This is a genomic window from Citroniella saccharovorans (assembly GCF_035481615.1).
Classification (GTDB): Bacteria; Bacillota; Clostridia; order Tissierellales; family Peptoniphilaceae; genus Citroniella; species Citroniella saccharovorans.
In genome coordinates, this window is the sequence record NZ_JAYKOT010000003.1 from 1,266,982 (window position 1) to 1,324,447 (window position 57,466).

Consider the following 57,466-nt stretch of genomic DNA (forward strand, 5'->3'; position numbering starts at 1 on the left):
GTAGATATTATAGCAATACCAAGTCCACCAAGCACCTTAGGAACTTCATCTTTTCTAACATAAACTCTAAGACCTGGCTTAGAAATTCTTTTTATTCCAGAGATAACCTTCTCTTCATTTGGTCCATACTTTAAATCAACTGTTATAGTTCCTTGAACATCTCCTTCAGTCACATTATATCCATTTATATAACCTTCATCTAGAAGAATTTGTGCAAGAGATTTTTTAACATTTGAAGCAGGAATTTCTACAGATGAATGCTTAGCATTATTAGCATTTCTAATTCTTGTAAGCATATCTGCGATAGGATCTGTAAACATATTTTTCCTCCTCTTGATATTACCAGCTGGCTTTTTTAACTCCAGGGATTTCGCCTTTGTAGGCAAGTTCTCTAAAACAAATACGGCAGATGCCATATTTTCTTAAATAAGCATGAGGTCTACCACAAATTTTACATCTAGAGTAAGCTCTAGTTGAATACTTTGGTTTTCTACCTTGCTTAGCTATAATTGATTTTTTTGCCACTTAAGTCCTCCTTATTTTTTAAAAGGCATACCCATAAGTTCTAAGAAAGCTTTTGCTTCCTCATCACTTTTAGCTGTTGTAACAATAACTACGTCCATACCTCTAATTTCATCAACTTGATCATAAACAATTTCTGGGAAAATTAATTGTTCTTTAAGTCCTAGTGAATAATTTCCCCTTCCATCAAAGCTGTTAGCCTTGATTCCTCTAAAGTCCCTAACTCTTGGTAGAGCAATAGAAACTAATTTATCTAAAAAGTCATACATTTTTTGGTTTCTAAGAGTAGTTTTACATCCAACAGACATACCTTCTCTTAATTTGAAGTTTGCTATTGATTTTTTAGCCTTAGTAACTACAGGTCTTTGTCCACTAATAATAGTCATTTCTTCAACAGCTTTTTCTAAAGCTTTAGGGTTATCCTTTGAAGAGCCAAGTCCCATATTAATTACTATTTTTTCTAACTTAGGTACTTCCATAATATTTTTATATTCAAACTTTTCCATTAAAGCAGGAACTACCTCATTAATATATTTTTCCTTCAATCTGGAAGTCATTTACATTACCTCCTTCCTGTTATTTGTCAAGCTCATAATTGCTTTTCTTTAAATATCTAACTTTTTTGCCATTTGAATCGATTCTAATACCGACTCTTGAAGCTTTTCCAGTTTTTGGATCATATATTCCAACATTTGAAACATCTATTGGAGCTTCAGACTTAACAATACCTCCAGGATTTTGAGGTCCTCTAGGTTTTTGATGTTTAGATACGATATTTACACCTTCAACTATTACTTTATTAGCTTTAGGATTTGTACTAAGAACTTTGCCCTTACGGCCCTTGTCCTTACCAGCAATAACAACTACAGTATCACCTGTTTTTATACGCATAATATCCTCCCCGCTATAAAACTTCCGGTGCTAGAGAAATTATCTTCATGAAATTTCCACTTCTTAATTCTCTTGTAACCGGTCCGAAAATTCTAGTACCCACTGGGTTTTTATCATCTTTTATAATTACGGCTGCGTTGTCATCAAAAGAAATATATGAACCATCAGATCTTTTTAAACTATCTACAGTTCTTACTATAACTGCTTTTACAACGTCACCTTTTTTTACCACTCCGCCTGGAGCAGCAGCTTTAACTGAACAAACAACAATATCGCCGATTCTTGCATACTTTTTATTAGTACCACCAAGTACTCTTATTACAAGCAATTCTCTAGCACCTGAGTTGTCTGCAACTCTCATACGACTCTCTACTTGAATCATAATAAGCCTCCTTCTTAAAACAAGATTACTTAGCTTTTTCTACTATGTTTACAAGTCTCCATCTTTTTGTCTTAGATAGAGGTCTTGTTTCCATGATAGCAACTTTGTCGCCAATTGCACATTCTTGTAATTCATCATGTGCTTTAAATCTATTAGTTCTTTTAATTTTTTTCTTATAAATTGGATGAGTAACAAAAGATTGAACTTCAACCACTATTGTCTTATCCATCTTGTTAGATACAACAGTACCAACGATTACTTTACGGGCTTTTCTTTCCATCCTAAGCCTCCTTCATGTTTTTAAGTTCACGTTCACGCATAGTAGTTTTTACTCTTGCTATATCCTTTTTAACGCCTTTAATAAGCATAGGATTTTCTAGCTGACCTGTAGCGTGTTGGAAACGTAAATTGAAAAGCGATGCTTTAAGATCTTTTAACTTCTCATTTAGCTCATTATCATTTAATTTCTTGATTTCACTGATTCTCATTAAGCTTCACTCTCCTTTTCTCCTGGTTCTTCTTTCTTAACAAACTTAGTTTTTATTGGAAGTTTGTGAGCTGCAAGTCTCATAGCTTCTCTAGCTATTGATTCATCAACTCCACCCATTTCGAATAAAATTCTACCAGGCTTAACAACAGCTACCCAATACTCAGGAGCACCTTTACCGGATCCCATTCTAACTTCAGCAGGTTTTTTAGTAACGGGTTTGTCTGGGAAAACTTTAATCCAAACATTACCGCCCCTTTTTATATATCTAGTCATCGCACGTCTAGCAGCTTCTATTTGATTTGCTGTCATCCAGCAAGGATCAAGAGCTTGAAGGCCATATTCACCATAAGTAATGGTATTTCCTTTATGAGCAAGACCTTTCATTCTGCCTCTATGAACTCTACGATACTTAACTCTTTTTGGTAACAACATAGCTTTTATCCTCCTATGTTAATTATTTTCTCTTTTACCAGCAGATTTTTGAGAGTTATTTCTCTTTGAATAATTAGCATTTCTCCTATTATCCCTTCTATTTCTGCCAGGTTTTTTCTTATTATCTCTTTTATTTCTATTATCTTCAAGATTTTCCATACCAGGAATAATTTCACCCTTGTATAGCCAAACTTTAACACCAAGCTTACCATATGTTGTATCTGCTTCTGTAAAGCCATAATCAATGTCAGCTCTTAAAGTTTGTAGTGGAATAGTTCCTTCAGAGTAGCCTTCAGTTCTAGCCATATCAGCTCCTCCAACTCTTCCTGAAACTTGAGTCTTAATTCCCTTAACGCCAGCCTTCATAGATCTTTGAATAGCTTGTTTCATAGCTCTTCTAAAAGAAATTCTTCTTTCTAGCTGACCTGCAATACTATCTGCTACAAGTTTAGCATCAGTATCTTGATTTTTTATTTCTTCAATATTTACAATAACTGATTTACCAGTTAATTTTTCTAATTTAGCCTTAAGTGCTTCAACTCCAGCTCCACCTTTTCCAATAACCATTCCTGGTTTTGCAGTAAAGATAGTAACCTTAATTTTGTTAGAAGCTCTTTCAATTTCTACCTTAGAAACGCTGGAATTTATTGTTTCTTTTTTTACCAGTTCTCTAACTTTATAATCTTCAACTAAAAGATCCCCAAAATCTTTTTTATCAGCGAACCATTTAGAATCCCAGTCTTTAATGATTCCTACTCTTAAACCATGAGGATTTACTTTTTGACCCATTATTTTTCCTCCTCAGATACTTCTCTAACAACACAACCAATATGGCTAGATCTCTTTAGAATTGGATATGCCGCCCCTTTAGCCTTAGGATGAAATCTCTTCATAACTGGAGCATTATTTGCATAAGCCTTTTCAACTATTAACTTATCTCTATCTAAACCAAAATTATTTTCAGCGTTAGCTATTGCAGATTTTAAAACTTTTTCTAAAAGTCTAGCACCTTTTTTAGGTGTAAATCTTAAAATTGCTAAAGCTTCATCTACTTGTTTACCTCTAATTTCTTTACAAATAAAATTTACCTTTAGAGGTGATATTCTAAGATATTTACCTTCTGCTCTTGCTGTTTGTCCCATAATATACCTCCTATTTTAACTTGGTCGCTTTTTCGTTTTTGCCAACGTGACCCCTGTAAGTTCTAGTAGGAACAAATTCTCCAAGCTTGTGTCCAACCATATCTTCAGTTATATAAATTGGAAGGTGTTTTCTTCCATCATGAATTGCAAAAGTATGTCCAACAAATTCGGGAAAATAGTTGAGCGACGTGACCAAGTCTTTATAACTTTTTTATCATTTTTTTCGTTTAATGCTTCAACCTTTTTCATTAAGTGTTCATCGACAAAAGGTCCTTTTTTAACCGATCTACTCATTTAATCCTCCTTATTTAGGTCTTCTTCTTATAATATAAGCGTTAGATTTTTTGTTTCTGTCTCTAGTCTTAAGACCAAGAGCTTTCTTTCCCCAAGGAGTCATAGGAGATGGTCTTCCGATAGGAGCTCTACCTTCCCCACCACCATGAGGGTGATCTACTGGGTTCATTACAGATCCTCTTACATGAGGTCTTTTACCCATATATCTTTTTCTACCAGCCTTACCAATAGTAACAAGTTCATGTTCTAGGTTTCCAACTTGGCCGATTGTAGCCTTACATTCTAAGTGAATTAATCTAAATTCTCCAGAAGGAAGTCTAAGTGATGCAAATTTGCCTTCTTTACCCATAATTTGAGCTTCACTGCCAGCAGTTCTAGCAATTTGTCCACCTTTACCAGGTTTCATCTCAACATTGTGAATAGTTGTACCAACTGGAATATCTTTTAATTTTAATGCATTTCCAACAACAATATCAGCATTATCTCCAGATTCAATCATATCCCCAACTTTAAGTCCCTTTGGAGCAATAATATATCTTTTTTCGCCATCTAAATAGTGAATAAGAGCAATATTGCTAGTTCTATTTGGATCATATTCAATAGAAAATACCTTTCCTGGAACGCCATCTTTATCTCTTTTAAAATCTATAATTCTGTATTTTCTCTTAACTCCGCCACCTCTAAATCTTACAGTGGTTCTACCGTAAGAGTTTCTACCAGCTTTTTGGTTTAAACTTACAGTAAGTGATTTTTCAGGTGTTGTCTTAGTAATTACATCAGAGTACTTCAACACAGACATTGAACGAAGTCCAGGAGAAGTAGCCTTGTATTTTTTTATAGCCATTTAAATATACCTCCTGCTACATGCCTTCAAAGAAATCTATAGCCTTTGAATCTTCAGTTAAAGTAACAATAGCCTTTTTCCAATCAGGTCTTTTACCTTTTGTAGCTCCTTGTCTTTTAACCTTTCCAACAACATTCATAGTGTTAACACTTTTAACCTTAACACCAAAAATAGTTTCTACAGCCTTTTTTACTTCAGATTTTGTAGTTCTTTTATTAACTTGAAAAATATATTTTTTAAGTTCAGCCTCATCCATACTTCTTTCAGAAATAATAGGCTTAATAATTATATCGTGAGAGTTAAGCATTACGCATATACCTCCTCAATTACATCAAGAGCATCCTTTGTTACAAGTAAAAACTCTCTATTTAAAATATCATAAACATTAAGATTGTTTGCGCTTAGCACATCAACCTTAGGAATGTTTCTAAATGATCTAATAACAGTTTCGTCTTTTTCTTTAGTTACAATGCAGCAGCTCTTAATTTCTAACTTCTTTAATATCTCAGATGCTGACTTAGTTGAAATCTTGTCCATAGATAATGAATCTAAAACAATAACCTCTCCATCTAATGCCTTCTGAGATAAAACAGATTTTAAAGCAGCTCTTTTAACTTTTTTTTGGAATAGAGTAACTGTAGTCTCTTGGCTTTGGTGCAAAAACAACTCCGCCACCTCTCCATTGTGGAGAACGAATACTACCTTGTCTAGCTCTACCAGTACCTTTTTGTCTCCAAGGCTTTCTTCCTCCGCCTCTTACTTCAGCTCTGGTTAAAGCAGATTTAGTTCCTTGTCTTCTATTCGCAAGAGTATTTTTAACAGCTTCATAAACAGCGTGCTCTTTTACTTCGGCTCCAAAAACACTTTCAGATAATTCTATTTCTTCAAGTTTTTCTTTTGAAGTATTTAAAACATTAACCTTAGTCATATTAACTCCTCCCATTACTTAGAAGACTTAACAGTCTCTTTGATAGTCACAAGAGAACCCTTAGGTCCTGGGATAGCACCCTTTAAAAGGATTAAGTTCTTGTCTGCAATAACCTTTACAATAGTAAGGTTTTGAACAGTAACTCTCTCGTTACCCATCTTACCCATAGCCTTGCGGCCTTTCCAAACTCTACCAGGGTAAGTTCCAGCACTTCTAGCACCTTGAACTCTATGAGATTTAGAACCGTGTTTTTCAGGTCCTCTACCATAATTGTATCTCTTAATAGCACCTTGAGTTCCTTTACCCTTACTAGTACCTACAACATCAACATGGTCACCATCGGCGAAAATGTCAACTTTAATTTCATCTCCAGCCTTATAAGCCTCAGTGTCTTCAACTCTAAATTCTCTCAAATATTTTTTGAAAGAAACGCCAGCTTTTTCAAAGTGACCTTTCAGAGGTTGAGTTGTGTGTTTTTCTTTTTTGTCGATAAACCCAACTTGAATTGAATTATATCCATCAGTTTCAGCTGTTTTAACTTGAGTTATAATATTTGGTTCAGCTAAAACTACACTTACAGGAGTAACTATACCATCTTCATCAAAGATTTGAGTCATCCCTATTTTTTTACCTAAAATTCCTTTCACTAATTACACCTCCATATACGTATAGCGGACTAATCTAGTAGTCTTACTACGACATGTAACCGCTTAAAGCTTAATTTCTATATCTACGCCAGCTGGTAAGTTTAACTTCTTAAGAGCTTCTAAAGTCTTAGGATTTGGTTCAATAATATCAATAAGTCTCTTGTGAGTTCTTTGTTCAAATTGTTCTCTAGAGTCCTTATACTTGTGAACCGCTCTTAAAATAGTAACAACTTCTTTTTCAGTAGGTAGAGGGATAGGTCCTGAAACCTTAGCATCAGTTCTTTTAACTGCCTCTACAATTCTCTTAGCTGATTGATCAATAACTTCATGATCATAAGCTCTAAGTCTAATTCTAATCTTTTGTTTAGCCATAACTAAACCCTCCTCTAAAATTTTTAATCCGAGAAGGCCGATACACTTAACCGGGTGTGCCATACCAGTTTTTTAAAAAAAAGACTTCTAAAAGTCTTTAAGTATCCTTACTTCTCGCCCGAGTCTAAGCTCAAACATGCTCCGCAGAAATTACCCTGCTCTAAATCGGCAAGCAACCTTCTGTTTCTACGCCTTATTTATAGCACTGGTATATAATATCAAAAGTATTATTTAATTTCAAATATTTTTCAAAAAAAAAGTAAAATTAATTTTAAATATTACGAGTTCTTAACATTTTGTCTAAATCATAAAAATCCCTGGAAATTATGGATAGTAAATAATTTCTTTCATTATATATTATATATAATATATATTAATAATTAAAGAGTTTTTACAAATAACTATCTTATTTTTGTAACAAATTTAAAAGTAGCTAAAAAATATTTATTCTATAAGATTATATTTATTCTAAAAGCTAGGAAAAATTTATTATAAAAAAACTGTTCCAGTAATTAATGATATTTACTCCCATTACTATAAAACTAGTAAGGATAGGTAATGTCAAAAATTAAGAACAGCTTTTATATTTATTATTTTAATTATTAAAATGCCTTAGACCTTATTTAGAATATTCGTCAAAAGCTTCTAAAACTTTCCCAGCATATACTCCGCCTGGTCCGCCTTGCATAAGAACTGATACGGCATAAAGTTCAGCCAAAGATTCTCTTGTTCCTCCTACTTCTTTATACATTTTAGTATGATAAGCTATACAAGCTTCACATCTAGTTGCAACTGCAAAAGATAAAAACATTAATTCCTTTGTTACAGGATCTGTTGCTTTTAAATTTCCAAGAGTAGCTGCAAGTTTACCATTGGCTTCAAAAAATTCAGGTATAAGCTTTTGTTCTTCTCCAGTATTATTTCCTAAACATTCTAACATTTCAGTATATTTACCCATAATATCCTCCTAAATTTTATTTTATACTTATATTATAACTTAAAATATACATATTATTTATTCGATTTCTTTATATATATGCTAAACTTATAAGATTTTCTTATGGATAATATTTATTGAAATTGAAATAAAAAACTCCTTTAAAAATTTATCAAAAAAGAGAGGAAAAATCCTCTCTTTTAAAGTTACATTATAAAATACTCATGGTATATAAGACCGAGCTTATTTAAATTTTCAATAATTTCTTCATCATCACTATAAACTCTCGCTGAAGTTCCACACGATGAAGATAGGGCCCTAGGCACAGGCATTAATTTTACATCAATATTTATTTTTTTAAGGTCCTTTTCAAATTTTAAAGCCTGACTTATTGTGTCAAATGTAAATATATATTCTTTAGTCATTATTTTCTACATACAAGTTTGAAGCTATCTCCATCTTCTTTAACTTCAACCTTATATCCAGACCCTTCTAAAAATCTAGTAACATTTTCTTTAGAAACATTTGTGTCAACTAAAACTTCAAGTTCTTTTTCTCCAGAATCAGCTGCATTTTTTGTTAAAATAACTGGTTCAGGGCAAGATAATCCTCTAGTATCAACTACTTTCATTAACTATTCCCCCTTTTGAGATGAAATTGTAAATGCTGCTATTATACAAAATGCTAGTCCAATAATTACAGCAATTTGTCCATTTACAGGGACTCCCTTAGGTGAAGCAGCTAGACCAAAGTTGTGGCAGATTGCTGCACCAACAATTAAACCTAAAACAGTAACAGCTGCATCAGTATCTCCTTCTCCAGAAAGAACTGTTTGTCTAATAGGGCATCCACCTAATAATATACCAGTTAGACCAACTAAACTCATTCCAAGGAAATTCCAAAGATGCATAGAGTGTGCAACAGGTTGTTCAGCAAATCCAAGTTTGAAAGTTCCACCAAAAGTTAAATTACCTATAAGTGCAACTACAAATATTCCTAAAACTCCCCATAGATAGTGGCTATCTTTAATTAAAAAGATATCTCTAAAAGCACCAGCTGTACAAATTCTAGTTCTTTGTAAAATAATACCAGTTATAATACCTGCTATTAGAGATATTATAATAGGAGCGTGTTTTGAAGCTGGACCTTCTTGTGAGAAGAAAATAAAGCTAGGTTTTACTATTAAAAATATAAGTAGAGTAAGTGCAATTAAAGGCATAATAAATCCAGCAAATTTAGGTTGTTTTGTACTTCTACCTAAAGTATAGCCTTTCTTTAGGAAAACTATTCCTAGTAAAATACCACAAATAAATCCTAGTAAACCAACAAGAGCATTTAAGTCACCATTTGAAAGTCTTAAAATCATTCTAAGTGGGCATCCAAGAAATGCTAAAGCACCTATCATCATAAAAATACCCATAACAAATCTTAGAATTGGAGAAGATCCTCCTCTAGATCTAAAGTCTTTATTAAAAAATGAAACTAAAAAAGCTCCCAATACAAAACCTAAAATTTCAGGCCTAATGTATTGTACAACATCTGCTCTATGTAGGCCCAAAGCCCCAGCAGTGTCTCTCCAGAAGCAGGCAACGCAAATACCCATATTACCAGGGTTTCCAAGCTTAACTAAAATTACAGCTAGTAAGCCAATAATACCGCCTCCAATAAACATTTTCAATTTATCATTTTTCACAGTATTACCTCCTTTTATAATTAAAATCTGCCTGTACAAATATATTATATAACTTTATGAGTATTAATTCCACATATTTTTCAATTGAGTAAAAATTTAATGTTAATTAAAATTAATTATAAAAATTTATATTTTTTTTAAAATTATTTATAAAATATACTTATCAAATCTATCCAAAGCTTCCTCTAACATTTTTCTAGGCATGGCTAAATTCATTCTAATTGTAGATTTACCTCCAAAAATTCTCCCATCACTAACTAAAAGCCCATGCTCTATACACTTAACCAACAAATCGTATAGACTTATATTTTTATTAATTAAATATTTTTCAAAATCAGGATAAATAAGGTAGGTTCCCTCAGGCTTAATTACGTCTACCCCTTTAATTTTACTAAAAAAGTCTACTGCAAGATGAATATTTCCTTCAATAACTTCTATTAAAGAATCAAGCCAAGCCTCTCCATCATTAGAGTATGCACCAATAAGGGCAGCCTCACTCAAAACATTATTTAAATTATAGTGGCATAAAGACTCCTCTTTTAAAAGCCTATCATTTAAAAAATCATTATATACAATGTGGTAAGAAACCCCAAGTCCAGCTAGATTATATCCCTTAGTGGGTGCATAAAAAGCAATAGTTCTACTTTTAGCATCTTCATTTATTAGCTGGCTAGGAATATGCTTTTTCCCACTTAAAATAAGATCTGACCAAATTTCATCAGAAACAACATAAACATCATGCTTTTTAAAAATTTCATAAGCTTTCTCCAGTTCTTTTCTAGTCCATACCCTACCAGTTGGATTGTGAGGTGAACACATAACAAATAGGTGAATTTTGTTTTCAACTATCTTTTTTTCCATATCCTCATAATCCATTCTCCAAACATTTTCTTTATCTATTTTTAAATCTGAATAAATTAGGTTGAATCCAAGATTCTTTAAAATTCCATTAAATCCTGCATAAGTTGGCCTGTGAAGCAAAATATTATCTCCCCTAGAAAGTAGGGCTGTTGCAGCAGAAGATAGGCCTCCTAAAACTCCATTTTCATATCCAATATTTTTTTCTTCAATAGAATTAACTCCGTGCCTTCTTTTTTGCCAAGAAATAATAGAATCAAAAAATTCTTTGGAATTTATGGAATATCCAAATACATCCCTTTTAAATCTTTTATCAATTTCATCTATAACAGCAGGAGCAGTTTTGAAATTCATATCAGCAATTGACATAGGTATTATAGAAAAACCATCCTTAGGCTCTACACCTTCAAAAATTCTTGTTTCAACTGATCTGTGATATAAACCTCTTCTATCAACTAGCTCTTCAAAGTTAAACATATTCAAATAAAATACCTCCTATATCTATTTATTACTTAATTATACTATATCACAAAATGAAATTCTGAAAAATAAATTTTATATTTTTTGAATATGTAAAAAGAGAGTGGACTTAAGTCCACTCTCTTAGTTTATCTCTATTTGAAAAGATTTTCGCTTACGCTATTTTCTCCTCCAAGTACAAAGATTTTTTCTATTTTGTTTCTTTCTAGATATTCTTTTACTACTTGTGGTAATTTATCTTTATTTGTTAGTAATATTGGGGCTTCTACTTTTCCTGTTACCCCTCCAAATACTAGTGCGTCTGCATAAGCTGTGCTATTTGCTAGAGCTATTTGTTTCGGTTCTGTAAATGCTCTTTCTGCTATTTTTACTGCTGTTTCGAATCTATCTTTTCCTGAGATTCTGTCCGCTTTTACTCCTAGTTTTACTGAGTTTTCTCCGCCTACTATTAGGATGTCTTTGGCTTTTTCTACTAGTTCTTTTGCTACTTTTGGTATTTCTTCTTTGTTTACTAGTATTATTCCTCTATTTTCTACTTGTGCTAGGCTTGATGCTGTTAGGGCGTCTACTAGGCTTATTCCGTTTGCTAGGATTAGTTTTTCTGTTTTTCCTGCGGCTTTTGCTATTTCTACTGCTGTTTCAAATCTATCTTTTCCTGCTATTCTTGTAATGTTTTGTTTTAGATTTTCTACTGCTTTTTCTTGTATTGAGTTTAAACCGCCTATTAGGATTATGTTTTTGGCTCCTAGTCTTTCTATTTCTTTTGCTACTTCGTCTGGAGTCATGTCTTTCTTTATTAGTAGGATTGGTGCGTTCTTTTCTTTTGCTAGTACGCTTGCTGCTAGTGCGTCTGCTTCTTTTTCTCCATTTACTAGGATTACGGTCTCTGCTCTTTCAAAGTTTTTCTTTGAGATTTCTACTGCTGTCTTGTATCTATCATCTCCAGCTTGTCTTTCTTTTTCTATTCCATCAAAGATGTTCTTTTCTGGTTTTTCTTCTGGTTTTGGTTCTGGTTTTACTTCAGGCTTTGGATCTGGTTTTGTTCCTGGATTAGGTCCTGGGATTGGATCTGTGCCTGGTGTTGGATCTGTTTCTTCTTTTACTTCATACTTTTTAAGTTCAGCCATTGCCTTCTTTAATTGTTCGATTTTTCCTTCTGCATATATAGGAATAGTTTCTTCAATTTCTTTTTTAGAAGCTTCTATTACATCTTCAAGATTCTTTATAGCCATCCTTGCTTCTTCTGAATCTTCAAACTTTTGATTTTTAAGGTAGTTTATAGCTTTTTCATATAGCATTTTGAACTCATCATAAATATGAGTTTGATCATTAACAAAAACTGTAAATGTCATTCCATACTTTTCTTCGCTATCCAATACTTTAATGTTTCCCTTTTCATCTAATTTAAATTCTATTGAATGAGGCTCTGATTCATACATAAATTGTGCCATCTTAGATATGGTAACCGAATAGTCTTTGCCACCTTTTTGTCCTTCAACATTAAATTTAATATTTCCGTTAGCATCTGAATCTACTTTTTGAAGTGTCTTAAATCTTGGTGCAAGAGTCATTATTGAAAAGTTTACTCCCTCAATAGGATTTCCATCTTTGTCAACAGCTTTGAAGTTGACATCAAATTTTTCAAAGACATCACTATCTGGTTCAGTCCCCTTAAATGTAATAACGCCTTCACTTTCATCTTTAATTTCTTTTCCATCAATTGTTACAACTTTTCCATTTTTGTCAGTTGTAAATTCAAATACATCCTTTTCAAATTTCAATTCATTTGCATTTCTCGCTGGTCTAAGTTGATATTTACCATTTGCCAACAACTTATCTATAACTATTTCTCCATTTTTATCTGTTTTTGGTTTTAAAACTGTATTTGGAATTCCAAATTCATCAAAATAAATAAGAGAAATTTGATAATTTGCTTCAGCTTTACCATCTTTTAAAACTCTAACTATTAACTTGTCAAGAGCTTTTCCCTCTTCGATTGGATCTTGTTCTTTTTTAGGTTCTACTGTAATATTTGTAAATGGTTCTTCTGAATCAATTAAAGTAGGATACTCTTCTCCAACTACGATAGTAACAGGTTTCATAGTTTTTTCTTCACTATTTAAGCTTATTTCATACTTATGTCCAATAGTTAAAAAAACATTTACCATAGCATTTTCTGAATCTACAGTTGTAACTTTTCCCGTTTCAACATCTTTAAAAGAAAAGTTTAATTCTTTTGTATATGGTGCATTGTTTTCTTGAACAATAAACGTAGCAAAAACTTCTTTTTCAGCTACCTTGTCTTTTATTTCTATCGTAGCTAATACTTCGCCAGAACCTTCAATAATAGGTCCCATTTCTTCTTTAATTGTAAAAGTAATTTTGTCTATGGTTTTATCTTCGCTATCTAAAGTAAGTTCATACTTATGACCAACTTCCAAATTCGCCTTAATCATTCCATTAGCTGACTTTACTGTTTTAACTTCATTAGTTGCAAGGTCTTTAAAATTAAAATTTAATTCTTCAGTAAATGGTAAATTGTTTTTAGTGACAATTATTGTCACATCCATATTGTTTTGTGCTGGTTTTTCAACTACATTTAAAACTGCCTTAGCTTTTAATTCTTGAGGGTTAACTATCCCTTCTTCTAAGATAACAGTACCTTCAATTTCATATTTTCCAACTTCATCTTTTACATTTGTTAAATCCCACTCAACTTTAAGATCTTTTAAATCTCCCTCTAATGCACCAGGTGTATTAAATGGTAAAGCGGATAAACTTACAAAATTCATTAAATTTTGAGACTTAATATTTAAACCTAGGCCTTCTTCTTGCTTAGCTTTTACGTGAATAGTAAATACATTTTCATTTAATTCATCTTCATGAACTTTATAATAAGTCTTATCTCCAGCATTTGTGTTTTCTACAGTTGTTATTGTATCTTTCCATCCAGCAGAAGCATCATTTTTAACAGTGAATTTATATTCTCCATCAAGTTCAAACACACTTGTAGGATTAATTACTAGTGTATATTTGTTATCTACCATATAACCTGTATTAAAAGTAAAATTATCTTCATTAGCTTTTACTTTGAGAGGATCTTGACCTGTTTGTTCACCCCTTGTTAGAAGCATGTCAGGATAATTTTTAGCTGATACTTGATTTCCACCTTCATCAAGTACTTTAAATGTTATAAATTCATGTCCTTTTATATCTTTTCCTACACCAGGAGTGGATCCTTCTACATATTTAAATCCTGTACTTGGATCTTCTGGCTTTGGTTCTACAGGTGTTTCTCCGCCGCTTGATTTTTCTTTTACAACTATTGTAAAGTATTTTGCATCTAATTTACTTGTGTCATTATTTATAACATCTACTTCTTCACCGTTAAGATACACTTTATTTAGATGTGCACCGTAATCTATATATGAAAAATTACCTTCAAATCCATTTTGACTTACTAATTCATACTTTTCTGATTTTATTGTTAATGGATTATATTTTTCAGTCATTGAACTAAACTTATGAGAGAATAAATCTCCATCAACTTCAAGATTTTTAAATTCATCTAAAACTATCTTTATATCATTTGCTACTTCTGATGCTTTCAGTTGATTTCCTTTTTCATCAACAAGTTTGAAAACTACTTTCCCATCTACATATCCTAATTTTTCAGAAGGATCTGGCTTTGAAGTTTCCTTTTCCTTTACAATTATTGTAAAGTATTTTGCATCTAACTTACTTGTATCATTATTTATAACATCTACTTCTTCACCGTTAAGATACACTTTATTTAGATGTGCACCGTAATCTATATATGAAAAATTGCCTTCAAATCCATTTTGACTTACTAATTCATACTTTTCTGATTTTATTGTTAATGGATTATATTTTTCAGTCATTGAACTAAACTTATGAGAGAATAAATCTCCATCAACTTCAAGATTTTTAAATTCATCTAAAACTATCTTTATATCATTTGCTACTTCTGATGCCTTTAGCTTATTTCCTTTATCATCTACAAGTCTAAAAACTACTTTTCCATCCACATATCCTAGTCCTTCAGATGATTCTGGATTTGGATTTTCTCCTGGATCTGGATTTGGATCTGGAGTTGGTTCTTGTCCAGGATCTTCTCCCTTAGCTTTAACTTTAATAATAAATACATCTTCTCCAGGATTTGAACCAGGTAATTTGTAGTATTTTGGAGTAGAATTTGAGTTATAAACCATAGAAATTGAACCTGCAGAAGTGGTCATATTGTATTTTGTTCCAAATTCATAAGTGCCAACTAAATCATATTCATCTGATTTTAATTTAAGTTCATAGTCTATACTTTCTCCAGCAGACTCAATTGTATAATAATCTCCATCAGTTTTTGGATATTTATCATAATCAGTATTAGAATCTTTATTTCTTGCATAGAATAAGTTAGGATTATCCTTAGCGCTTATAATATTTCCTTTACTATCAACTACTTTATAAGTTATGGTTTCATTTGTTCTAGCTTCACCAACATTATTGATTCCAAGCTTTGGATTTTCTGCTTGAGCTTTTTCTTTTACATGAATCACATAAAATAATTCTGGGTTTTTATTAGCTTCGTGTCTATTCGCCTTATTTTCATTTGCAATAACTTCTCCAACTGTTCCTTCTTTATGGATTGGACAAGGTTCTTGTTTGAAACTATATACGCCATCTATTTCAAATTTATTAGAATTAATTTCAATATTAAAGGCGCGATTAGTATCTTCTGTTATATATTCAAAATAATCTCCAACACTAATAAAAGGATATTCAACACCTAGCTCATCCTTATCTACTACCTTAATAAGATTAGGATAATCTTTTGAGCTGAGAATGTTCCCATTTTCATCTACAACCTTATAGGCTATTGAAATTGGTCCAAATTCTAATCCATCTTTAAAATTTCTTCTAAATGTACCAATTTTAGCTTCTTCATCTTTTGTTATTACTCCTGCATCTGCTAATTTAACTTTAACAGTTTTAGGAAGTACAGTTTTTGGATCATTGCCTTTTTCAAGGGTAAATTCTCCTGAAGGTATTACTTCAATAATTTTCTTTTCTTTAACTTCAGGGTCTGTTGGTGTTTCAGGATCTAATGGATCTACTCCAATATTTTCAAATGCTTTATTTAAAACGCTATCCTTAGTCTTTAAATCTTCAGCATATTCTTTTAAAGTTTCAAGAGTAGTTTTTTTGAAAAATGCTTTTACTCCATCACTTTCATTATTTAATTTTTCAAGTGTATTTAAATCATCTTTTGTAAGAACTTTTTTACTCAGACTATTAAATATTTTTTTAGCTTCTTTGTAGGTATTTTCACTTGTTTCAAATCCTGGATAAGCAGTGTTTCCTTGAACCCAAACTTTATTAAGTTTTGGTAAAGTTAATAATACTTCTAAATCTTCAATCAAGTTGTTTGAAGCTGTAAAAACTTCTAAGTTCTTTAAACCTTTTAAAGCCGATATATCTTTTACATTGTGATTTGCAATATCAAGTTCTTTTAAATTTGTAAGTGTTGATACTGGAGAGATGTCTGTGAGTAATTCTTTTCCATGGATATATTTATTTGCAGGAGCAGATAAGAGCAAGGTTTGTAATTTCGTATGATTTTCAAAAGCTTTTAGGTCCTTTACAAATGAAAATTGTGCATTAAAATATTCTAAATCCTTTAAATCTTTTACAAAATCAGCATTTTCTATCTTTGTTGATTCCATATCTAGATAAGTAAGCTTTGTAAGTTTCTTTAATGGACTTAAATCTTTTGGTCTTGCTGCTTTAATATTTAAAAAATCTAGCTCAGTAAGTTTATTTAAAAAACTAATATCTTCTATTTTAACCCCATCTTTACTACAATCTCTAATATCTAAATGCTTTAATTTTACGCAGTCTTTTATAGGAGTAAAATCATTTAAATTTTGATAAACTAGACTTAACCAGGTCATATTTTCAGCATATTCTAATCCTATCGCACTATTTACCTTGATTTGCCACTCTTTTAAATCATGTGCACCGCATTGTTCTGGAGATAAATGTGCAACTCTTCTTATCATTCTTCTCGTTACTGGAGTATTATCTACAATTTCCTTATTTGCATCAATTTGTGTTGTAGTAATAGCTTCATTTAAAAGTAATATAGCCCTTTTTAAATTCCAACTAGGAACTTCTACTTCTTCGTTATCATCTGCTTTTTTAGGTAATGTTTCGTCCTTTATTAGCCCTGATGATAAAACTTCAAAATCTCCTTCTTTTTCATTAGCATATACTGTGACATTTGTAAGCGAGCTTAATATCATAGCTAATGCTAATACAAAAGATAATAGTCTTTTCATATAAATCACCCTTTAAATAGTATTTATCATATTAAAGCTCAATAAGTCCCAATAATTAAACTATTTTAAGTCACCCCCTAAATAATATTTTTTATAAGTAAAAATATAAGTTTAATTATTGTATTATTAGAAAAGTATAATTAATACTTTAATCTAATTTCAATATCTCAAAAAGCTTTAATAGATATTAGATTAATGATAACACTACCATACAATAGAATCAAGATGTAAAATAAGTTTAGATAATAGAATATAGAATAAATTTAATATAAATTATTTTAATATTAAAATATTAACTTTTATTAAATAAATCTAGGATTTATAATTTTTATGTATCAAATTTTAAAAAAATTATGCATTATATCTTATAAATTGATTAATTTTATCTTTAGCTCCTTAAAATATCCTTAACTTTATATCAAAAAAATTTAAAAAAACCGCCCTATTTCTAGGACGGTCATTAAAAAATTTTCCTTACATATAAAATTGTTCAGCTGAGAAATTATCTGTAAGTTTGATATAGAATTGTAGAAGTTCAGTCATAGCATAAACTGGAACTGGACCTACAAGTTCTGAATCAATAATATTTACATTATATCTAGTAAGTTCAAATTTGATTGTTTCAAAAACTCTGTGAATAGCAGTTTTTTCATAGTTAGTTAAATTCATAGAAACTTGAACGCACTTTCTGTCTGGAATTTCAAGAGCGATGGCTCTAACATATTTGTAACCGCCAGTTTTTTCTCTTACAGTCTTTACAATTTTCTTTCCAATTTCTATATCTTCTGTGTCAATATTAATATTAAAAGCAATTAGAGGAAATCTTGCACCTGTAACAGTAGCCCCAGATTTTTTATTAAATTCAAATGGTCCTTCGTCTGGTCTCCAATTTTCGTCTTTCATTTTTTCTTCTAGTGCTTCATATTCACCTTTTCTAATTTTTGGAAGTGATTTTCTATCTTCACGAGTAGCTGCATCTTCATAATAGTAAACAGGAACTCCAAGTTCATCTCCTAAGAATTTACCATATTTTCTTGCTATTTCTACTGCTTCTTCTGTTGTCACATCTTTAACTGGAATAAATGGAACTACGTCAATTGCTCCTTGTCTTGGGTGAGATCCCTTTTGAACAGTCATGTCAATTAATTCAACAGCTTTTTTAGATAGTCTCTTAGTTGCTTCTAATACATCTTCTGGACTACCCTTGTAAGTGAAAACTGATCTGTTGTGGTTTGGATCTGAATTAAGTTCAAGTATTTCAATATTTTCAACTGAAGTTAGTGCATCTTTTATTTGTGAAATTTTATTTTCATCTTTTCCTTCACTAAAGTTTACCTCTGTCATTAATACTTTCATAAAAAATCCTCCTATCATATTTTAACTAGCTAGAAAAATATAGAGAAATTCTATAAGCCGTGTTCTGTATTTGATAATCATCTATCTAGTCTTTTTGTTGCCAAAAAGCTCAAGCGATCCACCTTATAATCACTGACGAGCAACCAGTTTTTTTGATTAATTCGATCTTGCACCGGATGGGGTTTACAGATGACCCAAGTCACCAAGGGCCATGGTGAGCTCTTACCTCGCCTTTCCACCCTTACTAGAATTTTCTAGCGGTTTATCTCTGTTGCACTATCCTTAAAGTCGCCTTCACTGGACGTTATCCAGCATCCTGCTCTATGGTGCACGGACTTTCCTCGGCTAAGCCGCGATTATCTGAACTACTCTACACATATATAATACCATTTTCTCTTTAAATATTAAAGATTCTAAATAGAAATTCTTATATCTTTTTTCTTATTTACAAAAACTTCGATATTAAAGTTTTCTAAAAAATTTTTGAAAATATCTACGACAATATTTTCTGATGGAAAATGGCCAACATCTATTAAATTAAGTTTTGATTCACTTGCCCAAAAAATTTCAAACTCTCCAAATTCAGATGATATAAGTGTGTCGATTCCTTTTTCAATGCATTCTCCAATAAAATCATCACCAGAGCCAGGAATATATCCAATTTTATTTGGCTTTACGCCTGCATCTACGAAATAGCATGAATTAGAATTTAGTTTCTCCTTAACATAATTTGCTAAAAATGGAAGACTTTCAAATTCTTTTTCCCCATACCTTCCATAGCCGCAGCCTCTATCATTTTCTAATATAATATTTGAAAAATTAAATCCAAGAATCTCTCCTAAATAATCACTTAAACCTCCCTTACACGCATCTAAATTTGTGTGGGCTGAATAGACGCCAATTCCTTCTCTTATAGCTTGCTTTATAAATTCTTTTATGAAAAGATCATCATTTAGATTTCTATGTTTTAAAAAAAATGGTGGATGATGAGTAAAAATCATATTTGCCCCTCTACTCCTTGCAAGCTCTAGAGAGTGTCTATCTAAATTTAAACTAACTACTGCTTTTGTTACTTCTTCCTCCAAAGGAGATATTTGAAGTCCGGAGTTGTCAAAATCCTCTTGGAGATAAAGTGGAGCAAATTTTTCAAATTCTTTAATTAAATCTTTATAATTCATATCTTTTTAATGCCCTTTCGATTAAAATTAATTCCTTCTCTATTTGCTTTTTTCTATTATCAGATATATTTTCTTTTTCTCTAATAAAAATATACCTATCCTTTTCTTTTTTTAAATAATTTAAGGTGTTTTTATCTTTTTTTTCAAGTAAAATTTTTGAGTATTTTAACTCATAATCCTTATAATCTTCTTTCTGTCCAAAAGTAGCTTTAATTATATTGTAGTAGTATCCATCCTCGACTACGCTTACCTCATCTAAAATCTTAAACCCATTAATTAGTAAATATTCTCTAAGTTCATAAATAGTTGTATTGGGCTGAAATATATAATACTTGGCTTTTTCCCTGTAAGGCTTAGCTTTTTCCAAAATATTTATTATAAGTCTTGCCCCCATGCCGCAAATACTAACATACTCAGCTTCATTATCAATTAAATATTCCAAGCCGTCTTGTAGTTTTGTTTCTATCTTAGAATTTTTATCTAGTTTAGATTTTAATTTATTTAAAGAGTCTATAGAAATATCTGTTGCTACGATTTTTTCAAAATTTCTATTTTCTTCTAAAAAAAGAGGAAGATAACCATGATCAGTTCCAACATCTAGTATAGATGATTCCTTTTCAATTAAGTTACTTACCTCTTTAAGTCTTTTACTTATATTCATTATTCTAAGAAATCCTTTAATTTTTGACTTCTTGATGGATGCTTTAATTTTCTTAAAGCCTTTGCTTCAATTTGACGAATTCTCTCTCTTGTTACATCAAATTCTTTTCCAACTTCTTCTAATGTTCTAGGTGTGCCATCAGTTAACCCAAAACGTAATTCTAAAACCTTTCTCTCCCTATCAGTTAAGGTTGATAAAATTTCATCTAGTTTTTCTCTAAGCATAGTATAGTTAGCAGCTTCATCTGGAGCAACTGCTGTTTCATCTTCTATAAAATCTCCAAGATGAGAATCTTCCTCTTCTCCTATTGGAGTTTCTAAAGAAACTGGTTCTTGTGCAATCTTTCTAACTTCTCTAACCCTTTGTTCGTCAATTCCCATTTCCTTAGCTATTTCTGCATTAGTTGGATCACGTCCAAGTTCTTGAAGTAGTTGTCTTTGAACTCTAACAAGCTTATTAATAGTTTCAACCATGTGAACAGGAATTCTAATTGTTCTAGACTGATCTGCAATCGCTCTAGTTATAGCCTGTCTAATCCACCATGTTGCATAAGTTGAAAATTTAAAACCTCTAGTATAATCAAATTTATCCACAGCTTTCATTAGCCCCATATTGCCTTCTTGAATAAGATCTAAAAACTGCATTCCCCTACCAACATATCTTTTAGCAATACTTACAACTAGTCTAAGATTAGTTTCAGCAAGTCTTCTTTTGGCTTTAATATCTCCCTCTTCCATTCTCTTAGCTAGGCTAACTTCTTCTTCGGCAGTTAATAGAGGAATTTTGCCTATTTCCTTAAGGTACATCTTAACAGGATCTTCTACTGAATAAGAGGAAATGTTTTGTGCCTTCTTAAGAATATCATTCGGCTTAGATTTTTTCCCATCATCATCTATATCTTCATCATCTTCAAAAAGTGATTCATCTTCTTCAATGTCGTCTTCGTCACTTTCTTCCTTCTCATCATCGTCGAAATCATCACTTGAGTCTTCTTTTTCTATTTCGTCATCTTCCTCAAGTTCATAACCCATATTTAAGAGTTCTTTTTTTATATCTTCAAGTTCTTCATCTGAAAGCTCAGATATTCCCTCAACATTTTCAAACTTAGAATAAAGAATTATACCACTTTCTTCTCCAAGCAATTTAAGATCCTCTAATATCTGACTTTTTATCTCATCATATTCTTCAAAATTAATCTCAGTCATATAAACTCCTTCCTATGGATTATCTCTTTCTAAGAATCATATCAATTTCAAAAATTCTTCTTAGAATCTCGATTTTTTCATCTTCTTTATCATCTAAAGAATCAATTAAACTTAAATCTCTTTGTAGTTTTTTCTTCTCTAGACTAAGATTTAAATTTTTAAGCCTAAGAGAAAACTCAAAAAACAAGTTACTCCTTACATAGCCCTCGTAAAGAGTTCTTAAGAAAATTTTAATTTCTTCATCATCTATATCAGAAGATAACTTTTCTATTTTATCATTAAAAGGTAAGTCTTGTAAAGTTAAAAGCTTTTCTAGAATCTCTCTTAGATTATATTCGCTTATAAAATAATCCATTTTATATATTTCACTTAATTTTTTCGGGTCCTCAATTGAAAAATAAAGGGCTGTTTTAAAATACTCATCTAGGTCTTTCTTTAAGATATCTAAATTATCTTCCTTGCTATTTAGATCTTTTTTTATATCTTTAATAGCATTTATGTCTTTTCTTAAAGAATTTTCATCAATTCCAGTTTTTTCAGAAATAATCCTTAAGTAGTCATCTCTTTGAATTTCAGATGGAAGAAAATTTAAAAAATCTTTTAATTTAAAAAGAACTTCTCTTAGCTTTCTGTCATCTTTACTATCAAAGTTTTTAAGAATATTATTTAAAAGAAAATCTTTAGAATCAATTGCATTTTCTAGTCTTAATTCAAATCCTTCCTTGCCATATTCCTTTACATATTCATCAGGATCTAGTCCACCTTCCAAAGTAACAATCTTTGGAGAAATAGAAATTTCTTTAAAAACATCTATAGCTTTTAAAGCGGCATTCTGGCCAGCATTATCGTCGTCATAACAAATATAAATCTCTTTCGCAAGTCTTTTTATAAGTTTTGCCTGAGAGTTTGTAAGAGCTGTACCTAAAGCTGCTATCGCATAATCTATACCCATACTGTGTAGGGATATAACATCAATATACCCTTCTACCAAAAGAATTTTTTCTCTATTGTTAGACTTATAAATTTTATCAATAGCATAAAGAGAAGATCCCTTATGGTAAATTAAGCTCTCCTTAGAATTAATATATTTAGCCTTGGATTTAAAAGAAATATCCCTACCACCAAAGCCTATAAACCTCCTATTTTTATCTAAAATTGGGAAAATGATCCTATCCCTATATTTATCATAAATTTTTCCAGATTCAGACCTTCCAACTAGTCCAAGTTCAATTAAATCTTCATCTTTTACTCCATGGCTATGAAAGTAGTTATAAAGTGAATCCCATGAACTATCAGCATATCCTATAAAAAATTTATTTACCTCTGCTAAGCCTAGTCCTCTTTCCTTCAAATAATTTAGCGGATTTTTATATTGAAAAAGTGACTTATAGAAAAACCTTGCAGCTTCCTTATTAATTCTATATAAAAGCTTCTCCCTTTTATAATCTCTAAAATCTCCACCAGAATCTTCATGGCTGATGCCTAAATCATCCAAAAGCTGACCAACTGCTTCAGAAAAAGATAAATTATCCCTAAGCATAATAAAACTTATTATATCTCCAGACTTTCCGCAGCCAAAGCATTTAAAATACTGATTTTCTTCAGAAACAACAAAAGAAGGCGTTTTTTCCTTATGAAAAGGACAAAGTCCTTTATAATTTTTCCCAGTTCTTTTTAATTCAACAAATCTACCAACATAATCGACAATATTTGTAGATTCTTTTGCCCTCTGAACTAAATCTTTTGAAAATCTCAATTCTCATACCCCCAAGATTTAGGAATAAAGAGATCAGAAAAAATATAGCTTGCATACTTATCTGTCATACCCGCCACATAATCCGTAACAATTCTATGATCGGACTGATCATCATCCTTATATTTTTCATAAATTTCCAAATGAGATTTTGGAAGACGACTTAGATCTTTAAGATAATAATTATATATCTGTTCAAGAATAAACTCAGCCTTTTTAGCCTCTTTTTTTACTTTTTTGTCTAAATAAACTCTTTCAAACATAAACTCTCTAAGTTCAGCCATACTTTTTTCTACCTCTTTTGACATAGCAATAAAATCCTTATCATAAGAGTTGTAAATAATATCTTTAACTAATGTGTCAAGTCTATCTGAACCCTTATATCCCAAAGTTTTTCTTATATTTAATGGAATATCCTCATCCTTAAGAATTCCAGCTCTTTTTGCATCATCAAAATCGTGATTTATATAGGCAATTCTATCAGAATATTTTACAAGTTTTCCTTCAAGAGTTTTTGCCAATCTATCTTTACTGTGATTTACAATTCCATCTATTACCTCAAAGGTTAGATTAAGTCCAGGATAAGGCTTTTGCGTTCTTTCTAAGTACTCTACGACTTTTTTTGATTGAAGATAGTGTTTAAATCCATTAGGATTAAGTTTATTCAAAGCCTCTTCACCAATATGTCCAAATGGCGTATGACCTAAATCATGGCCAAGTGCAATAGCCTCAACTAAATCTTCATTGAGCCTTAATCCTCTAGCAATAGTTCTTGCTATCTGGCAAACTTCAAGCGTATGTGTAAGTCTAGTTCTATAATGATCAATCTCAGGAGAAATAAAAACCTGTGTTTTGTGTTTAAGCCTCCTAAAAGATTTAGAGTGAATAATTCTATCCCTGTCTCTTTGAAAATCTCCCCTCACCTCTGATGGACTCTCTTCATATACTCTGCCTTTAGAGTTTCTATCTAAAAAAGCATATTTAGAATATATTTTTTCCCTATCATCTAAAATTCTCTGTCTAATATCTAATTTCATAAACTCACTCCACTCAATCTCTTTATACCCCTTTTTATGTAAAAAGTGGGCAAAATTAAAAATTTTGCCCACATATTTTTTAAGGAAACAATTTTTTCATAATATCTATAATAGTAGAGGCTGTCTTTTCTATAGATGAGTTTGTAACATCTATTATTCTAACACCCAATTTGTCAAATAATTCATAAGCATAAGAAAGCTCTTTTCTTATCCTCTCATCATTTGCATAAAGTGAATTATCCTCTATACCAAGTGCAATAAGTCTTTTCTCTCTAATCCTATTTAGTTTAACAGGATCTAATACAAGTCCAATTATCCTTCTTGGATCTTTTAAGAAAATTTCTTTTGGAGGAGTAATTTCTGGAACGAGTGGAACATTTACAACCTTATATCCTTTATTTGCTAAATACATGGAGGTTGGAGTCTTACTTGTTCTTGATACTCCTAAAAGAACAATATCTGCATCCATAATGCCTCTAGGATCTTTACCATCATCATATTTAATAGTAAATTCTATAGCTTTTATCTTGTCAAAATACTCATCATCTAACTCTCTTATTGCCCCTGGCCTTTCAATCGCCTTTTTATTAAAAACTTTCTCAAGCTGAGTAAGAGGTCCGCCAACTATGTCAAAACAATAAAGGCCTCTTTCTCTAGACTTGCCAATTAAATAATTTCTTAAGTTACTAATAACTATCGTTGCAATAATAAGATCATTTGGTTCGCATGAAGCTAAAATATCATCGACCTGTCCTTCATTTGTTGTATTAGAATATCTTACTATCTTATATTTTTCATCTGGAAATTGCTTCATAATGGCATGGACAAAATTTTCCCCTGTTTCGCCAACTGAATCTGAAAGCACCCTTATAGTTCTAGACAATTTCCCACCTCCTTATAATTATTTTATTATAGCTTTTGCACTAAATAACTTTCCTATTGTTTGAGAAAATTTAGTTACTAAATTTAGCCTATTTCTCCTTATATTTTCATCATCAGCATTTACAATTACATTATCTAAAAAAGAATTTATAATAGAACTTATTTCAGAGTAAATTTCAAAGGCCTTTTCAAAATCTTGAGCTAATATTAAATCATCAATCTCTTCAATTCTAGGAATAGAGTTAAACAAGTTTTTTTCATAAGTATCTGATAATAAGTCCTTATATATATCAGTATCCTCATTATCTTTTACTATATTTTCAAGTCTTTCACCAGCTTCTATACTTCCACCATCTTCTAAGAATTTATTTAAAGCTTTTGTCTTTTCATAAATAGTGGAGATTTTATAGTCACTTGTCTGTAAAGCTGAATCTACAACATCATACCTAAACTTTTCCTTAAGTAAAACTTCTAATCTTTGCTTAAAGAATTCCAAAACTTCTTTCTTTGTTTCATCATAGTCAAAAACAAGTTCATTTTTTTCAAGATAGATATATAAGCTATCTGAAACGATTTTTTCAAGATCAAGATCAAGTCCATTTTCAAGAATTATCCTAATAATTCCAAGAGCCTTTCTTCTTAAGCCAAATTGATCTTTAGATCCAGTTACTTTTAAACCTACAGAGTACATACCTACAATACTATCAAGTTTTGTAGCAATTGCGAGTATCTTACCAGCTGTAGTTTCAGGAAGGTCTTTACCTGATGATCTAGGCATATAGCTTTCCATAATTGCAGTTGATACCCTATCATTTTCTCCACTAGCTTTGGCATATATCATACCCATAATTCCTTCAAGTTCTGTAAACTCTACAACAAGTTTAGTAACTAAATCAGCCTTGGAGATTTCAGCAGCTCTTTTTACAGTCTTTTCAGTTTCATCGCCAACTTCTAAAAGTCTAGCAATATTTGATGATAGAACAACTTCTCTTTGTGCTTTATCATAAATTGAGCCAAGTTTTTCATGAAAAGTTGCAGTTTTTAAAATTTCATTATAATAATCTAAAGGCTTTTTAAGATCCTCATCATAGAAAAATTTAGCATCTTCAAGTCTAGGTTCTAGTACCTTTTCATTGCCCGCCTTAACAATGTCTAATCCCTTTTCATCACCATTTCTAACAGTTATAAAATATGGAAGAAGTTCATTTTCTTCTGAAAGAACTGGGAAAAATCTTTGGTGATCTTTCATAGGAGTTATAACAACTTCTTTAGGTAATGATAAATATTTTGGGTTTATATTTCCAATAAGCGGAGTTGGATATTCATTTATATCTATAACTTCCTCAATAAGATCCTCATCGTAAAGTAGAGATCCGCCCTTTTCTTTGGCAAGCCTGTTGGCCTTTTGAACAATTATATTTCTTCTTTTCTCCCTATCAACAATAACTCCGTTTTCTTTAAGAACTTTTTCGTAAGACTCTACATCTTCAACTAAAACTTCACTTTTACCTAAAGTTCTATGACCTCTAGTTATATTTGAAGCCTTTAGCCCAATAAACTCAAATTCTAAAGGCTCATTATCGTAAATTGAAACTAGCCATCTTATAGGCCTTGCAAATTTAAATTCACTTTCATCCCATTTCATATTCCTAGGAAAGTTTAGTGACTTAATAAGTTCAGGCATAGCTTCTTTAAGAATTTCTTTTACCGGTTTTGCTTTTGGTATTTTTTCTATATATACATATTCAGTTCCCTTTAAATCTTTAATAATGACATCTTCGAGATTCTTATTTTGAGATTTTAAAAAACCTAAAAGTGCTTTTGATGGTTCATTATCTTCGCTAAAGGCAATTTTTTTAGCTGGGCCACGAACAAGTTCTTTATTATCAAGCTCTTTTTCCTCTATTCCCCAAATAAATAGGGCAAATCTTCTAGGAGTAGATTTAACTTCAATTTTTTCATAAGTTAAACTATCCATTAATAGCTTATTTGTATTTTCTATAAGCTGATTAGTTGTAGATTTTATATATGCATGTGGAAATTCTTCCACGCCAATTTCAAATAAATAGTTATGCATTTATACCACCTCTTCTTGCCAATATTGGAAAACCTAATTCTTCTCTTTTCTTATATTGACTTATAGCAACTTGTTTAGAAAGATTTCTAACTCTTTGAATATAGTGGCTTCTTTCTGAAACCCCAATAGCTCCTCTTGCATCTAGAACATTAAAAATGTGTGAGCATTTTAAAACGTAATCATAAGCTGGATAAACTAAACCTTTTTCCATAGTTTCTAGTGATTCTTTTTCAAATTTATCAAAAGTTTCTTTTAACATATCACTGTTACAAGTTTCAAAAGAATATTTTGAATGCTCATACTCTGGTTGTTTAAAAATATCTCCATAAGTGAAATCTTCATTCCACTTAAGGTCATAAATATTATCTACATTTTGTAAATACATAGCAATTCTCTCTAATCCGTAGGTAATCTCACCAGAAACTAAATCAACTGCTAGGCCTCCTACTTGTTGAAAATAGGTAAATTGAGTAATTTCCATACCATCAAGCCAAACTTCCCAGCCAAGTCCCCAAGCTCCTAGAGTTGGAGATTCCCAGTTATCCTCAACAAATCTAATGTCATGAACAGTTTTATCAATGCCTAATGCCTCAAGTGATTCTAGATAAAGTTCTTGAATATCCTTTGGTGCAGGTTTTAAAAGCACCTGCATTTGATGATGCTGATAGAGTCTGTTTGGATTTTCTCCATATCTTCCATCAGCTGGCCTTCTTGAAGGCTCAACATAACAAGCTTTCCATGGCTCTTTTCCAATCGCCCTTAGAAAAGTGTGAACAGACATAGTTCCCGCACCTTTTTCCACATCATAAGGTTCTAATATTGTGCAGCCCTTACTTGCCCAATATTTTAAAAGATTCATCATTATATCTTGAAAATACATTATATTCCCTCCATTCCTTAATTTTATTCTAGAAACGATATTTTTTCAAGCTTATAAAATAAATTCATATTTTTTAAGCCAATTAATACTATTTAATGTATTTAGCTCAAATTCTACTAATAGAATTTTTAGAAAAATACTATTTAGATACCTAATTTCTTCTTCTTTTAAATATTTTTCATAATTTTTAGCTTGACTAATTTTCCTATGTAGGATAGTGTTTATTACTTTTAACTCTAAATTATTTATTTTATAAAGCTTTACATTTCTAGCTTTATCCTTATCTTTTTCACAGTAAAATAAATTTTCCACCAATGAGTAGTAGAGGTCTTTACGCTCCCCACATATTTTACAAGAAAAATCTTTTTTAAATCCTGAAACAGCTAAAAATTTTATTGAAAAAGAAAGGAAAATAAGCTTAGAAAAATTATAATTTACAGCTTCAATGCTCTTTTCTAAAAGGTGAAAAATAAACTCATTTTCCTCTTCATCATAAATGGACCTTAAAATAATTTCAGCAAAAAAACTAGCCAAAACTACTGCCCTAGGATTTTTTGAAAGAGAAAAATTACTATTTATAACTTCTCCATCTTGAACATAGTAATAGTTTTTACTTTTTTTAAGATCAAGTTTTGAGACTGTAAATTCATTAAAAAATTTAGCTATTTTAGAATTTTTTCTAGAAGCTCCTCTAGCATTTATAGTTATTAGACCTAGATTTTTGGAATATGCCCTTACCATTAGCGAACTCTCAGAATATCTACTCGCTTTTAAAACTATAATTTCTTCTCCCTTATTTATATCCAAAATTTTTAACCATGCTTTCCTTGCTTCTCCAATCCTTAGTAACCTTTACCCAAAGCTGTAAATTAACCTTAGTTCCAAGGAATTTCTCAATATCAAGTCTAGCTTCTCTTCCTATTATAGAAATTTTACTTCCATTTTTTCCAATAACCATAGGCTTATGACTTTTTTTCTCTACATGGATTGTCGCGTGAATATCTACCAGGTCTTTATCTTCTCTATCTTTCATAGATTCAACCTCTACCTGAACTCCATGCGGAATTTCATCTTCCATATTATTTAAAATCTTTTCTCTAATAATTTCAGAGACTATAAATCTTTCAGGACTTTCTGTAATCATATCTTCAGGATAGTATTTTGGCCCTTCATTTAAAAGACTTTTAATCGTGTTTACAAACTCATCTACACCGGTAGAATTTAAAGCAGACATTGGAATTACTTTTTCGAATATATTTAAATCTTCATAGAATTTTACTATAGATTCAATCTCGTCTTCCTCTAGTAAATCCACTTTGTTTAAAATCAATATTTTTTTACACGCTACTTTTTTAATCTCATCAAAAATATAAGAATCGAGCCTACCTAAAAGTTTGCCTGGCTCAACCATAAAGGAAATAATATCTACATCTTCTAAGCTAGATTCACTAACTTTTAAAAGATATTTACCAAGCTCATTTTTAGGCATTTGAATTCCTGGAGTATCAAGAAAAATAATTTGAGCTTCATCGTCTGTATATATGAAAGTTATTTTATTTCTGGTAGTTTGTGCTTTATTTGAAATAATAGAAATTTTTTTCTCCCAAAACTTCATTTAATAAAGTTGATTTACCAACATTAGACCTACCAACTATAGTTACAAAGCCTGATTTAAACATCTATATAATCACCTCAAAATCTTATCTATAAATAAAAGATAAAAAATAATAATAGAATTAATAGCAGATAAAAGAACAAAGCCCGCAGATAAATCTTTTATAAATTTAATATCCTTATTGAAATCTTTATCAATTAAGTCCAAAGTCTTCTCTAGACCTGTATTTATCATTTCAGCTACAATTACAAAAAAAATCGTAATGCTTAGAACTGCAAATTCAGTTTTTGAAAGCTTAAAAATAATCCCCAAAGCAAAAGCTAAAATAGCAAATACAAACTCAATTTTTGCATTTCTTTCAGACTTAAAATAAGCTACAATTCCATTAAAAGAGCATTTTAATGATTGTAGGAAGTTTTTATTTTTCATTTAAAAACTCCAACCTCAATAACAGCACTCTTTTCTTTTTCTCTCATAATCTTTTTTTCTGAATCATTCATGTGGTCGTAGCCTAAAAGATGAAAAAAGGAATGGATAGTTAAATATATAATCTCCCTTTTTAAAGAATGATTAAATTCAAGTGCTTGCTCACTAGCTCTATCTAGGCAAACAACTATATCTCCCAAGTAATAGTCAGGATCCTCTTCTGGAAGGCTTAGGGGGAATGAAAGAACATCAGTAACAGTATCCTTCCCCCTATAATTCTTATTTAAATCTTTAATCTCCTCAGGCCCTACAAAAGAAAAAGAAATTTCATAGTCTCCTTCTAATCCCTCTACCTTATAACAAGCCTCAAGTGCAAGTAAGATATCTTCAAAAAAAATATCTTCTAAGTTTTCTTTATCTGTCCTATTATCTATAAGTAGATTAATCATTTTCTTCCTCAAATTTTTCATAAGCGTCAATTATCTTTTGAACTAAAGGATGCCTTACTATATCGTCTCTAGTTAAATAAGAAAAAGATATTCCTTTAATTCCTGCAAGAATCTTTTTAACAGTTAATAATCCAGATTTTTTTCCTCTTGGTAAATCTACTTGAGTAACATCTCCAGTAATTATTGCTTTTGAACCAAATCCAAGCCTAGTTAAAAACATTTTCATTTGTTGATTGGTAGTATTTTGTGCTTCATCTAAAATTACAAAAGAAGACTCTAAGGTTCTTCCCCTCATATAGGCAAGTGGAGCAACTTCAATCAAATTTTTTTCCTTTAATTTTAAATAGTTCTCATATCCCATAATGTCAAAAAGAGCATCATAGAGAGGTCTTAAATAGGGATCAATTTTTTCATTTAAGTCTCCTGGAAGAAATCCTAAGCTTTCGCCAGCTTCAACTGCTGGTCTGGTTAAAACAATCCTATTTACTTCTTTGTTTTTGAAAGCTGTAACTGCTTTAGCCATAGCCAAATAAGTTTTACCAGTTCCTGCTGGTCCAATTCCAAAAACTATCCCATTATTATCTATACTATCTAGATAAACTTTTTGACCTATTGTCTTTGGCCTAATTGGTTTTCCATAAGAATTGAGGCAAATAATATCTTGAAGAAGACTTGATGCAATATCAGTTTTACCTTTTTTCACCATAGATATATAATAATTTAAGTCTTGATCTTCAAGCCTTCCCTTTTCAATAAGTGCCTTTTCTAAATTTTTTAAAACATCTGCTGCTGCTTTTGAACTTACACTTTCACCCACTATTTTTATATTGCCTTCATCTAGGCTTATATTTACACCAAATTCTTCCTCGACTCTTTTTGTATTTTTATCTAAATTTCCAAATATTTCTTTAGTTAAAGCAATATTTTCAATATTTACTTTTTCTACAGCCATTAACTCACCTCTTTCACTAAATTATAACATATAAAAATTATACTTTTTAAAAAATACTTACTATTTTATATACCAAATAGAACTTATCTCGCAAACTATATCCCTAAGCTCAAGCATAGTTAAAGAAGAACTTATATCCTCTATGGCAAGTCCTAACTTTCTTGCAAGCTCATCAGAACTAGTAGGATTTTCCATTAAAATATTATATATGGCAAGCTCCTTATCTGAAAGACTTGAAATATCTTTAAAGGCTTTTTTCTTTTTATTAGTCTCAAATTTTAGCTCATCATAAAAATCTATTATATCTTTTGCGGATGTTAAAAGTCCTGCTCCATCTTTTATAAGTTTATTAGTGCCCATACTATATGGAGAAGTTATATTTCCAGGTAAGCAGAAAATATCCCTATCTTGATCTAATGCATAGGACGCAGTTATTAAAGTTCCAGACTTTTCCTTCGCTTCTATAATAATTACACACCTAGAAAGGCCTGAAATAATTCTATTTCTATAAGGAAAATTATAAGGAAGAGGAGGAGTTCCAAGTGGGTATTCACTAAGAATAATTCCCCCATTTTCTACAATTTTCTCATAAGTTTTTCTATTTGCCTGTGGATAGATAAGGTCTATACCCTGCCCTAAAACAGCCGCTGTATAAAGTCCTGTATCTAAAGCAGCTTCGTGCGAGTACTTATCAATTCCAAGAGCTAAGCCAGATACAATTGCAATATTATATCCCCTAAATTCGCCAATTATTTTTCTTAGAGAACTCTTACCATAATCAGTAGCTTTTCTTGAACCGACGACGGCTATGTTAAACTTAGAAAAATTAGGACTTCCTTTGTAGTAAAGTAGAAATGGATAATCATCAATAAGTTTTAAACTTTCAGGATAAATTTCATCATCAATAGTGAAATATTTTATGGATTTTTCATCCATATACTCCCTATATTTTTTAAAATCTTCCAAGCTTTTTTTACTAAGTTTTTTCTTGATTTTTAATAAAATGGGATCCTCTTTGCCATATTCCTCGCAATAGTTTAGTACGTCTTCTAGGGCATAAAAATTATCACGAAGATACTTAATTTCTTTATTCATAAGTCCAGCAAAATTATAAAATAAAAGATTTTCCATTATCTTCTCCAATACTTATCATCTAATGCCCTATATCTAAGAGCTTCTAAGATATGAGAGGTTTTTATGTTATTTTCTCCATCAAGATCCGCAATTGTTCTTGAAAGCTTCAAAATCTTATTATATGATCTGGCTGAAAAATTATATTTTTCATAAGCCATTTTGAGAATTTTTTCATCCTCTAAACTTATTTTTATATATTTTTTAAGTAGGGATCCAGAAAGTTCATCATTAACTCTAATTCCATCATCTTTATATCTTTTTGCCTGTAGGTCCCTCGCTTTAGAAACAGCCTCTTTCATATCTTTTGATGACCTTTCATTAGCTCCTGACTGAAGATTTTTTATATCAACTGGATTTGCTTCAAGATGAATATCAAACCTATCTAAAAGTGGACCAGAAATTTTGGATAAATAATTATTTATCTGACTAGTAGAGCATGTACATTCCCTAACCTGTGATCCAAAATACCCGCATTTACATGGATTCATGCAAACAACAGTTATAAATTTTGAAGGATAAACTGACTGGCCATTAACCCTTGATATTAATACTTCTCCATCCTCCATAGGCTGTCTTAAAACTTCTAAAACAGATTTTGAAAATTCAGGTAACTCATCTAAAAAAAGTATTCCATTGTGGGCTAGTGAAACTTCTCCTGGCTTTGGGATTCTTCCTCCGCCAATTAAAGAAGCTTCTGAAGCTGTGTGGTGTGGAGATCTAAAAGGTCTATGAATTATTAAACCGTCTGTTCCAAGCTTACCAGCAACCGAATATATTTTTGTACATTCAATAGCCTCTTCAAAAGTCATATCAGGTAGGATTGTAGGAAGTCTTCTTGCTGCCATAGTTTTTCCAGATCCAGGCGGCCCAATTACTAAGATATTGTGTCCTCCAGCAGCTGCAACCTCGAAAGCTCTTTTCATACTCTCTTGACCTTTAATATCTTTATAATCAACATCATAAGTTGGCGATTTTAAATTTATATCAAAAGAAGATTCTATTTTATTTATTAATTTTTCTCCATTTATATGCTGAACAATTTCTATTAAAGTTTTTGCAGGATAGATATTTACATCTGAAACAAGACTAGCTTCTTTTGAGTTATCAATAGGTATAAAAAAATCTTTAAAGCCTAAGTCTCTCATGGAAATAATCATAGGTAGAACACCTTCAACGGGCATAAGTCTCCCATCTAAAGCAAGTTCCCCGATAAATATAAGTTCTTCTGGAATTTTTCTTATCGTAACTCCATTAGCCTCAAGTATAGACATAGCAATTGATAAATCTAAGTGAGATCCTTCTTTTTTTAAAGCAGCAGGAGCTAGATTAATAGTTATTCTGCCCAAAGGAAAACTATAACCTGAATTTGAAATTGCAGATTTAACTCTTTCTTTGGATTCTTTTATAGAAGCATCTGGAAGCCCAACAATATTAAATGATGGCATTCCTCTTGCAATATCCGCCTCAACTTCAATTTTATATCCGTCCAGTCCAATTAACATTGATGTTATTAGTTTTGAGTACATAAGTCCTCCGAAAATATTTTATTCTATACTTAGAATATCACAAAAACTACATATAAACCACAAAAACAAATCTTAATTAATAAATATATTTGTTCTATAAAAAATAAAATGGGTATAAAATAAATGTATAAAATTTTAGGAGGTATTTTAATGGAAAAACTAACACAAACAGTACAATCTGGAGATTGGAAGCAAGAAAAACACGTGCCAAGTATTCACGCTGAAAAAAGCGGAGAAAATTTAGACATTAAAGTCTATATTGGTGAAGAAATTGCTCATCCAAACACATTAGAACATCACATTGCTTGGATTAAAGTATTCTTTAAACCTGAAGAAGGAAAATTCCCTATAGAAGTAGGCAGCTACAATTTTCAAGCCCATGGAGAAAGTGATATTTTATCAATCCCATGTGTAGAAACTAAAATCAAAGCTGATAAAGGTACAGTTTATGCACTAAGCTACTGCAACATTCATGGTCTATGGGAAAACTCATTAGAAGTTAAATAATCTTTCAATAATAAAAGGAAGCTACTGGTTAAAAGTATCTTCCTTTTTTTGTTTTTACTATTTTTTAATATAAAAATTATCCCTAGATGAAAAATTGCTTCACTAGTAAAATTAAAAACCTAAATCTTACCTATTTTAAATCTATAGAGTCTACCTTATAGTCCTTTGTAAAAAGGAAAAGATAATCTATAATTCCCTCACTATAAAGAGCAGTTATCTTTACTTTGCCCATATCTTTTTCCTCGAAGTCTACAAAACCTTCCACTTCTACAGGACCATACTCTACGAATTCTCCCGCTTCATTACTAAGGTTAACAGCTTTATTTAAATCTTCATCTGTTACTACCTCATTGAAAAGTTCACTACCACTTTCTTTTATTTTATCTAAATCACCATCATCTATATAAGTAATTATTTTTTTACCTTCCTCTAATAATTTATCCTTGTCAAACTCACTGCTAAGAGGTTTTGGATCTTTTTTGCAGCCAGTCACAAGAATAAGTAAGGCAAATATAAATATTAATTTTTTCATTTTTTAACACCAATAAACCTTTCTAGTTTCTTTTTCGTCTAACTCATATATCATGTCCTTATTTTCAAGATAAGAAAAATCTACATTTACAAAATTTGACTTTTCAAATCTTTCTTTTTTCAAAGAAGCATGAAACTCACTAATCCCAGTTTTCTCACTTATGATCATTATATTTTTATCGCTGATTCCAGACGCTGCAACGACCCCAATATTTTTATTTATTTTATCTCTAATATATTTTAAATTTTCTAAGGAGTCAGTGGCATTTTCCTTAAAGCCAGAAGTAAGTATCCTATCAAATTTAAAAGAATTTACCTTTTCTATAGATTCGCTTAAATAGATAGTGTTGTCAAATGCTCTTGAGAGTACAGCTTTCTTACCTAAATTGTGGCAAAGGTCAATTAATTCTTTGTTTTTATCTGAAAGTGAAAGATTCTCATCTAATATACCAAATACAAAGGCTTCTACATTAAGCTTCCCAATTTCTAAAATATCTCTTTTCATCTCCTCTATCTCAAGCTCAGAATAAATAAAGCCTCCTGCTCTTGGTCTAATCATTATAGCAATTGGAATATTACTTAAGTCTAAAGCCTTTCTTATCTTTCCAATTGATGGGGTTAGTCCGCCTAAATATAGGGCAGAGTTAAGCTCTATTCTTTGAATATTTGACTTAGGAAGTTTTAGAATATCATAAATGTTTTCAATTAAAATTTCTCTAATCATTATCATCACTTGGTCCTTTTAAGTATTTTATTAGATAATAAGCAGAATAAATATATAAAATAAGAGCAAATGGCAAAAATATCTTAGCCTGGTCTTGAAAATTAGACATCATAAAACTAATTAGATTATTTAATAGATGAATAAATATTACTTTTTCAATTGATTGAGACTTTTTATAAATTAGCGAAAGGAAAAGTCCAGCTAAAAAAGCATAAGCTGCCTGGATTAGATTAAAATGAAGAATTGCAAAAATTAAAGCACTAATTATATGGGAAGCTACTACCCCAAAGTTTACTTCAAGTTCTCTAAATAATATTGCTCTAAGTGCAAGTTCTTCCATAAGAGGAGCAGCTACAACAATACTTAAAAAGCCTAGTAATTGAAAGTTATAAAATGATTCAAAACTATTATTTAGCGAATTTATAGAATCTATGAAAACTGGAAACAAGCTTAGTATTAAAGTTAAAAATGTGCTAAAGCCTAAAATTCCAATTGATAATAGTAAAATATTTGAAAATTCTCCATTTCTAGTTTTTCTATCATAAATATAATCTTCTTTATATTTTTCATAAAATTTATTTTTTCTAAAATAAATGAATAAAGCAATAATAATAAGTCTAAGAATTTGGACTATAAAAGTTAAAGTAGGAGAATTATTTTTAACAAACTCCTCCCATAATATCCCTTGATTAGAATATTTAAAATAGATCGAAACAGCAGATACAGCTGCCATCTCTGATAAGAAAAATAAAATAATAAATATAATAATTACTTTAAGTCCATTAAAAAAATTTTTAACTGTCATTTTAAATCCTCCAAATTTTATCATAAGTAAAAAACTTATAAAAGTCAATACAGCTATTCCTTTAAGTAAATCAATGAATTTATAGTCACATATTAATCTTATAACAAAACTAAAGTTAACTTAAAGCTTTAAATATATTAAGTTTTAATCTTAAATTATTTTAATTTTTTTAAAGTAAAATTATTATTTTTATTAATTAATACTAAAAAAATCGACCTCCAATGCTTTGGAGGTCAATTAAAAATTTATTTTTTTAGTCTATTTTAATTTCCTTTTTACTAATAACTTCAGGCTTTTTAGGAATATCTATTTCTAGAACTCCCTTGTCAAGCTTAGCCTTTATATTTTCATCGTCAATATCCTTAAAGTACATAGTTCTTGACATCTTTGAAAATCTTCTTTCCCTGTGTATAAAATTCTTATTTTCTTCACTATTCTCTTCTTTTTTCTCTAAACTTAAAGTTAATTTCCCTTCATCTAAAGAAATATTAATCTCATCTTTTTCATATCCAGGAACCTCTGCGGAAACTATAAAAGAATTATCTTTTTCTTCAATATCAACTTTAAATGATGAGCTTTTTAAAAAATCTACATCCCTAGCTGAATTGTTAAAGAATCCGTCTATCATATCATAGAAATCTAAAGGTCCATTATCTCTAAATTTATAAGGTTTTAAATTATTCATACATAGCCTCCTAATAAAATATTTGATAGATATTTTCTATCTAAATAAATAATAACACAAAGGTAAAAGAAAGTCAAGGGCAAACTATACTTTTTATAATTTTATTTATTGCTTCTAGCTTATTCTTAAAGAAATACTCGGATATTTTTAAGAAGCAATATTTTTTACTATATTTTCTAACTAGCAAATATTTTAAATATATTAAAAATCTATCCTATTTATTTTCAAATATAAGATTTTATCTATATTTATCTATGCAAAATAATTTATATATTCCTAAATGCAGAAAATATTAATCTTTATTTTTGTGCAAATATGTAGTTGTTTTTTATTGTAAAATTTATATAAAAATATCACTATGTTTTTAAAATACAAATTTCAATAAATATATTTTTGATAAATTATCTATAATAGCTTCTTTTTTTAGCTATATATTTATGTAATATTTAGACTTTTCTAGACAAAATAAAAGCCGCCTTCTTTAACTGGCGGCAGCATTTAAAATTTGTATTATTCGTTTTTTTTATCCTAAGCTAGTACTTCTTAGAATAAATATTTTGCTTAATATGTTCAATTAAGCACGAAGCTCACTAGGTATTGGATTACTTTATACCTATTTAGTAATATATTACTAGTCCCAAAGTGAAGCTTCGGATCTATCTTCATCAAAGACATCTATAACACTCACTGATATTAATCTTGGATCTACAGGCATTATCTCACCTCCATAAAAATTTACCAAATTAAAAATTCTGCCTAATAATCGTACTCTTCGTCTTTATAATCTAAATCTACTATTGAAATTTGAATAAGTCTTTTGTCTGTTGGCATTTTATACCTCCTGTATAAATATTACTTATTGTTAAATCTAGTAAAGCCTACTTAACTTAATTTCTTTACACTTCTTCTTTTAAATTAATTATCAAATCTAATAACTGATACTTCAATTAATCTTTTATCTGTTGGCATATTTTAACTCCTTTCTTTGAATAATTTTTATACTAATTTCTTTTCTACTATTAGTTGTCAAATTTAATTACTGAAACTTCTATTAATCTTTTGTCAGTTGGCATATTTTCTACCTCCTTCTTTTAGAATTGTTATAACTTGTTAGTGTTTTTTAACTAACCTCATATATATTACAACTTGAAAATTACTTTGTCAATAGTTTTTTAAAATATTTTTATTATCTTTTTTTAATTAGCATTTATTGAACTTTCTGGAAAAAAGTTGCTTTTAAATAAATTATTTTATATGATTTTAATTAATTTTGTTATTTATTTCTCCCAATATTTTTTATATCAGTTTTATAATCATTTTCTTACATTTCCTCCAGCATTATATTTATACCCACGATTATTCTTTCTAAACATTTTATTTTAACTTTTTTATTCTTTTTTTAATTTTAGTATTGTTTACCAATTTTTTATTAAAATATTAATTATATATTTAATGGGTATAAATATATGTATAAAATGAAAGAGAGGTTTATATGAAAAATTTATTTGAAACTATGAATGACCATATTTCTATTAGGTCCTATAAAGATAAAGAAATTGATAAAGAAAATATTGACAATATCCTAGACTACTTAATGAAATCTCCAACTTCAATAGGCATGCAAATGGCATCTTTAATTAAGGTAGAGGATCCTAATATTAAGGAAAAAAATCTCTAAGGTTTGCAATCAGGACTATATAGCTACTATTCCAGGACTAATTGTCTTTGTTGTAGACCTATATAGAAATACTAAGATTAAAGAAGAAATTGAAAGTAAAAAGATCGAAAAAGTTACAATGGATAAATTTTACCAAGCTTTCACTGATGGAGTTATTATGGCTACAAATTTCTCTAACCTACTTGAAGCAGAAGGTTATGGAACTGTATTTTTAGGATCTATTTTAAATAATAGTCAAAAAATCATTGAATTATTAAATCTTCCTAAATTTACCTTTCCTATTGTAGCAATTGGTTATGGTTATTCTGATGGAAGCGAAACAAAGAAAAAGCCTAAAATGGATAAAGATTTAAGAGTGTTTACTGACTCTTATAAAATTCTACCTTCTTATTTGGAAGCTTTTAAAGAATATGACGAGATTTTTTATAAGTATTATGAGGAAAATAATAGAGATTATTTAGAAACTTTTACTAATAAAGCTGCTAAATCAATTGATATGGGCCTTATTGAAAGAGATGAGATGCTTAAAGTTATTAGGAGTCAAGGATTTGATTTAAAAGTTTAGTAAATTTTATCTACTTAATAAAATTTTTATAGATATTAAAAACTTTCAGTTATAAATTATATAAATAGATAAAAGACGAGGATAAAAGTTCCTCGTCTTTTTTGATAAAACGTATTTATAGTAAAAGCAAAAGTATATAATAATAAGCTAAGCTTACATAGTTTTTCTTTAAAAAGCTTTTTATCTATTAAGAACTAATTTTATTGGCGTATGATCTTGCCTTGAACCTGAATCAATCATACTAGACTCAAGTAATCTATCATCTAATCTACTACTTGTAATAAAATAATCTATTCTCCAGCCTGAATTATTTATTTTACTTGTCTTAACCCTTTGTGCCCACCAAGTATAAGCCCCTTCAATATTGCCATTTAATTTTCTAAAAGTATCTGTAAAGCCAGATTTTAAAATTTCTGAAAAGCCAAATCTTTCTTCATCTGTAAATCCAGCTGAAAATCTATTATTAGCTGGATGTTTTAGGTCTATTTCTTTATGAGCTACATTAAAATCCCCAAAAGCTATAACTGGTTTTTCTTTATCTAAACTAGTTAAATAATTTTTATATGCTTCGTCCCAAATTTGTCTTTCTCTCAATCTTGAAAGTCCATCACCAGCATTTGGTGTATAAACCTGAGTAATAAAGATATCATCAAACTCTAATGTTAAAATTCTTCCCTCAAAATCCATTGTAGATGGAGCTCCAATTTTAGGTGATGAAATTATTGGATCAAGTTCTTTTTTATAAAGAAACATTGTTCCAGCATATCCTTTTCTAGCAGGCTCACAAGATGAATTGAAGCAAAATTTATAGTTTGGAAATTCTCTATTTAAAATTTCTAAATGTTTTTTACTTGGACCTGAATGTGCTAATTTAGTTTCTTGAAGTCCAATTATATCTGCATCCTCTATTTTTATTTTTTCTAGAACTTCTCTAGACATCTTCGCCCTATTTGAGTCACTGGTAAGGGCAGCATTTAAAGAGTCAATATTCCAAGAAATAATCTTCATTAAATCATCCTTTCTATTTATTATATTTTTCTATAAAATTATTTATTAAATCCTTTTCTTCCCTTTTTGTATCAATCATAAGATATTCCAAGCCATTTGAATTTAAATTTGAAAAATTCTCTCTTGAGGAAAGATGTTTAACAATTCCATCTAATATTTTTTCATTAATGTAAACAATTTTCTCCTTTAGGTCCATATTCATCTTTTCATTTATATAGTCTATAAATATCTTAGGTAATTTGTCCTCAATTACATAAATTTTACTTATTTCACTTTCACTAGAAGCTTTTTCTATCAAAAGTTTAATATAACCTTCAAGTAAGTCTGAAATTCCCATTAGTGCATTTTCTTTATCCAAAAAATTTATTTTTTCCATTATATCAACAATCGAAAACTCAGAAGAATAGATGGATCCTTCATAAGAGAAAGCAATCTCCCCTCTTTCTCCGGCATTTAATAGTAAAGCTTTGTTTTTTTCTTTTAGATTTAGCTCAAAGGCTTCCATAACAAATTTAGAACCGATTAATCTAGAGATTTGTGGATTTATTAAGAAAAGTCCCTCTCCAAAATCTTTGAATGATTTAGAAAAATCCTCCTTATATACTCCTTTTAAACTTCTTTCATATGGAAAGGAAATAAGATTTTCTGGTGAATAGCCAGATAATATATGAGCAAAAATTGAATTTGTATAGAGAGAAATTAGTAGTAAGTCTTTTTTTTTCTCTATTTAAATTAACCAAATCTTTTAAAAGATACTCTTTTAATTTACAGCAAAATTCATTTTTTATATTCGCTAGTACTTTCTTATTTTTACAAGCGAAGGAAGCAATATGAGAGATAGATTTTCCAAATTTTAGCATTGGATTAGCAAGCTTATTTCTTAAAAGTATTCTATCTTTTTCCATAATTACATAGGAAATATTTTTTTCATCTAAAAATATTCCAGCTTTTAGTGGATTTTTGCTAAAATTTTTACCTATTCTATAATAGTCCAAGAATACTCCATTTTCATTAATTTGAAAGATATCTTCATAGGTGTTTTCTTTAAAAAATTTATTTAGACTTTCCTTTTCTTCCATCCTTCTCTCCCAAGTACTACCTAACTAATTATATCATATAAAAATATACATTTATTCTATAGCTTTCTATAAACTTTAAATATCATAGCCGTATAGGCAGCCGCTCCACCAATAATATTAGAAATTGGTTCGGCAAGAAAAACTCCTTTAACTCCAAATCCAAAAACTCCTGGCAAGAGTAGTGTAAGAGAAAAAACTAGTATTCCTTTCCTAAGTATAGTAAAGAATACGGCTTCCTTACTCATTCCCAAACTTAAAAAAGTAGACTGACCAGAAAACTGAAAGCTCATCATAAAGAATGCAGAAAAATAAATTATGAGATATGTTTTAGAAAGTTCAATTATTTCTTCATTTGAGGTAAGTATTCCAACAAAGAAAGTTGGATTTTTTAAAAGTAATATCCAAACTATAGTGGTAAAGCTTGTAGTTAATATTGTTACTATTTTTATAGCTTTCTTAACCCTTTTATATTCTCCAGCTCCATAATTATAGCCCATCACTGGCTGAGCTCCTCCAATTATTCCATTTATTGGAAGCACAAAAAGTTCTCTTATTGAGCTAATAATTGTCATTATTCCTATATAAGCATCCCCACCGTAAATGGAAAGCATCTTGTTACAAGTTATAAGGACTAATGAATTTGTTAGTGACATTAAAAATCCTGAAATTCCTACTTCCATGATTTTTAATATTGTTTTTAATCTTATTCTTATTTTCTTAAAGTTAAGATTTACTTCGTGGTGAGTATCTGTAATAAATATCATTACCCAAATAAAAGAAATAAACTGACTTATTATTGTTGCAAGGGCAGCTCCAGACACTCCTAAATTAAAAGCATATATAAATATAGGATCCAGAATTATATTTAAAATAGCCCCAACTAAAACTGTTTGCATAGCTCTATTAGAATAACCCATGGCTATAATAAAGCTGTTGATTCCGGTTGCAAGCATTGAAAAAACTGTACCTATCAAATATATTTTTAGATATTCATTTGCATAGTAGAAAGTATTCTCTGAAGCTCCAAATAAATATAATATATTTTTTTTAAATACATAGAAAAATATTGTTAAAATAATTCCAGAAATTAATAATAAGAAAAAAGTATTATTTAAAATTTCTCTAGAATACTCATCATTTTTTTTACCTCTCTCAATAGCAAATAGAGATGATCCTCCAACCTGGTAAAAATTAGTAAAAGCTATAGTTATTGTAACAATTGGAAACATGAGTCCAATACCAGTAAGAGCGGCCCCTCCATTTTGCATATGTCCAATAAAAACTCTATCTACTATATTATATAGAAGCTGTACTAACTGAGCTATTGTTAGCGGAATTGCTGTTTTTAATATATTTTTAAATATCGAACCTTTAGAAAAATCCATTTTACTCCCATTCCTATTTTTTAAATCTTTTCTCCTATTCTATATCTAATTACTTTTTTTTACAAGAAAAAACCCCTAGTAATTAAACTTTATCTAAAATTTAAATTTGTTTCTATATTTTAGATTAGCTTATTTCTAAGGGTTTTAAATATTAATTTTCTTTAGCTATTAATTCTTTTACCTTCATAAGTCTAGTTATAGTTGCTCTTTCATTTTCCTCAAGTTTCATCCTGATATGTTTTATAGTATCTTTAAGATCTGGAATAGTTCTATGCTCAAGAGCGTTAACCCTTCTTCTTGTTTCCTCTATTTCTTTTGCCATAAGCTGACAAGTTTTTTCAAGTTCTGCAAGCTTTAAAAGTTTTTCCATAACTAAATTTAAACTCTTAATAGCATCATCTAATTCTGCAGATGTTTGTACATATCCATAAGGATACATGTTCTTTTCATCTGATTTATCAACTGATTCATTATTAAAATTCATTAGAGGAATCATAACACTCATTACATTTTTTTCTTCTACCTCAACAGTTAGTTTTCTTTTCGGAAAAGAAACTGCAGCCTCTAACATTTTTGGACTCATAACTGCTGAAGCAAACATAAAATCTTTGAATGATTCTGAAAGAGCTTTTTCTACCTCTTCTCTTAGCTTTTTGTTTTCTCTAATATTTTCAATGAATCTTCTCATTAGTTCATCTTGTTTATCTTTTAGGAGTTTGTGGCCTCTTTCAGATGTCTTTAGCCTTGCTTTTAAAAGTGACATCTGCATCCTGGTTGGATTAACTTTTAAAATTGCCATAAGTTCCTCCTTAATTTTTGTCCATATACTTGTCTATATATTCGTCCCTAATTCTCTTTAACTCAGATCTTGGAATTATCTTTAATAGTTTCCATCCTAAATCAAGTGTTTCATTGATTTCTCTATTGTTATAATATCCTTGATCAACATAAGCCTTATCAAATTCTTCCGCAAATTTAGCAAATGCTTTTTCTGCATCAGAAAGTGCTGAATCACCAAGAATAACTGCAAGCTCTCTAGCTGAAATACCTGATGTATAGGCAGCATAAATTTGGTTCATAGTATCAGCATGATCTTCTCTTGTTTTACCACTACCAATACCCTTATCCTTAAGTCTAGATAGAGACGGAACAATATTTATAGGTGGTTCAATTCCTTTTTTATAAAGTTCCTTCGAAAGAATAATTTGCCCCTCAGTGATGTATCCAGTTAAGTCAGGTATAGGATGGGTTATATCATCTTCAGGCATTGTAAGAATAGGTATTTGGGTAATTGAACCCTTTTTACCTTTAATTCTTCCTGCTCTTTCATATAGTCCAGCTAAATCTGTATAAAGATATCCTGGATAACCACGTCTTCCTGGAACTTCCTTTCTTGCAGCAGAAACTTCTCTAAGTGCTTCTGCATAATTTGTAAGGTCAGTTAAAATAACTAGAACGTGCATATCTTTTTCAAATGCTAAATACTCAGCACAGGTTAAAGCCATTCTTGGAGTTGCAATTCTTTCGATGGCTGGGTCATTGGCAAGATTCATAAATAATACTGCCCTATCAATAGCCCCAGTTTTTTTAAAGTCATTTATAAAGAATTGAGCTTCTTCAAAGGTAATTCCCATTGCTCCAAAAACTACCGCAAACTTTTCATCAGTTCCAAGAACTCTGGCTTGTCTAGCAATTTGAGCAGCAACATTATTATGTGGAAGTCCGGATCCAGAGAATATAGGAAGTTTTTGTCCTCTTACTAAGGTGTTAAGTCCATCTATACATGAAATTCCAGTTTGAATAAATTCATCTGGATAATCTCTAGAGAATGGATTTATTGGATTTCCATTAATATCAAGTCTATCTTCAGGAATAATTTTTGGACCACCATCAATTGGGCTTCCAAGTCCATCAAAAACTCTACCAATCATATCTTCTGATACAGCAAGTTCAAGTGGCCTACCTAAAAATCTTACTGAAGAATTTTTAAGATTAATTCCACTAGATCCTTCAAAAAGCTGAATAGTAGCCTTGTCCTCGTTAATTTCAAGAACTCTACCTCTTCTTTTTTCTCCATTTTGCATTTGAACTTCAACTAACTCTTCGTATTTTGCACCCTCTACTCCTTCTACAAGCATTAGTGGTCCAACTGCTTCTGTTATTGATCTATAATCCTTAAGCATGTGATCCTCCTTCTTCTATAAGAGTAGTAACTGCATCTACTAGTTCAGTTTTAATATTCTTTAGCTCAGAAAGCTTATCTTCTGGAATATTTTTTGCTCTTGTAATTTTTTTCTCTAACTTCTAAAGCTAAAACTTCATTTAGATAAACTCCATTTTCCAGTGCTCTTTTAGCTTCATCTTCAAAAGATAGTATTAAATCTAAGATTAAAAACTGTTTTTCTAGTGAACAATAGGTATCTTCAGGTCTAAAAGCGTTTTGTTGTAGAAAATCTTCTCTGATAGATTTTGAAACTTCAAGTTTAAGCTGATCTAAATCTGAAAGAGAGTCTCTACCAACGAGTTTAACTATTTCAAGTAAAGATGCTTCTTCACTGAGTAGTGCCATTGCTCTTTTTCTATTAATTGCAAAATCTTTAGATATGCTATTTGTTAAATATTCATCTACCTTATCTTGATATAGGGTATATGAGTTTAACCAGTTAATAGCTGGGAAGTGTCTTGCATAAGAAAGTGCATAATCAAGTCCCCAGAAAACTTTTACGATTCTAAGTGTAGCCTGGGATACTGGTTCAGAAATATCTCCACCTGGAGGCAGAAACAGCTCCTATGGCAGTTAAACTACCTTCTCTATCATCAGATCCTAAAACTTTTGCAAGACCAGCTCTTTCATAAAATTCTGCAATTCTAGAAGCTAGATAAGCTGGATAACCTTCGTCACCAGGCATTTCTTCAAGTCTACCACTCATTTCTCTTAAAGCTTCAGCCCATCTTGATGTAGAATCCGCCATCATAGCAACAGAATAACCCATATCTCTAAAATATTCTGCAACAGTTATACCAGTATATATAGAAGCTTCTCTAGCCGCAACTGGCATATTAGAAGTATTTGCTATAAGAACTGTTCTCTTCATTAATGATTCTCCAGTTCTTGGGTCTTCTAGCTCTGGAAACTCCATAAGTACATCAGTCATCTCGTTTCCACGTTCTCCACAACCAACATATACTACTATATCTGCATCTGCCCACTTAGCTAGTTGGTGCTGAACAACTGTCTTTCCTGATCCAAAAGGTCCTGGAATTGCAGCAGTTCCGCCTTTTGCTACTGGGAAAAATGTATCTATAACCCTTTGCCCAGTAATTAAAGGTTTAATAGGGTCTAGCTTTTCCTTAACTGGTCTTGGAACTCTAACTGGCCATTTTTGCATTAACTTTACATCGCCGCCATTTTCCCCATCAATTTTAGCAACCACTTCATCTACAGTAAAACTTCCGCTACTTATTGACTTAATAGTTCCTGATAAACCAATTGGAACCATTATTTTATGCTTAAAAACTTTATTTTCTTGAACTTCTCCTATAATATCTCCGCTTTGAACCTTGTCTCCAACTTTTTTAGTTGCAACAAAATCCCATTTCTTTTCTCTATTTAATCTAGGTACTGTAATTCCTCTTGTTAAGAAGTCACCAGCCTTATCCTTAAGTGCATCAAGTGGCCTTTGAATCCCATCAAACATACCCTCTATAAGACCAGGTCCAAGTTCTATAGAAAGAGGTGAACCAGTTGTGTAAACAGGTTCTCCAGGTCCAATTCCTGTGGTATTTTCATATACCTGGATAGAAGCTCTATCATTTCTCATTTCAATGATTTCTCCGATAAGTCTATCTTCAGAAACCTCAACAACATCATAAACGTTAGCTTCGTCCATGCCTTGTGCAACAACTAAAGGGCCGGAGACTTTTAAAATTTTTCCTACTTTCAATATAGCCCTCCTATAATATATTAGATCCAACTGCTTTTTCTACATATTCTTCAATTCTCTTCATGCCAATATTTTTTGTTCCTTTAGAATTTGGAACTGGAATAATTGCAGGAAGAGTCTTATCATCATATCTTTCAACAGTTTCTCTAACCTTTTCTAAAATTTCTTCTGTAATAAATATTACACCATAATCGTCCTTAGCAAGCGAGTCGATAGTTTTTCTAGCTTCAAGTGGGCTCTTAACAGAAAATACATCTATTCCAATAGCCTTAAAGCCTAAGATAGATTCCTTATCACCAACAATAGCTATCTTATACATAAGTCTCACCCAACCTTTCCTTAATAAAATCATTACTTAAACCATTTTGTTTGGAAAGGAGAATAATCCTAATATTTTTCAACTCTCGCTCTCTTAACTTAAAATAAGTGTATATAACTTCTGGACCAGTAACAACAAATCTATTTTCCTTAAGATTTAATATATCATAATAATCTTTCGCTTTTTCAAAATCGGAAATTCTTCCAGATTTGTTGTACATATCAAGACCTTCTTTTAGTAATTTATAAATTTCTTCATATTTAAAGCTTAATATAAATCCATCCAGAGCTTCATAATAATGGGCAAATAATTTTTCCTTAGAAATATTACCTCCATCTGCAACTATTTTCTTCACAAAATCAAGCTCATTTGATTGGAATTTGCTTCTAATCAGCATATATATATTTTGAAAGTCAATTTCATCCTTAACTAGTTTTTCAAAATAAGGATATTTAAATGATTTAGCCATCTCTTCAAGCTCTTTTAAATAATATTTATCAACAAGAATTTCAATACCTCTAGTATCTTTTATAGATTGAATTTCACTCTCAATCTTGGAATATAGGTTAGTTTTGTCCCGAGATCCTGAAAATAAATTTTCTAGAAAATCTTTATCATACTCAGTATTTTCAATTAAGAGATCTTTATTGTCTGTACCCATTAACCTATCTTTCAAAGAAGATCTTTAGGTTATGGATGTCAAATTTAGTAGTAAAAAATTTATATAATTCATTTCCACCCAATTCTTTAAGATTCTTATAAAGATCCTTTTCTGCTTCTTGAAGAGAAACATCATACTCTAGTGGGTCATTGATATTATTAAAAAACGGAGAATACTTTGACTCTCTAAGAACTGATATTGCTTCATCTAAACTTTCAGCCTCGATCATCCTGTTAAAATCAGATTTTGTAAGGAGAGATTTTTCAAGGACTCTTATTCTACTTGAACTTTGAATATAGTCATCTACTTTCATTTTTATCTCCTTCCAAAAATCATTTTTGCAATTTCACCTTCAAGATCTTGTCTATAAAAATCTACCAGTTCTTTAAAATCAAAATTTATAACTTCCTTTTTAGAAATAAGTTTAAATCCTGATTCAGTTTTTTCATCTGAAATTTTATATAAAGAATTTTCAAAAAGTTTTTCCCTTCCCTCTTGAAGAACAAGCTCTATACCATCTTTTGAAAAGTTAGCTAGTTTTTTTTTCTATAAACTCCTTATACACTTTATCATCAACATTAGTTAATTTTTCTTTTGCAGCTTCAAAAACCTTATTTAATATTTCTCCTTGCATTTTAAGCTTCTCATCTCTAAGCTTTAAATTACTAGAGGAAATTATTTTGTCTTTTTCTAAGTCACTATTTGCTAAAGCCTTATCTAATATTTTTTTTGCTTCAGATTTCGCTCTTTCTTCTTCGATATTTATCATTTCTTGCTTTTTTTCTGAAGCTTCTCTTATAATATCTTCTGCTTTTTTTGTAGCGTCATCTACAATTTTTTGGGTTATATTTTCTAAATTAGACATATTCCCCCTCCTTCTAAGTCGGTATAATTAATATTGAACTACGATTAAAAGGATAATTGTCATTACGAATGCTAGAATGGCATAAGTTTCAACCATTACTGCATAAATAACTCCTTTGATTGATTGTTCTTCATTTTTAGCAAGTACATTGATACCAGATACAGCAACTCTTCCTTGTTTTGTAGCTGAAAAGTATCCTACAAGACCCATAGGTAGAGAAGCAAATAAAATATATAAGCCTTGTGCAAGTGTTAAATCTGTACTTAATCTTGTCATAATAAGAATAGCAATTACGAATCCATAAAGTCCTTGAGTACCTGGAAGTAGTTGAAGGATAAGTGATTTACCAAACTTATCTGGCTCTTCAATAATAACTCCAGATGCTGCTTCCCCAGCCATACCAACGCCCTTTGCAGATCCCATACCTGATAAGCTAACGCAAAGTGCTGCTCCTAGAACGGCAAATACAATTCCGCCGTACTCAATAAAAAATTGTGCTAAATTATTCATTACTTTTTTCCCCCTTTTATTTTACGTCAAAATATTTTGATTCACTTGTGAATTTTTTAAACTTTTCTCCTCCACCTTCAAAGAACTTACCAAAGAATTCTACATAAGTAAGTCTTGCTGTGTGAACATAAGCAGATAAAAGTGAAAGGAATAAGTTGAATGCATGTCCAAACAAAAGAACAATTACTCCAAAGATTAAACCAATAATTGATGAACTTAAAAGTTTAAAAATTAGATTAATTGCAAAAGCTATAAATGCGCCAGATAGTGATAGGGCCATAAGTCTAGTATAGGAAACAAGGTCACCTACATAAGATGAAATTCCATATAGGTCATAAAGTCCCCCAGCAATCCTAGCACCTTTTGACTGAGCTTTTCTATTTGCAAATATAACTATTCCCAGCATACCAACAATCATCATTATTAAAAAGATCTTACTAACATTCTCACCCTTACCCATGGCCTTGCTAACTAAAAGTCCACCGGCACCTATCAAAGCTAAGTACCAAGTAAGAACATCATATACAGCGTCCATAAACTTACCATCTCTTATATTTAAATAAGCCTTAATAGCAAGTCCATAAAGTAAGTTAACTGCTCCAAATATAACACTTAATATAAGAAGCTTGGTTGGATCTTCTTGGGCATTAATTAATCCAAATGGTAAACTATAGCCAAAGAAGGACCCATTAATTATTCCCCACATCATAGTAGAAATGCTAATATAAAAGAATAGCTGTAAAAAGTCTTTTTTGCTATCATCAAGTTTAAAGAATTTTAAACCTAAAGCAGTTACTATGAATAAAAATATTCCATATCCTAAGTCAGCTACCATCATTCCAAAAAAGAACCAATAAAATATTGCAAAAAATGGAGTAGGATCCACTTCGCCATATTTTGGAAGAGAGTACATTTTAGTAATAGATTCAAAGGCTGAAACGAGTTTATTATTCTTTAGTAAAATAGGCGCTTTATCATCACTTGTTTTTGCTAATTCTAACTCAAGATAATATGCTCCAGAAAAATTTTCATCCAATATTTTCTTAAATTTTTCTTCCATTTCAGTAGGAATAAATCCACTAATAATATTTATTTCATTTGTATTGTAAAAATTTTCACTAGCTGATAATTTTAATTTTTTATTTTCTAAATCTTCTTTTTTTATTCTTAACTTATCTAAATATGAGCTGTATCCTAAAAGACTTTTCTCTAGAGATTCTATTTCTTCTTTAAGCCTTTTTTCCTCATCTTCAAGTTTTTGGACTGCCATTTTAGGACTAAGATCAGTTTTAAAAGAAATAGGATTGAATCCGAGCTGTCTAAACTCATTCAAGGCTTCCTTGTCCTTGTCAAGAATTATTAAGTAAAGGCCTGTAATAGCCCCTTTTGTGAAAATTGTTTCAGAAAAGGTATATTTGTAATTACTTAGTGCTGTATAAAAACTTTGAAGATTTGATGTTGGAAAAGTTCCCATGTAATAGTAAGCCCTATTTTTTTCTCCCAAATCACTTAAAGGATGATCAAAATCAACCCAAGGAAGATAGTCCTCTTTTTCCTGTTTAATATTTCCAATTCTCTGTCTACTTGTTTCAATTTTTTTAGTAATGCTTCTTAGTTTGTCTGCTATAAAATTAGAGTCAAATTCTTCTGATATACTTTCAATTTCCCTTAAGCTATAAGTTTTCCTAGGTGTATTCAACTCTTCAAGCATACTAGGTTTTTCTTGAATTTTCTCAAGGATCCCAATAGAAAAATCAACATTACTTAGTTCTTCATTTATTTTTTGCATGCTATCAGGGATTTTATAGTCGTCTTGTCTTTTATCTTTGTCCCCTTCATATTCTTCTTTTGAAAAATGGACAAAATTGAAGTGCTGTAGCTCTTCTAAAAGTCTAGCCCTATCATTCTTAAAAGAAAAAAGACGAAACTTCGACATCTTAACTATTGCCATTGTTTTCTAAAATCCTACTTACTACTAGGTCTACTGCCTTATCTAGTTTTTCTTTTTGCATGCCAGAAGTTCTTTTAATAAAATCATCTAATTCTTTATCATTTTTTTTAGATTCTATCTTGCCTTCTTCCCTCTTAGAATTAACTAGTTTTTCGGCTTCGCTTTTAGCTTTTGCTAAAATTTCATTATACCTAATTAAGGATTCCTCTTTACTACTTTTAAGTATTTCTGAAGCTTTTAGATTAGCATCTTTAACTAATAAGTCTGCTTTTTCTTCCGCCCTTCTTACTTTTTCAATAGCATCCATTCAATCACCTCCATTATATGTCATAAGAGAGATCGCTTTCAAAAATTTCTAAAAATAGAAACTACTCTCCTAAATTTATTATAATGTTTAAATACTATAAATGCAAGAATATCAATAAAAGAACATATTTAAATTAAAGAATTAGTTCTATAAAATTGATAATTTGCCCATCCTTTAATTTATGAAAACATTTGTCTAATGAATAACATATAGTTTTATGCTTATAAATATATTTTATCTATAAGCTTAAACTAATTTTATATACATCATTTTTATTTAAATCGAAATCTTCAGACACCTTTTTGACAGCATCTTTTTTACTTATTCCAAGTTCAATAAGTTCTCTTAATTCTTTTTCAACATCTACCTTTTTTTCAAGAAAATAGGAGTCAAGAACAATAACTATTTCACCTTTTGAAAAATTTTTAAATTTTTCGATTGCTTCCTCAACTTGTCCTCTAAAGATTTCTTCATACATCTTAGTCATTTCTCTCACAACTGCAAGATTTCTTCCAGGGCATATTTCTTTTATTTCTTCAAGTGTATTTACAAGTCTTTTTGGGGACTCGTAAATAATACTTAATCCATCATAATTTATAGTTTTTTTAATAAGACTCTCTCTTTTCCCCTTCTCTCTAGGTAAAAAGCCTAAAAATTCAAACCTGTCTGATTTTAATCCAGATAAAATAACAGCATTTACAAGAGCTGATGGTCCAGGGATAGAAGTTACTTTATAAGAATTTTCAAGTAGATAATTAATAAGAATATAGCCAGGATCAGAAATTACAGGACTACCCCTATCTGTAATTAGGGCAATTTTAAAACCCTTATCAATAAGTTCTCTTATATCTTCTTTTTTCTTCTCCTCTGAAAATTTTTCATAAGAAATAAGCTTAGAATCAATCCCATATTCTTTTAAAAGTTTAAAAGATTCTCTTGTATCCTCTGTAAGTATATAATCTACCTCTTTAAGTACCTCAATAGCTCTAATTGTAATGTCTTTTAAGTTTCCTATAGGAACAGCCACTACATATAAATCATATTCCATAATAAATCTCCTTTACTTCATCCGTTATCTTACCATTTTCATATAAATATAAGGCTGGCAAGGTAACAAGATTTTTACCTGAAAGTCTTCTTAATGAGGCCATAAAAGCATATGCATTTTTACCTCTTTCAGAATGAATAAATCTTAACTTAAATGGTTCTAGTCTATGTTTTCTTCCAAGCTCCATAACATCAACCAAGCGGTTAATAGAATTAATCATAATTAAAATACCCTTTTCTTTTAGATATTTTTCTGAAAAAACAAAAATATCTTCTAGTTTTAAACTACCTTCAAAAAAAGCGGTATTAAAAGCTTGATCCTTTTTATAGATTCCCCTGTCTAACTCCCTATAAGGTGGATTGGTAATTATATAATCTAACTTTTCTTTAGGGTGGTACTCATTTATATCAATATTTTCTAATTTTATTATATCCTCTAGATTATTTAACTCAATAGTCTTTGAAAAAAGCTCGCATAGTTCTTTTTGGATTTCAACTGTATAGATAATTTTGGGGCTGTAAAAACTAGCTAGCCTTAACGGAATAATTCCGGTTCCACTTCCTATCTCAAGAACACTTCTACCCTTTTTTATATCTTCAAATCTAGATAAGATTATCCCATCCACACCATATTTAAAAAATTTATTATTTTGAATAATTACATATTTACTTCCTGGTACAATATCTCTTTCTAACATTTTTCGCATCCTTACTAAATTATGTATTAAAATATTTAAAAAAAAGAGCCCACTGGGCTCTTTTAAGCGTATGTATATAATTACGCTTGTTTTATAGCATTTGTTGGACAAACAGCTGCACAATTTCCGCAGTCTATACAAGCTTCACCATCGATAGTGTAAATGTCACCTTCTGAAATACAATCAACTGGACATTCTGGTTGACAAGTTCCACAAGCTATGCAATTATCATCAATTACGTGTGCCATGAAAATACCTCCCTTAAAATTTTCTTACAATAATATTATAAATGTTATATAAAAATTTTTCAAGTTTAAAAAATTTTAATCTTCTTCATATAGATAGTCAATCTTTTCTTCCTCATCTGAAGATTTATTTTTTGCATCCTTTTCATACACTCTAGTAATTTCTTCAAGTGGCAATACTTTCAAATCACCTTCGTCATCTCCAGACAGTATTCTTACCTTAACTTCTCTTTTTAGAATACTTCTATCTATAACTTCTGCATCGCCAAACTCGCTAATAACCTTATCTCCAACCCTTGGCATATCTTTGAGATTTTCCTCATAGACTTCCTCTTCATAGTTTAGACAGCACATAAGTCTTCCGCAAGCTCCAGAAATTTTGCATGGATTTAAAGAAAGTCCTTGATCTTTAGCCATTTTTATGGAAACTGGAGCAAACTCTCCCATGTGATTTTTACAACAGCAAACTCTACCGCACTGACCAATGCCGCCCTTAATCTTAGCCTCATCTCTTACACCAATTTGCCTAAGTTCTATTCTAGTTCTAAAAATACTAGCAAGATCTTTTACTAGGTCTCTAAAATCAACTCTTTGATCAGATGTAAAGTAAAATATTAACTTGTTGTTGTCAAAAGTATATTCTGAATCTATAAGTTTCATATTTAGACCATGCTTTTTTATCTTTTCATCCGCAATAATGAAAGCTTCTTTTGATGCCTCTTTGTTTTCTCTTTGTATAACAGCATCAGCTGCATCAGCTAGCCTAATTACTGGTTTTATTGGGGAAGTAAATTCACTTACATCTATATCTTTGTCTACTAAAACACACCTACCATATTCAATCCCTCTTACAGTTTCTACAATAAGATAGTCATCAACATTTATATTCAAATCTAAAGGATCAAAATAATAAATTTTTCCACTATCCTTAAATCTTACTCCTATAACTCTCAATCTATCACATCTTTTCTAATCTATAATTTAATCTCAGACAGAATAATAGAAATATAATTTATAGATAAATCATAATTTAAATTTAACTTAAAATTATTCTTTACCTCTGAGATTTTTTCTATTGCCCTATTTAATTTTATTAGATTCTCTAGCTTTAAGTCAAATTTTTTATCTTCTCTACTTATTATTATATTTCTTTTAGATTCTGCTAAAGAATCAATAATTAAATTTAAGAAATAGTCCTTATTATCCTTATAAAAATCAAATTCTTTTCTATTAAGCGAAATAAAAGAAAGCTCATTATTTAATGAAGCTTTAATAAAATTTTCAGTAAATAAAATATCATCACTTTTTTCAAAGCTTTCACTCTCAAAGCTAATAAGCTGGGTTCTTGAAATAATTGTATCAAGTAAGTTATATCTGGAGCTAGTTAAAAAAATAATTTTACCATAATCTGGCATTTCCTCAACTAGTTTCAAAAGCGCATTAGATGATATATCACTTAACTTGTAACTATCTTTAACTATTGCTAATTTATAACTTGATAAAATTGGTTTAAAAAGAAAAAACTTTATCATGTCCCTAATGCTATCTATTTTGATGACATCTTTCTCAGCTTCAACAACTAAAAGATTTCTCTTATCTTCTCTAGGGTCAAGCCTTTTGAAAAATTTTAAAGCTTCATCAAAAATCAGTTTTTGATCTCTTGATTCAAAAATATAGGCATGAAAAAGTTTTTCATTGTTATTATTATTCATTACATTCTTTTCATACTTTTAATAGGAACTACAAAGATATTTGCATCCTTTTTATCTTCAACTTTGGACTTATTTTTTGACTTCTCAATGGCTTCTCTAATTGCCATTATTTTTTCGTCGACCTCATTATCCTCGGAACCTATTAGGATTGTTGAGTTGCCGTTTTTTAAAAATCCACCAGATGAAGCAAGTTTTGTTGATCTAATATTTTTATCCATCAAATGATCTGTTACCTCTCTTATAAGGTCATCAGATACTATAGCTATAATAAGTTTCATAAATATCACCTAAATTCTTATGAACTTTTCTACATCTAACATAAAAATAGTAGCTCCTCCAATTTGGACTTCCATTGGAAGTGGAACATAAGCTTCTCCTGGCATAGTGACATTTAGTAAAGTTGTTGTAGTCTTTCTAGACTTACAATCCTCTTCAATTATTCTTAATGCCTCATCAACCCTATCCTCATCTATACCTAACAAAAGAGTGGTATTACCAGCCTTTAAAAATCCTCCTGTTGAAGCAAGTTTTGTCATTCTAAAACCATTTTCAGAAAGATCATCCATAAGCATATGAGCATCTTCATCCTGAACAATAGCTATTAATAGTTTCATTTTACTTTCCTCCTATTTCAATAATGTGTTTTTTACAAATTTCAATCACTTGATCCAGTGATTTAGTAGCATCAACCTTTACAATATTATACTCGTCCTTAAAAAGATCATAAATTTTTTTATATCCATCAATTACAGACTTATGAAACTTAGCATCCTCTTTTTCAATCCTATCAGAAGTTTTTCTCTCTTCACGTCTTCTAAGCTGAGTTTCATAATCAATATCTAAAAAAATTATTAGGTCAGTTTTAAGCCCAGATGTAGCAAAGTTATTAATCTCTCTTATTTCATTTATACCCAAGTTTCTTGAAATACCCTGATAAACTAGAGAAGAAAGTACATATCTATCTGAAAAAATATTATATCCTTCATTGAGTCTAGGAATAATATAAGAGTTTACAAGTTCAGCCCTTGAAGATGCCATAAGTAGAGCTTCTGTTTTTGGACAAATATCTAAATCTCTATTTAGGAGTATATCTCTAATAGCTTCGCCTACATCTGTAAAGCCTGGCTCCCTAACAACCTCAGTATTTCTATGAAACTCCTTAAACATTGCATTGATAACAGTTGACTTTCCACTTCCATCTGCTCCTTCAAATGCAATAAATTTTCCTCTCATATTATCCCCTTTCTAAATTCTTATTCTTCTACAACTACTTTAATTAAATTTTTATCCTTTCCTTTTAAACCAACTATAGAAATTCCAACCTCTGAAAGTTCTTTAACTAAGTCTAAATGTTCTTTAGTAATCCTTTCTCCTGGTGCAAGTTGAGGAATTCCAGGTGGATAGGGATTAATATAAGAAGCAGAAATTCTTCCAACTGCATCTTCTAGTTTTAAAATTTCTGAATTGGCATAGAAAGCTTTTGAAATAGACATAACAACGTCTGGTCTAATTAGAGGATTTTCAAACTCATGTATTTTAATTTTTTCATAATTTTCGTTTATATCTAAAATAGCTTCATATAGTTTTACTATATCTTCCCTAGTATTCATAAGAGTAACAATCCCTATAACATGTCTTAAATCAGCATACTCCATATCAATTGAATAATCTTCATGGAGAATATTCCTAAGTCTTGCACCCTTTATACCTTCTATTTCTATCATGAGCTTAGTAAAATCCCTAGAATAGAAAAGTTCATCTTGTTTTCTAGAAAGAACATGAATTCCTTTAACATTAGATAACTTTTCTTCTAATTCGTCTATAGCTTCACAAATATCAGA

Annotated in this window: 64 protein-coding genes, 1 other RNA gene and 4 pseudogenes (2 of these 69 running past the window's edge); 3 read left to right on the forward strand and 66 right to left on the reverse strand. The window is 30.4% G+C overall.

Going from position 1 to position 57,466, the window contains the following annotated elements; all coding sequences use genetic code 11:
* The 39 genes and pseudogenes from rpsH to VLK81_RS08985 form a co-directional block, all read right to left on the reverse strand.
* Positions 1–320, reverse strand: partial view of a 30S ribosomal protein S8 gene (gene rpsH, locus VLK81_RS08795; protein ID WP_324620244.1) — the 5' portion only. The gene continues 76 nt to the left of window position 1, outside the view; 320 of the gene's 396 nt are visible here — the first part of the coding sequence; its start codon is at positions 318–320; its stop codon lies off the left edge, out of view.
* A 19-nt stretch (positions 321–339) separates the two neighbouring features.
* Positions 340–525 carry a type Z 30S ribosomal protein S14 gene (locus tag VLK81_RS08800; RefSeq protein ID WP_324620245.1) on the reverse strand — a complete coding sequence of 62 codons (186 nt, stop codon included), beginning with the start codon at positions 523–525 and terminating at the stop codon, positions 340–342.
* An 11-nt stretch (positions 526–536) separates the two neighbouring features.
* A complete protein-coding gene (gene rplE / locus VLK81_RS08805) occupies positions 537–1,079 on the reverse strand; it encodes a 50S ribosomal protein L5 (RefSeq protein ID WP_324620246.1) in 543 nt (180 codons plus the stop codon).
* A 19-nt stretch (positions 1,080–1,098) separates the two neighbouring features.
* Entirely contained in the window at positions 1,099–1,413 is a 315-nt protein-coding gene (rplX, locus tag VLK81_RS08810) for a 50S ribosomal protein L24 (protein ID WP_324620247.1), read from the reverse strand.
* A gap of 13 nt (positions 1,414–1,426) precedes the next feature.
* Positions 1,427–1,795: a 50S ribosomal protein L14 gene (gene rplN, locus VLK81_RS08815; RefSeq protein WP_324620248.1), complete on the reverse strand. Its 369-nt coding sequence runs from the start codon at positions 1,793–1,795 to the stop codon at positions 1,427–1,429.
* A 25-nt stretch (positions 1,796–1,820) separates the two neighbouring features.
* Positions 1,821–2,075, reverse strand: a complete 255-nt coding sequence (gene rpsQ, locus VLK81_RS08820; protein WP_324620249.1) for a 30S ribosomal protein S17 — start codon at positions 2,073–2,075, stop codon at positions 1,821–1,823.
* A 1-nt stretch (position 2,076) separates the two neighbouring features.
* Positions 2,077–2,283, reverse strand: a complete 207-nt coding sequence (gene rpmC, locus VLK81_RS08825) for a 50S ribosomal protein L29 (protein ID WP_324620250.1) — start codon at positions 2,281–2,283, stop codon at positions 2,077–2,079.
* Positions 2,283–2,717: a 50S ribosomal protein L16 gene (gene rplP, locus VLK81_RS08830; protein ID WP_324620251.1), complete on the reverse strand. Its 435-nt coding sequence runs from the start codon at positions 2,715–2,717 to the stop codon at positions 2,283–2,285. Before rplP ends, rpmC begins: the two co-directional genes overlap by 1 nt.
* Positions 2,718–2,735: 18 nt before the next feature.
* Positions 2,736–3,506: a 30S ribosomal protein S3 gene (rpsC, locus tag VLK81_RS08835; RefSeq protein WP_324620252.1), complete on the reverse strand. Its 771-nt coding sequence runs from the start codon at positions 3,504–3,506 to the stop codon at positions 2,736–2,738.
* Positions 3,506–3,859 carry a 50S ribosomal protein L22 gene (gene rplV, locus VLK81_RS08840; protein ID WP_324620253.1) on the reverse strand — a complete coding sequence of 118 codons (354 nt, stop codon included), beginning with the start codon at positions 3,857–3,859 and terminating at the stop codon, positions 3,506–3,508. Before rplV ends, rpsC begins: the two co-directional genes overlap by 1 nt.
* 10 nt (positions 3,860–3,869) lie before the next feature.
* Positions 3,870–4,153: pseudogene (gene rpsS / locus VLK81_RS08845) on the reverse strand (30S ribosomal protein S19).
* A 10-nt stretch (positions 4,154–4,163) separates the two neighbouring features.
* Positions 4,164–4,997: a 50S ribosomal protein L2 gene (rplB, locus tag VLK81_RS08850; protein ID WP_324620254.1), complete on the reverse strand. Its 834-nt coding sequence runs from the start codon at positions 4,995–4,997 to the stop codon at positions 4,164–4,166.
* 16 nt (positions 4,998–5,013) lie between these two features.
* Positions 5,014–5,304, reverse strand: coding sequence for a 50S ribosomal protein L23 (gene rplW, locus VLK81_RS08855; RefSeq protein ID WP_324620255.1), 291 nt, complete (start codon positions 5,302–5,304; stop codon positions 5,014–5,016).
* Positions 5,304–5,925 (reverse strand): annotated as a pseudogene (gene rplD / locus VLK81_RS08860) (50S ribosomal protein L4). The gene rplW and the pseudogene rplD overlap by 1 nt, the downstream one beginning before the upstream one ends.
* A 14-nt stretch (positions 5,926–5,939) precedes the next feature.
* On the reverse strand, positions 5,940–6,572 hold the full coding sequence (rplC, locus tag VLK81_RS08865) for a 50S ribosomal protein L3 (RefSeq protein WP_324620256.1): 633 nt from the start codon (positions 6,570–6,572) through the stop codon (positions 5,940–5,942).
* Between the two features lie 63 nt (positions 6,573–6,635).
* Positions 6,636–6,944, reverse strand: a complete 309-nt coding sequence (gene rpsJ, locus VLK81_RS08870; protein ID WP_324620257.1) for a 30S ribosomal protein S10 — start codon at positions 6,942–6,944, stop codon at positions 6,636–6,638.
* A 619-nt stretch (positions 6,945–7,563) separates the two neighbouring features.
* The gene (locus VLK81_RS08875; protein WP_324620258.1) at positions 7,564–7,902 is read right to left on the reverse strand and encodes a carboxymuconolactone decarboxylase family protein; all 339 of its coding nucleotides are present in this window, start codon (positions 7,900–7,902) and stop codon (positions 7,564–7,566) included.
* A 185-nt stretch (positions 7,903–8,087) separates the two neighbouring features.
* Positions 8,088–8,306: a DUF3343 domain-containing protein gene (locus tag VLK81_RS08880; protein WP_324620259.1), complete on the reverse strand. Its 219-nt coding sequence runs from the start codon at positions 8,304–8,306 to the stop codon at positions 8,088–8,090.
* Entirely contained in the window at positions 8,306–8,512 is a 207-nt protein-coding gene (locus VLK81_RS08885) for a sulfurtransferase TusA family protein (protein WP_324620260.1), read from the reverse strand. Before VLK81_RS08885 ends, VLK81_RS08880 begins: the two co-directional genes overlap by 1 nt.
* A 3-nt stretch (positions 8,513–8,515) precedes the next feature.
* The gene (yedE, locus tag VLK81_RS08890) at positions 8,516–9,574 is read right to left on the reverse strand and encodes a YedE family putative selenium transporter (protein ID WP_324620261.1); all 1,059 of its coding nucleotides are present in this window, start codon (positions 9,572–9,574) and stop codon (positions 8,516–8,518) included.
* Positions 9,575–9,721: 147 nt separating this feature from the next.
* Positions 9,722–10,909 (reverse strand): MalY/PatB family protein, encoded by a 1,188-nt coding sequence (locus VLK81_RS08895; RefSeq protein ID WP_324620262.1) that lies wholly within the window; start codon positions 10,907–10,909, stop codon positions 9,722–9,724.
* Between the two features lie 137 nt (positions 10,910–11,046).
* A complete protein-coding gene (locus VLK81_RS08900) occupies positions 11,047–17,268 on the reverse strand; it encodes a cell wall-binding repeat-containing protein (protein ID WP_324620263.1) in 6,222 nt (2,073 codons plus the stop codon).
* A 474-nt stretch (positions 17,269–17,742) separates the two neighbouring features.
* Positions 17,743–18,624 carry a glutamate formimidoyltransferase gene (gene ftcD, locus VLK81_RS08905; protein ID WP_324620264.1) on the reverse strand — a complete coding sequence of 294 codons (882 nt, stop codon included), beginning with the start codon at positions 18,622–18,624 and terminating at the stop codon, positions 17,743–17,745.
* Between the two features lie 37 nt (positions 18,625–18,661).
* Positions 18,662–18,996: RNase P RNA component class A (gene rnpB, locus VLK81_RS08910), an RNA gene on the reverse strand.
* Between the two features lie 41 nt (positions 18,997–19,037).
* Positions 19,038–19,802: a Nif3-like dinuclear metal center hexameric protein gene (locus tag VLK81_RS08915; protein ID WP_324620265.1), complete on the reverse strand. Its 765-nt coding sequence runs from the start codon at positions 19,800–19,802 to the stop codon at positions 19,038–19,040.
* The gene (locus VLK81_RS08920; RefSeq protein ID WP_324620266.1) at positions 19,792–20,463 is read right to left on the reverse strand and encodes a tRNA (adenine(22)-N(1))-methyltransferase; all 672 of its coding nucleotides are present in this window, start codon (positions 20,461–20,463) and stop codon (positions 19,792–19,794) included. The genes VLK81_RS08915 and VLK81_RS08920 overlap by 11 nt, the downstream gene beginning before the upstream one ends.
* Positions 20,463–21,668, reverse strand: coding sequence for an RNA polymerase sigma factor RpoD (rpoD, locus tag VLK81_RS08925; protein ID WP_324620267.1), 1,206 nt, complete (start codon positions 21,666–21,668; stop codon positions 20,463–20,465). Before rpoD ends, VLK81_RS08920 begins: the two co-directional genes overlap by 1 nt.
* A gap of 19 nt (positions 21,669–21,687) precedes the next feature.
* Complete coding sequence (gene dnaG, locus VLK81_RS08930; protein WP_324620268.1) at positions 21,688–23,424, reverse strand: DNA primase; 1,737 nt, start codon at positions 23,422–23,424, stop codon at positions 21,688–21,690.
* Positions 23,421–24,458 (reverse strand): deoxyguanosinetriphosphate triphosphohydrolase, encoded by a 1,038-nt coding sequence (locus VLK81_RS08935; RefSeq protein WP_324620269.1) that lies wholly within the window; start codon positions 24,456–24,458, stop codon positions 23,421–23,423. The genes dnaG and VLK81_RS08935 overlap by 4 nt, the downstream gene beginning before the upstream one ends.
* Positions 24,459–24,537: 79 nt before the next feature.
* A complete protein-coding gene (locus VLK81_RS08940) occupies positions 24,538–25,341 on the reverse strand; it encodes a pyruvate, water dikinase regulatory protein (protein WP_324620270.1) in 804 nt (267 codons plus the stop codon).
* 18 nt (positions 25,342–25,359) lie between these two features.
* A complete protein-coding gene (glyS, locus tag VLK81_RS08945) occupies positions 25,360–27,417 on the reverse strand; it encodes a glycine--tRNA ligase subunit beta (RefSeq protein WP_324620271.1) in 2,058 nt (685 codons plus the stop codon).
* On the reverse strand, positions 27,410–28,297 hold the full coding sequence (gene glyQ, locus VLK81_RS08950; RefSeq protein WP_324620272.1) for a glycine--tRNA ligase subunit alpha: 888 nt from the start codon (positions 28,295–28,297) through the stop codon (positions 27,410–27,412). Before glyQ ends, glyS begins: the two co-directional genes overlap by 8 nt.
* A gap of 51 nt (positions 28,298–28,348) precedes the next feature.
* Positions 28,349–29,104 carry a DNA repair protein RecO gene (recO, locus tag VLK81_RS08955; protein ID WP_324620273.1) on the reverse strand — a complete coding sequence of 252 codons (756 nt, stop codon included), beginning with the start codon at positions 29,102–29,104 and terminating at the stop codon, positions 28,349–28,351.
* Positions 29,091–29,976 (reverse strand): annotated as a pseudogene (gene era, locus VLK81_RS08960) (GTPase Era). The gene recO and the pseudogene era overlap by 14 nt, the downstream one beginning before the upstream one ends.
* Before the next feature lie 8 nt (positions 29,977–29,984).
* Positions 29,985–30,341: a diacylglycerol kinase gene (locus tag VLK81_RS08965; protein ID WP_324620274.1), complete on the reverse strand. Its 357-nt coding sequence runs from the start codon at positions 30,339–30,341 to the stop codon at positions 29,985–29,987.
* Positions 30,338–30,784, reverse strand: coding sequence for an rRNA maturation RNase YbeY (gene ybeY, locus VLK81_RS08970; protein WP_378143137.1), 447 nt, complete (start codon positions 30,782–30,784; stop codon positions 30,338–30,340). The genes VLK81_RS08965 and ybeY overlap by 4 nt, the downstream gene beginning before the upstream one ends.
* Complete coding sequence (locus VLK81_RS08975; protein WP_324620276.1) at positions 30,780–31,739, reverse strand: PhoH family protein; 960 nt, start codon at positions 31,737–31,739, stop codon at positions 30,780–30,782. The genes ybeY and VLK81_RS08975 overlap by 5 nt, the downstream gene beginning before the upstream one ends.
* 60 nt (positions 31,740–31,799) lie before the next feature.
* Positions 31,800–32,870: a DNA-processing protein DprA gene (gene dprA, locus VLK81_RS08980; protein WP_324620277.1), complete on the reverse strand. Its 1,071-nt coding sequence runs from the start codon at positions 32,868–32,870 to the stop codon at positions 31,800–31,802.
* Positions 32,870–34,399 (reverse strand): YifB family Mg chelatase-like AAA ATPase, encoded by a 1,530-nt coding sequence (locus VLK81_RS08985; protein ID WP_324620278.1) that lies wholly within the window; start codon positions 34,397–34,399, stop codon positions 32,870–32,872. The genes dprA and VLK81_RS08985 overlap by 1 nt, the downstream gene beginning before the upstream one ends.
* Positions 34,400–34,549: 150 nt before the next feature.
* Between VLK81_RS08985 and VLK81_RS08990 the strand changes: the two genes are divergently transcribed.
* Positions 34,550–34,906: a class II SORL domain-containing protein gene (locus VLK81_RS08990; protein ID WP_324620279.1), complete on the forward strand. Its 357-nt coding sequence runs from the start codon at positions 34,550–34,552 to the stop codon at positions 34,904–34,906.
* Positions 34,907–35,036: 130 nt separating this feature from the next.
* Here the strand turns inward: VLK81_RS08990 and VLK81_RS08995 are convergent, their stop codons facing one another.
* From VLK81_RS08995 to VLK81_RS09010, 4 genes are all read right to left on the reverse strand, one after another.
* Positions 35,037–35,438, reverse strand: a complete 402-nt coding sequence (locus tag VLK81_RS08995) for a DUF3887 domain-containing protein (protein ID WP_324620280.1) — start codon at positions 35,436–35,438, stop codon at positions 35,037–35,039.
* A 3-nt stretch (positions 35,439–35,441) separates the two neighbouring features.
* Positions 35,442–36,161: a copper homeostasis protein CutC gene (locus VLK81_RS09000; RefSeq protein WP_324620282.1), complete on the reverse strand. Its 720-nt coding sequence runs from the start codon at positions 36,159–36,161 to the stop codon at positions 35,442–35,444.
* Positions 36,154–36,966, reverse strand: a complete 813-nt coding sequence (locus VLK81_RS09005; protein WP_324620284.1) for a CPBP family intramembrane glutamic endopeptidase — start codon at positions 36,964–36,966, stop codon at positions 36,154–36,156. The genes VLK81_RS09000 and VLK81_RS09005 overlap by 8 nt, the downstream gene beginning before the upstream one ends.
* Before the next feature lie 253 nt (positions 36,967–37,219).
* Positions 37,220–37,651 carry an Hsp20/alpha crystallin family protein gene (locus VLK81_RS09010; protein WP_324620285.1) on the reverse strand — a complete coding sequence of 144 codons (432 nt, stop codon included), beginning with the start codon at positions 37,649–37,651 and terminating at the stop codon, positions 37,220–37,222.
* A gap of 1,492 nt (positions 37,652–39,143) precedes the next feature.
* Here VLK81_RS09010 and VLK81_RS09015 point away from each other — a divergent pair.
* Complete coding sequence (locus tag VLK81_RS09015) at positions 39,144–39,329, forward strand: nitroreductase family protein (RefSeq protein ID WP_324620287.1); 186 nt, start codon at positions 39,144–39,146, stop codon at positions 39,327–39,329.
* A complete protein-coding gene (locus VLK81_RS09020; protein WP_407651969.1) occupies positions 39,322–39,894 on the forward strand; it encodes a nitroreductase family protein in 573 nt (190 codons plus the stop codon). Before VLK81_RS09015 ends, VLK81_RS09020 begins: the two co-directional genes overlap by 8 nt.
* Positions 39,895–40,074: 180 nt before the next feature.
* On the opposite strand, the gene VLK81_RS09025 is transcribed toward VLK81_RS09020, so the two are convergent.
* The 23 genes and pseudogenes from VLK81_RS09025 to VLK81_RS09135 all read right to left on the reverse strand — a co-directional run.
* Positions 40,075–40,902: an exodeoxyribonuclease III gene (locus VLK81_RS09025; RefSeq protein WP_324620288.1), complete on the reverse strand. Its 828-nt coding sequence runs from the start codon at positions 40,900–40,902 to the stop codon at positions 40,075–40,077.
* A 13-nt stretch (positions 40,903–40,915) separates the two neighbouring features.
* Positions 40,916–41,407, reverse strand: coding sequence for a hypothetical protein (locus tag VLK81_RS09030; protein WP_324620290.1), 492 nt, complete (start codon positions 41,405–41,407; stop codon positions 40,916–40,918).
* Between the two features lie 115 nt (positions 41,408–41,522).
* Complete coding sequence (locus tag VLK81_RS09035; protein WP_324620292.1) at positions 41,523–41,981, reverse strand: hypothetical protein; 459 nt, start codon at positions 41,979–41,981, stop codon at positions 41,523–41,525.
* Positions 41,982–42,037: 56 nt separating this feature from the next.
* A complete protein-coding gene (locus VLK81_RS09040) occupies positions 42,038–43,366 on the reverse strand; it encodes an MATE family efflux transporter (protein ID WP_324620293.1) in 1,329 nt (442 codons plus the stop codon).
* Between the two features lie 151 nt (positions 43,367–43,517).
* Positions 43,518–44,165 (reverse strand): V-type ATP synthase subunit D, encoded by a 648-nt coding sequence (locus tag VLK81_RS09045; RefSeq protein WP_324620294.1) that lies wholly within the window; start codon positions 44,163–44,165, stop codon positions 43,518–43,520.
* A gap of 10 nt (positions 44,166–44,175) precedes the next feature.
* Complete coding sequence (locus tag VLK81_RS09050) at positions 44,176–45,549, reverse strand: V-type ATP synthase subunit B (protein ID WP_324620296.1); 1,374 nt, start codon at positions 45,547–45,549, stop codon at positions 44,176–44,178.
* Positions 45,542–47,310 (reverse strand): annotated as a pseudogene (locus VLK81_RS09055) (V-type ATP synthase subunit A). The gene VLK81_RS09050 and the pseudogene VLK81_RS09055 overlap by 8 nt, the downstream one beginning before the upstream one ends.
* A gap of 10 nt (positions 47,311–47,320) precedes the next feature.
* Positions 47,321–47,629 carry a V-type ATP synthase subunit F gene (locus VLK81_RS09060; protein WP_324620298.1) on the reverse strand — a complete coding sequence of 103 codons (309 nt, stop codon included), beginning with the start codon at positions 47,627–47,629 and terminating at the stop codon, positions 47,321–47,323.
* Positions 47,622–48,305 carry a V-type ATPase subunit gene (locus VLK81_RS09065; protein ID WP_324620299.1) on the reverse strand — a complete coding sequence of 228 codons (684 nt, stop codon included), beginning with the start codon at positions 48,303–48,305 and terminating at the stop codon, positions 47,622–47,624. Before VLK81_RS09065 ends, VLK81_RS09060 begins: the two co-directional genes overlap by 8 nt.
* Positions 48,295–48,603: a V-type ATPase subunit gene (locus tag VLK81_RS09070; protein WP_324620301.1), complete on the reverse strand. Its 309-nt coding sequence runs from the start codon at positions 48,601–48,603 to the stop codon at positions 48,295–48,297. The genes VLK81_RS09065 and VLK81_RS09070 overlap by 11 nt, the downstream gene beginning before the upstream one ends.
* A 216-nt stretch (positions 48,604–48,819) precedes the next feature.
* Positions 48,820–49,155, reverse strand: a complete 336-nt coding sequence (locus VLK81_RS09075) for a V-type ATP synthase subunit E family protein (RefSeq protein ID WP_324620303.1) — start codon at positions 49,153–49,155, stop codon at positions 48,820–48,822.
* A gap of 27 nt (positions 49,156–49,182) precedes the next feature.
* On the reverse strand, positions 49,183–49,665 hold the full coding sequence (locus VLK81_RS09080) for a V-type ATP synthase subunit K (RefSeq protein WP_324620305.1): 483 nt from the start codon (positions 49,663–49,665) through the stop codon (positions 49,183–49,185).
* Positions 49,666–49,681: 16 nt separating this feature from the next.
* A complete protein-coding gene (locus tag VLK81_RS09085) occupies positions 49,682–51,616 on the reverse strand; it encodes a V-type ATP synthase subunit I (RefSeq protein ID WP_324620306.1) in 1,935 nt (644 codons plus the stop codon).
* Entirely contained in the window at positions 51,603–51,923 is a 321-nt protein-coding gene (locus VLK81_RS09090; RefSeq protein WP_324620308.1) for a hypothetical protein, read from the reverse strand. The genes VLK81_RS09085 and VLK81_RS09090 overlap by 14 nt, the downstream gene beginning before the upstream one ends.
* A gap of 238 nt (positions 51,924–52,161) precedes the next feature.
* Complete coding sequence (gene rsmI / locus VLK81_RS09095; protein WP_324620310.1) at positions 52,162–52,971, reverse strand: 16S rRNA (cytidine(1402)-2'-O)-methyltransferase; 810 nt, start codon at positions 52,969–52,971, stop codon at positions 52,162–52,164.
* The gene (locus VLK81_RS09100) at positions 52,961–53,668 is read right to left on the reverse strand and encodes a tRNA1(Val) (adenine(37)-N6)-methyltransferase (protein WP_324620312.1); all 708 of its coding nucleotides are present in this window, start codon (positions 53,666–53,668) and stop codon (positions 52,961–52,963) included. Before VLK81_RS09100 ends, rsmI begins: the two co-directional genes overlap by 11 nt.
* Positions 53,669–53,748: 80 nt before the next feature.
* Positions 53,749–53,916: a DUF362 domain-containing protein gene (locus VLK81_RS09105; RefSeq protein WP_324620313.1), complete on the reverse strand. Its 168-nt coding sequence runs from the start codon at positions 53,914–53,916 to the stop codon at positions 53,749–53,751.
* Positions 53,917–53,991: 75 nt separating this feature from the next.
* Positions 53,992–54,867 (reverse strand): PSP1 domain-containing protein, encoded by an 876-nt coding sequence (locus VLK81_RS09110; RefSeq protein WP_324620314.1) that lies wholly within the window; start codon positions 54,865–54,867, stop codon positions 53,992–53,994.
* Between the two features lie 20 nt (positions 54,868–54,887).
* Complete coding sequence (locus VLK81_RS09115) at positions 54,888–55,625, reverse strand: hypothetical protein (protein ID WP_324620316.1); 738 nt, start codon at positions 55,623–55,625, stop codon at positions 54,888–54,890.
* A complete protein-coding gene (locus VLK81_RS09120; RefSeq protein WP_324620318.1) occupies positions 55,625–55,903 on the reverse strand; it encodes a cyclic-di-AMP receptor in 279 nt (92 codons plus the stop codon). The genes VLK81_RS09115 and VLK81_RS09120 overlap by 1 nt, the downstream gene beginning before the upstream one ends.
* A gap of 9 nt (positions 55,904–55,912) precedes the next feature.
* Complete coding sequence (locus tag VLK81_RS09125) at positions 55,913–56,239, reverse strand: cyclic-di-AMP receptor (RefSeq protein WP_324620320.1); 327 nt, start codon at positions 56,237–56,239, stop codon at positions 55,913–55,915.
* A gap of 1 nt (position 56,240) precedes the next feature.
* On the reverse strand, positions 56,241–56,858 hold the full coding sequence (gene tmk, locus VLK81_RS09130; RefSeq protein ID WP_324620321.1) for a dTMP kinase: 618 nt from the start codon (positions 56,856–56,858) through the stop codon (positions 56,241–56,243).
* 20 nt (positions 56,859–56,878) lie between these two features.
* Positions 56,879–57,466, reverse strand: the final stretch of a protein-coding gene (locus VLK81_RS09135; RefSeq protein ID WP_324620515.1) for an aminotransferase class I/II-fold pyridoxal phosphate-dependent enzyme. 891 nt of this gene lie beyond the right edge of the window; only the last 588 of its 1,479 coding nucleotides appear in the window; the start codon falls outside the window, past its right edge — the gene reads right to left on this strand; its stop codon occupies positions 56,879–56,881.

What these genes read in the sequence shown, in the direction of transcription:
- VLK81_RS08885 (WP_324620260.1), bottom strand. Translation starts at nt 8,512, where the DNA reads ATGAAAGTAGTTGATACTAGAGGATTATCTTGCCCTGAACCAGTTATT.
- VLK81_RS09010 (WP_324620285.1), bottom strand. Translation starts at nt 37,651, where the DNA reads ATGAATAATTTAAAACCTTATAAATTTAGAGATAATGGACCTTTAGAT.
- VLK81_RS09030 (WP_324620290.1), bottom strand. Translation starts at nt 41,407, where the DNA reads ATGGAAGCCTTTGAGCTAAATCTAAAAGAAAAAAACAAAGCTTTACTA.
- rsmI (WP_324620310.1), bottom strand. Translation starts at nt 52,971, where the DNA reads ATGGAATATGATTTATATGTAGTGGCTGTTCCTATAGGAAACTTAAAA.
- VLK81_RS09090 (WP_324620308.1), bottom strand. Translation starts at nt 51,923, where the DNA reads ATGGATGCTATTGAAAAAGTAAGAAGGGCGGAAGAAAAAGCAGACTTA.
- VLK81_RS08935 (WP_324620269.1), bottom strand. Translation starts at nt 24,458, where the DNA reads ATGAAATTAGATATTAGACAGAGAATTTTAGATGATAGGGAAAAAATA.
- rplB (WP_324620254.1), bottom strand. Translation starts at nt 4,997, where the DNA reads ATGGCTATAAAAAAATACAAGGCTACTTCTCCTGGACTTCGTTCAATG.
- VLK81_RS09040 (WP_324620293.1), bottom strand. Translation starts at nt 43,366, where the DNA reads ATGGATTTTTCTAAAGGTTCGATATTTAAAAATATATTAAAAACAGCA.
- rplP (WP_324620251.1), bottom strand. Translation starts at nt 2,717, where the DNA reads ATGTTGTTACCAAAAAGAGTTAAGTATCGTAGAGTTCATAGAGGCAGA.
- VLK81_RS08965 (WP_324620274.1), bottom strand. Translation starts at nt 30,341, where the DNA reads ATGAAAAATAAAAACTTCCTACAATCATTAAAATGCTCTTTTAATGGA.
- rpsJ (WP_324620257.1), bottom strand. Translation starts at nt 6,944, where the DNA reads ATGGCTAAACAAAAGATTAGAATTAGACTTAGAGCTTATGATCATGAA.
- VLK81_RS08975 (WP_324620276.1), bottom strand. Translation starts at nt 31,739, where the DNA reads ATGGCTGTAGAAAAAGTAAATATTGAAAATATTGCTTTAACTAAAGAA.
- dprA (WP_324620277.1), bottom strand. Translation starts at nt 32,870, where the DNA reads ATGGAAAATCTTTTATTTTATAATTTTGCTGGACTTATGAATAAAGAA.
- rplX (WP_324620247.1), bottom strand. Translation starts at nt 1,413, where the DNA reads ATGCGTATAAAAACAGGTGATACTGTAGTTGTTATTGCTGGTAAGGAC.
- VLK81_RS09015 (WP_324620287.1), top strand. Translation starts at nt 39,144, where the DNA reads ATGAAAAATTTATTTGAAACTATGAATGACCATATTTCTATTAGGTCC.
- VLK81_RS09025 (WP_324620288.1), bottom strand. Translation starts at nt 40,902, where the DNA reads ATGAAGATTATTTCTTGGAATATTGACTCTTTAAATGCTGCCCTTACC.
- VLK81_RS09085 (WP_324620306.1), bottom strand. Translation starts at nt 51,616, where the DNA reads ATGGCAATAGTTAAGATGTCGAAGTTTCGTCTTTTTTCTTTTAAGAAT.
- VLK81_RS08920 (WP_324620266.1), bottom strand. Translation starts at nt 20,463, where the DNA reads ATGAATATAAGTAAAAGACTTAAAGAGGTAAGTAACTTAATTGAAAAG.
- rpsC (WP_324620252.1), bottom strand. Translation starts at nt 3,506, where the DNA reads ATGGGTCAAAAAGTAAATCCTCATGGTTTAAGAGTAGGAATCATTAAA.
- VLK81_RS09080 (WP_324620305.1), bottom strand. Translation starts at nt 49,665, where the DNA reads ATGAATAATTTAGCACAATTTTTTATTGAGTACGGCGGAATTGTATTT.
- ftcD (WP_324620264.1), bottom strand. Translation starts at nt 18,624, where the DNA reads ATGAAAGTATTAATGACAGAGGTAAACTTTAGTGAAGGAAAAGATGAA.
- rplN (WP_324620248.1), bottom strand. Translation starts at nt 1,795, where the DNA reads ATGATTCAAGTAGAGAGTCGTATGAGAGTTGCAGACAACTCAGGTGCT.
- VLK81_RS09075 (WP_324620303.1), bottom strand. Translation starts at nt 49,155, where the DNA reads ATGTCTAATTTAGAAAATATAACCCAAAAAATTGTAGATGACGCTACA.
- VLK81_RS09060 (WP_324620298.1), bottom strand. Translation starts at nt 47,629, where the DNA reads ATGTATAAGATAGCTATTGTTGGTGATAAGGAATCTATCTTAGGCTTT.
- VLK81_RS09105 (WP_324620313.1), bottom strand. Translation starts at nt 53,916, where the DNA reads ATGGCACACGTAATTGATGATAATTGCATAGCTTGTGGAACTTGTCAA.
- rplW (WP_324620255.1), bottom strand. Translation starts at nt 5,304, where the DNA reads ATGCTTAACTCTCACGATATAATTATTAAGCCTATTATTTCTGAAAGA.
- VLK81_RS08990 (WP_324620279.1), top strand. Translation starts at nt 34,550, where the DNA reads ATGGAAAAACTAACACAAACAGTACAATCTGGAGATTGGAAGCAAGAA.
- VLK81_RS09000 (WP_324620282.1), bottom strand. Translation starts at nt 36,161, where the DNA reads ATGATTAGAGAAATTTTAATTGAAAACATTTATGATATTCTAAAACTT.
- VLK81_RS08915 (WP_324620265.1), bottom strand. Translation starts at nt 19,802, where the DNA reads ATGAATTATAAAGATTTAATTAAAGAATTTGAAAAATTTGCTCCACTT.
- VLK81_RS09120 (WP_324620318.1), bottom strand. Translation starts at nt 55,903, where the DNA reads ATGAAACTTATTATAGCTATAGTATCTGATGACCTTATAAGAGAGGTA.
- VLK81_RS09045 (WP_324620294.1), bottom strand. Translation starts at nt 44,165, where the DNA reads ATGGCAATTTTAAAAGTTAATCCAACCAGGATGCAGATGTCACTTTTA.
- glyS (WP_324620271.1), bottom strand. Translation starts at nt 27,417, where the DNA reads ATGCATAACTATTTATTTGAAATTGGCGTGGAAGAATTTCCACATGCA.
- VLK81_RS09050 (WP_324620296.1), bottom strand. Translation starts at nt 45,549, where the DNA reads ATGCTTAAGGATTATAGATCAATAACAGAAGCAGTTGGACCACTAATG.
- tmk (WP_324620321.1), bottom strand. Translation starts at nt 56,858, where the DNA reads ATGAGAGGAAAATTTATTGCATTTGAAGGAGCAGATGGAAGTGGAAAG.
- VLK81_RS09125 (WP_324620320.1), bottom strand. Translation starts at nt 56,239, where the DNA reads ATGAAACTATTAATAGCTATTGTTCAGGATGAAGATGCTCATATGCTT.
- rplV (WP_324620253.1), bottom strand. Translation starts at nt 3,859, where the DNA reads ATGGGACAAACAGCAAGAGCAGAAGGTAAATATCTTAGAATATCACCT.
- rplE (WP_324620246.1), bottom strand. Translation starts at nt 1,079, where the DNA reads ATGACTTCCAGATTGAAGGAAAAATATATTAATGAGGTAGTTCCTGCT.
- VLK81_RS08900 (WP_324620263.1), bottom strand. Translation starts at nt 17,268, where the DNA reads ATGAAAAGACTATTATCTTTTGTATTAGCATTAGCTATGATATTAAGC.
- glyQ (WP_324620272.1), bottom strand. Translation starts at nt 28,297, where the DNA reads ATGTATTTTCAAGATATAATGATGAATCTTTTAAAATATTGGGCAAGT.
- rpsQ (WP_324620249.1), bottom strand. Translation starts at nt 2,075, where the DNA reads ATGGAAAGAAAAGCCCGTAAAGTAATCGTTGGTACTGTTGTATCTAAC.
- VLK81_RS08875 (WP_324620258.1), bottom strand. Translation starts at nt 7,902, where the DNA reads ATGGGTAAATATACTGAAATGTTAGAATGTTTAGGAAATAATACTGGA.
- rpmC (WP_324620250.1), bottom strand. Translation starts at nt 2,283, where the DNA reads ATGAGAATCAGTGAAATCAAGAAATTAAATGATAATGAGCTAAATGAG.
- rpoD (WP_324620267.1), bottom strand. Translation starts at nt 21,668, where the DNA reads ATGACTGAGATTAATTTTGAAGAATATGATGAGATAAAAAGTCAGATA.
- VLK81_RS09115 (WP_324620316.1), bottom strand. Translation starts at nt 55,625, where the DNA reads ATGAATAATAATAACAATGAAAAACTTTTTCATGCCTATATTTTTGAA.
- VLK81_RS09070 (WP_324620301.1), bottom strand. Translation starts at nt 48,603, where the DNA reads ATGAAAGTAGATGACTATATTCAAAGTTCAAGTAGAATAAGAGTCCTT.
- VLK81_RS09005 (WP_324620284.1), bottom strand. Translation starts at nt 36,966, where the DNA reads ATGACAGTTAAAAATTTTTTTAATGGACTTAAAGTAATTATTATATTT.
- VLK81_RS09100 (WP_324620312.1), bottom strand. Translation starts at nt 53,668, where the DNA reads ATGTTAGAAAGAGATATTGTACCAGGAAGTAAATATGTAATTATTCAA.
- VLK81_RS08895 (WP_324620262.1), bottom strand. Translation starts at nt 10,909, where the DNA reads ATGTTTAACTTTGAAGAGCTAGTTGATAGAAGAGGTTTATATCACAGA.
- VLK81_RS08985 (WP_324620278.1), bottom strand. Translation starts at nt 34,399, where the DNA reads ATGTACTCAAAACTAATAACATCAATGTTAATTGGACTGGACGGATAT.
- VLK81_RS08995 (WP_324620280.1), bottom strand. Translation starts at nt 35,438, where the DNA reads ATGAAAAAATTAATATTTATATTTGCCTTACTTATTCTTGTGACTGGC.
- VLK81_RS08880 (WP_324620259.1), bottom strand. Translation starts at nt 8,306, where the DNA reads ATGACTAAAGAATATATATTTACATTTGACACAATAAGTCAGGCTTTA.
- VLK81_RS09035 (WP_324620292.1), bottom strand. Translation starts at nt 41,981, where the DNA reads ATGGAAGAAAAGGAAAGTCTAAATAAATTTTTTAAAGAAAACACCTAT.